This is a genomic window from Rhodococcus sp. FW305-130, from assembly GCF_058788335.1.
Map to the genome: position 1 here is coordinate 1 of NZ_JBYTAP010000011.1, position 54,421 is coordinate 54,421.

At 61.7% G+C, this 54,421-nt stretch carries 62 protein-coding genes and 1 pseudogene (1 of these 63 cut by a window edge); 36 read left to right on the forward strand and 27 right to left on the reverse strand.

Annotated features, from left to right (window positions below):
• Positions 1-133: 133 nt before the first annotated feature.
• Entirely contained in the window at positions 134-1,297 is a 1,164-nt protein-coding gene (locus AC3WQS_RS27955) for an alpha/beta hydrolase family protein (RefSeq protein ID WP_007729711.1), read from the reverse strand.
• Positions 1,298-1,472: 175 nt separating this feature from the next.
• Here AC3WQS_RS27955 and AC3WQS_RS27960 point away from each other — a divergent pair, with 175 nt between their 5' ends.
• The gene (locus AC3WQS_RS27960) at positions 1,473-1,913 is read left to right on the forward strand and encodes a VOC family protein (RefSeq protein WP_020909353.1); all 441 of its coding nucleotides are present in this window, start codon (positions 1,473-1,475) and stop codon (positions 1,911-1,913) included.
• Positions 1,914-1,934: 21 nt separating this feature from the next.
• Here the strand turns inward: AC3WQS_RS27960 and AC3WQS_RS27965 are convergent, their stop codons facing one another.
• Positions 1,935-2,534 (reverse strand): TetR/AcrR family transcriptional regulator, encoded by a 600-nt coding sequence (locus tag AC3WQS_RS27965; RefSeq protein WP_387403328.1) that lies wholly within the window; start codon positions 2,532-2,534, stop codon positions 1,935-1,937.
• A gap of 58 nt (positions 2,535-2,592) precedes the next feature.
• Positions 2,593-4,026, reverse strand: a complete 1,434-nt coding sequence (locus AC3WQS_RS27970; RefSeq protein WP_492712615.1) for an FUSC family protein — start codon at positions 4,024-4,026, stop codon at positions 2,593-2,595.
• 58 nt (positions 4,027-4,084) lie between these two features.
• Here AC3WQS_RS27970 and AC3WQS_RS27975 point away from each other — a divergent pair, with 58 nt between their 5' ends.
• Positions 4,085-4,600, forward strand: a complete 516-nt coding sequence (locus tag AC3WQS_RS27975; protein WP_019745590.1) for a MarR family winged helix-turn-helix transcriptional regulator — start codon at positions 4,085-4,087, stop codon at positions 4,598-4,600.
• A 1-nt stretch (position 4,601) separates the two neighbouring features.
• On the opposite strand, the gene AC3WQS_RS27980 is transcribed toward AC3WQS_RS27975, so the two are convergent.
• A complete protein-coding gene (locus AC3WQS_RS27980) occupies positions 4,602-5,006 on the reverse strand; it encodes a PaaI family thioesterase (RefSeq protein WP_069145498.1) in 405 nt (134 codons plus the stop codon).
• 117 nt (positions 5,007-5,123) lie between these two features.
• Between AC3WQS_RS27980 and AC3WQS_RS27985 the strand changes: the two genes are divergently transcribed.
• Positions 5,124-5,567 (forward strand): winged helix-turn-helix transcriptional regulator, encoded by a 444-nt coding sequence (locus AC3WQS_RS27985; RefSeq protein ID WP_019745592.1) that lies wholly within the window; start codon positions 5,124-5,126, stop codon positions 5,565-5,567.
• A 2-nt stretch (positions 5,568-5,569) separates the two neighbouring features.
• On the opposite strand, the gene AC3WQS_RS27990 is transcribed toward AC3WQS_RS27985, so the two are convergent.
• The 4 genes from AC3WQS_RS27990 to AC3WQS_RS28005 all read right to left on the reverse strand — a co-directional run bounded on the left by AC3WQS_RS27990 (position 5,570) and on the right by AC3WQS_RS28005 (position 7,711).
• Entirely contained in the window at positions 5,570-6,025 is a 456-nt protein-coding gene (locus AC3WQS_RS27990; RefSeq protein WP_007729721.1) for a PPOX class F420-dependent oxidoreductase, read from the reverse strand.
• A 33-nt stretch (positions 6,026-6,058) separates the two neighbouring features.
• Positions 6,059-6,598 (reverse strand): hypothetical protein, encoded by a 540-nt coding sequence (locus AC3WQS_RS27995; protein WP_037133525.1) that lies wholly within the window; start codon positions 6,596-6,598, stop codon positions 6,059-6,061.
• Positions 6,599-6,668: 70 nt separating this feature from the next.
• The gene (locus tag AC3WQS_RS28000; RefSeq protein ID WP_387403331.1) at positions 6,669-7,484 is read right to left on the reverse strand and encodes a DUF72 domain-containing protein; all 816 of its coding nucleotides are present in this window, start codon (positions 7,482-7,484) and stop codon (positions 6,669-6,671) included.
• 44 nt (positions 7,485-7,528) lie between these two features.
• Positions 7,529-7,711: a hypothetical protein gene (locus AC3WQS_RS28005; protein WP_007729726.1), complete on the reverse strand. Its 183-nt coding sequence runs from the start codon at positions 7,709-7,711 to the stop codon at positions 7,529-7,531.
• 81 nt (positions 7,712-7,792) lie between these two features.
• Between AC3WQS_RS28005 and AC3WQS_RS28010 the strand changes: the two genes are divergently transcribed.
• The 5 genes from AC3WQS_RS28010 to AC3WQS_RS28030 all read left to right on the forward strand — a co-directional run bounded on the left by AC3WQS_RS28010 (position 7,793) and on the right by AC3WQS_RS28030 (position 11,619).
• Entirely contained in the window at positions 7,793-8,113 is a 321-nt protein-coding gene (locus AC3WQS_RS28010) for a GYD domain-containing protein (protein WP_007729728.1), read from the forward strand.
• A 44-nt stretch (positions 8,114-8,157) separates the two neighbouring features.
• Positions 8,158-9,006 (forward strand): LLM class F420-dependent oxidoreductase, encoded by an 849-nt coding sequence (locus AC3WQS_RS28015; RefSeq protein ID WP_024487511.1) that lies wholly within the window; start codon positions 8,158-8,160, stop codon positions 9,004-9,006.
• 75 nt (positions 9,007-9,081) lie between these two features.
• Positions 9,082-9,831 (forward strand): SDR family oxidoreductase, encoded by a 750-nt coding sequence (locus tag AC3WQS_RS28020; RefSeq protein WP_153211491.1) that lies wholly within the window; start codon positions 9,082-9,084, stop codon positions 9,829-9,831.
• Between the two features lie 62 nt (positions 9,832-9,893).
• Positions 9,894-10,358 carry an RrF2 family transcriptional regulator gene (locus AC3WQS_RS28025; protein ID WP_492712614.1) on the forward strand — a complete coding sequence of 155 codons (465 nt, stop codon included), beginning with the start codon at positions 9,894-9,896 and terminating at the stop codon, positions 10,356-10,358.
• A 118-nt stretch (positions 10,359-10,476) separates the two neighbouring features.
• Positions 10,477-11,619 (forward strand): GGDEF domain-containing protein, encoded by a 1,143-nt coding sequence (locus AC3WQS_RS28030; RefSeq protein WP_020971004.1) that lies wholly within the window; start codon positions 10,477-10,479, stop codon positions 11,617-11,619.
• Between the two features lie 26 nt (positions 11,620-11,645).
• Here AC3WQS_RS28030 and AC3WQS_RS28035 read toward each other — a convergent pair whose 3' ends face one another.
• Positions 11,646-12,530, reverse strand: a complete 885-nt coding sequence (locus AC3WQS_RS28035) for a helix-turn-helix transcriptional regulator (protein WP_492712613.1) — start codon at positions 12,528-12,530, stop codon at positions 11,646-11,648.
• Between the two features lie 167 nt (positions 12,531-12,697).
• On the opposite strand from AC3WQS_RS28035, the gene AC3WQS_RS28040 reads away from it, so the two are divergent.
• The 4 genes from AC3WQS_RS28040 to AC3WQS_RS28055 are packed head-to-tail and all read left to right on the forward strand — an operon-like array spanning position 12,698 to position 16,054.
• On the forward strand, positions 12,698-13,735 hold the full coding sequence (locus AC3WQS_RS28040) for a zinc-dependent alcohol dehydrogenase family protein (protein WP_021345745.1): 1,038 nt from the start codon (positions 12,698-12,700) through the stop codon (positions 13,733-13,735).
• 42 nt (positions 13,736-13,777) lie between these two features.
• Positions 13,778-15,250 carry an MFS transporter gene (locus AC3WQS_RS28045; RefSeq protein ID WP_492712612.1) on the forward strand — a complete coding sequence of 491 codons (1,473 nt, stop codon included), beginning with the start codon at positions 13,778-13,780 and terminating at the stop codon, positions 15,248-15,250.
• On the forward strand, positions 15,225-15,611 hold the full coding sequence (locus AC3WQS_RS28050; RefSeq protein ID WP_069145489.1) for a DUF2255 family protein: 387 nt from the start codon (positions 15,225-15,227) through the stop codon (positions 15,609-15,611). The genes AC3WQS_RS28045 and AC3WQS_RS28050 overlap by 26 nt, the downstream gene beginning before the upstream one ends.
• A gap of 29 nt (positions 15,612-15,640) precedes the next feature.
• Positions 15,641-16,054: a (R)-mandelonitrile lyase gene (locus tag AC3WQS_RS28055; RefSeq protein WP_153211489.1), complete on the forward strand. Its 414-nt coding sequence runs from the start codon at positions 15,641-15,643 to the stop codon at positions 16,052-16,054.
• A 13-nt stretch (positions 16,055-16,067) separates the two neighbouring features.
• On the opposite strand, the gene lexA is transcribed toward AC3WQS_RS28055, so the two are convergent.
• On the reverse strand, positions 16,068-16,757 hold the full coding sequence (gene lexA / locus AC3WQS_RS28060; protein ID WP_020909365.1) for a transcriptional repressor LexA: 690 nt from the start codon (positions 16,755-16,757) through the stop codon (positions 16,068-16,070).
• Between the two features lie 77 nt (positions 16,758-16,834).
• Between lexA and AC3WQS_RS28065 the strand changes: the two genes are divergently transcribed.
• A complete protein-coding gene (locus AC3WQS_RS28065; protein WP_029256421.1) occupies positions 16,835-17,293 on the forward strand; it encodes a hypothetical protein in 459 nt (152 codons plus the stop codon).
• 101 nt (positions 17,294-17,394) lie between these two features.
• Here AC3WQS_RS28065 and AC3WQS_RS28070 read toward each other — a convergent pair whose 3' ends face one another.
• Positions 17,395-18,894: a flavin-containing monooxygenase gene (locus AC3WQS_RS28070; RefSeq protein WP_029256422.1), complete on the reverse strand. Its 1,500-nt coding sequence runs from the start codon at positions 18,892-18,894 to the stop codon at positions 17,395-17,397.
• A gap of 633 nt (positions 18,895-19,527) precedes the next feature.
• Here AC3WQS_RS28070 and AC3WQS_RS28075 point away from each other — a divergent pair.
• Both AC3WQS_RS28075 and AC3WQS_RS28080 read left to right on the forward strand, forming a co-directional pair.
• Positions 19,528-20,073 carry a helix-turn-helix transcriptional regulator gene (locus tag AC3WQS_RS28075; protein ID WP_228117944.1) on the forward strand — a complete coding sequence of 182 codons (546 nt, stop codon included), beginning with the start codon at positions 19,528-19,530 and terminating at the stop codon, positions 20,071-20,073.
• A 167-nt stretch (positions 20,074-20,240) separates the two neighbouring features.
• Entirely contained in the window at positions 20,241-21,128 is an 888-nt protein-coding gene (locus tag AC3WQS_RS28080; RefSeq protein WP_153211487.1) for a ScbA/BarX family gamma-butyrolactone biosynthesis protein, read from the forward strand.
• Positions 21,129-21,166: 38 nt separating this feature from the next.
• Here the strand turns inward: AC3WQS_RS28080 and AC3WQS_RS28085 are convergent, their stop codons facing one another.
• Positions 21,167-21,811: a ScbR family autoregulator-binding transcription factor gene (locus tag AC3WQS_RS28085; protein WP_019745609.1), complete on the reverse strand. Its 645-nt coding sequence runs from the start codon at positions 21,809-21,811 to the stop codon at positions 21,167-21,169.
• Between the two features lie 86 nt (positions 21,812-21,897).
• On the opposite strand from AC3WQS_RS28085, the gene AC3WQS_RS28090 reads away from it, so the two are divergent.
• The 3 genes and pseudogenes from AC3WQS_RS28090 to AC3WQS_RS28100 all read left to right on the forward strand — a co-directional run bounded on the left by AC3WQS_RS28090 (position 21,898) and on the right by AC3WQS_RS28100 (position 24,514).
• Entirely contained in the window at positions 21,898-22,740 is an 843-nt protein-coding gene (locus AC3WQS_RS28090; protein WP_322742070.1) for an NAD-dependent epimerase/dehydratase family protein, read from the forward strand.
• A gap of 361 nt (positions 22,741-23,101) precedes the next feature.
• Positions 23,102-24,220, forward strand: a pseudogene (locus AC3WQS_RS28095) (hypothetical protein).
• Between the two features lie 147 nt (positions 24,221-24,367).
• A complete protein-coding gene (locus AC3WQS_RS28100) occupies positions 24,368-24,514 on the forward strand; it encodes a hypothetical protein (protein WP_198586334.1) in 147 nt (48 codons plus the stop codon).
• 5 nt (positions 24,515-24,519) lie between these two features.
• Here the strand turns inward: AC3WQS_RS28100 and AC3WQS_RS28105 are convergent, their stop codons facing one another.
• Positions 24,520-25,176: an alpha-ketoglutarate-dependent dioxygenase AlkB family protein gene (locus AC3WQS_RS28105; RefSeq protein ID WP_141488279.1), complete on the reverse strand. Its 657-nt coding sequence runs from the start codon at positions 25,174-25,176 to the stop codon at positions 24,520-24,522.
• Positions 25,177-25,270: 94 nt separating this feature from the next.
• Here AC3WQS_RS28105 and AC3WQS_RS28110 point away from each other — a divergent pair, with 94 nt between their 5' ends.
• From AC3WQS_RS28110 to AC3WQS_RS28120, 3 genes are read left to right on the forward strand one after another with little or no spacing between them, the layout of a single operon-like run.
• On the forward strand, positions 25,271-25,615 hold the full coding sequence (locus AC3WQS_RS28110) for an ArsR/SmtB family transcription factor (RefSeq protein ID WP_492712611.1): 345 nt from the start codon (positions 25,271-25,273) through the stop codon (positions 25,613-25,615).
• Positions 25,616-25,617: 2 nt separating this feature from the next.
• Positions 25,618-26,100: an SRPBCC family protein gene (locus AC3WQS_RS28115; protein ID WP_029256428.1), complete on the forward strand. Its 483-nt coding sequence runs from the start codon at positions 25,618-25,620 to the stop codon at positions 26,098-26,100.
• A gap of 40 nt (positions 26,101-26,140) precedes the next feature.
• Positions 26,141-26,569: a VOC family protein gene (locus AC3WQS_RS28120; protein WP_003940449.1), complete on the forward strand. Its 429-nt coding sequence runs from the start codon at positions 26,141-26,143 to the stop codon at positions 26,567-26,569.
• On the opposite strand, the gene AC3WQS_RS28125 is transcribed toward AC3WQS_RS28120, so the two are convergent.
• The 5 genes from AC3WQS_RS28125 to AC3WQS_RS28145 are packed head-to-tail and all read right to left on the reverse strand — an operon-like array spanning position 26,532 to position 30,414.
• A complete protein-coding gene (locus AC3WQS_RS28125) occupies positions 26,532-26,825 on the reverse strand; it encodes an Ada metal-binding domain-containing protein (protein ID WP_007729748.1) in 294 nt (97 codons plus the stop codon). The two genes, AC3WQS_RS28120 and AC3WQS_RS28125, sit on opposite strands and share 38 nt — an antisense overlap.
• On the reverse strand, positions 26,815-27,534 hold the full coding sequence (locus AC3WQS_RS28130) for a 2OG-Fe(II) oxygenase (RefSeq protein WP_492712610.1): 720 nt from the start codon (positions 27,532-27,534) through the stop codon (positions 26,815-26,817). Before AC3WQS_RS28130 ends, AC3WQS_RS28125 begins: the two co-directional genes overlap by 11 nt.
• Before the next feature lie 21 nt (positions 27,535-27,555).
• A complete protein-coding gene (locus AC3WQS_RS28135) occupies positions 27,556-28,575 on the reverse strand; it encodes an ABC transporter substrate-binding protein (RefSeq protein ID WP_492712609.1) in 1,020 nt (339 codons plus the stop codon).
• A complete protein-coding gene (locus AC3WQS_RS28140; RefSeq protein ID WP_492712608.1) occupies positions 28,572-29,948 on the reverse strand; it encodes an MFS transporter in 1,377 nt (458 codons plus the stop codon). The genes AC3WQS_RS28135 and AC3WQS_RS28140 overlap by 4 nt, the downstream gene beginning before the upstream one ends.
• Positions 29,949-29,994: 46 nt before the next feature.
• Positions 29,995-30,414, reverse strand: coding sequence for a MerR family transcriptional regulator (locus AC3WQS_RS28145; protein ID WP_007729752.1), 420 nt, complete (start codon positions 30,412-30,414; stop codon positions 29,995-29,997).
• 132 nt (positions 30,415-30,546) lie between these two features.
• On the opposite strand from AC3WQS_RS28145, the gene AC3WQS_RS28150 reads away from it, so the two are divergent.
• From AC3WQS_RS28150 to AC3WQS_RS28160, 3 genes are all read left to right on the forward strand, one after another.
• Positions 30,547-31,956: an ABC1 kinase family protein gene (locus tag AC3WQS_RS28150; RefSeq protein WP_019745620.1), complete on the forward strand. Its 1,410-nt coding sequence runs from the start codon at positions 30,547-30,549 to the stop codon at positions 31,954-31,956.
• Between the two features lie 77 nt (positions 31,957-32,033).
• A complete protein-coding gene (locus tag AC3WQS_RS28155) occupies positions 32,034-33,761 on the forward strand; it encodes a PucR family transcriptional regulator (RefSeq protein WP_492712607.1) in 1,728 nt (575 codons plus the stop codon).
• A gap of 79 nt (positions 33,762-33,840) precedes the next feature.
• Positions 33,841-34,956 carry an NDMA-dependent alcohol dehydrogenase gene (locus AC3WQS_RS28160; protein WP_492712606.1) on the forward strand — a complete coding sequence of 372 codons (1,116 nt, stop codon included), beginning with the start codon at positions 33,841-33,843 and terminating at the stop codon, positions 34,954-34,956.
• Positions 34,957-35,013: 57 nt separating this feature from the next.
• On the opposite strand, the gene AC3WQS_RS28165 is transcribed toward AC3WQS_RS28160, so the two are convergent.
• Both AC3WQS_RS28165 and AC3WQS_RS28170 read right to left on the reverse strand, forming a co-directional pair.
• Entirely contained in the window at positions 35,014-36,009 is a 996-nt protein-coding gene (locus AC3WQS_RS28165) for an alpha/beta hydrolase (RefSeq protein WP_492712605.1), read from the reverse strand.
• Positions 36,010-36,210: 201 nt separating this feature from the next.
• The gene (locus AC3WQS_RS28170; RefSeq protein WP_492712604.1) at positions 36,211-36,801 is read right to left on the reverse strand and encodes a GlcG/HbpS family heme-binding protein; all 591 of its coding nucleotides are present in this window, start codon (positions 36,799-36,801) and stop codon (positions 36,211-36,213) included.
• A gap of 184 nt (positions 36,802-36,985) precedes the next feature.
• Between AC3WQS_RS28170 and AC3WQS_RS28175 the strand changes: the two genes are divergently transcribed.
• A complete protein-coding gene (locus AC3WQS_RS28175) occupies positions 36,986-38,155 on the forward strand; it encodes a sensor histidine kinase (RefSeq protein ID WP_492712638.1) in 1,170 nt (389 codons plus the stop codon).
• The gene (locus AC3WQS_RS28180) at positions 38,152-38,781 is read left to right on the forward strand and encodes a response regulator (protein ID WP_492712603.1); all 630 of its coding nucleotides are present in this window, start codon (positions 38,152-38,154) and stop codon (positions 38,779-38,781) included. Before AC3WQS_RS28175 ends, AC3WQS_RS28180 begins: the two co-directional genes overlap by 4 nt.
• Positions 38,782-38,801: 20 nt before the next feature.
• Here AC3WQS_RS28180 and catC read toward each other — a convergent pair whose 3' ends face one another.
• The 3 genes from catC to catA are packed head-to-tail and all read right to left on the reverse strand — an operon-like array spanning position 38,802 to position 41,087.
• A complete protein-coding gene (catC, locus tag AC3WQS_RS28185; protein ID WP_492712602.1) occupies positions 38,802-39,083 on the reverse strand; it encodes a muconolactone Delta-isomerase in 282 nt (93 codons plus the stop codon).
• A 13-nt stretch (positions 39,084-39,096) separates the two neighbouring features.
• Complete coding sequence (locus AC3WQS_RS28190; RefSeq protein ID WP_029256436.1) at positions 39,097-40,218, reverse strand: muconate/chloromuconate family cycloisomerase; 1,122 nt, start codon at positions 40,216-40,218, stop codon at positions 39,097-39,099.
• Positions 40,219-40,247: 29 nt separating this feature from the next.
• A complete protein-coding gene (gene catA, locus AC3WQS_RS28195) occupies positions 40,248-41,087 on the reverse strand; it encodes a catechol 1,2-dioxygenase (RefSeq protein ID WP_029256437.1) in 840 nt (279 codons plus the stop codon).
• Between the two features lie 198 nt (positions 41,088-41,285).
• On the opposite strand from catA, the gene AC3WQS_RS28200 reads away from it, so the two are divergent.
• The gene (locus AC3WQS_RS28200) at positions 41,286-42,056 is read left to right on the forward strand and encodes an IclR family transcriptional regulator (RefSeq protein ID WP_029537119.1); all 771 of its coding nucleotides are present in this window, start codon (positions 41,286-41,288) and stop codon (positions 42,054-42,056) included.
• Here the strand turns inward: AC3WQS_RS28200 and AC3WQS_RS28205 are convergent.
• On the reverse strand, positions 42,053-42,991 hold the full coding sequence (locus AC3WQS_RS28205) for an AraC family transcriptional regulator (RefSeq protein ID WP_047889028.1): 939 nt from the start codon (positions 42,989-42,991) through the stop codon (positions 42,053-42,055). The two genes, AC3WQS_RS28200 and AC3WQS_RS28205, sit on opposite strands and share 4 nt — an antisense overlap.
• Positions 42,992-43,266: 275 nt before the next feature.
• Between AC3WQS_RS28205 and AC3WQS_RS28210 the strand changes: the two genes are divergently transcribed.
• Complete coding sequence (locus AC3WQS_RS28210) at positions 43,267-43,836, forward strand: flavin reductase family protein (RefSeq protein ID WP_019745631.1); 570 nt, start codon at positions 43,267-43,269, stop codon at positions 43,834-43,836.
• 11 nt (positions 43,837-43,847) lie between these two features.
• A complete protein-coding gene (locus AC3WQS_RS28215; RefSeq protein ID WP_020971036.1) occupies positions 43,848-45,476 on the forward strand; it encodes a 4-hydroxyphenylacetate 3-hydroxylase family protein in 1,629 nt (542 codons plus the stop codon).
• 63 nt (positions 45,477-45,539) lie between these two features.
• Here the strand turns inward: AC3WQS_RS28215 and AC3WQS_RS28220 are convergent, their stop codons facing one another.
• Positions 45,540-46,268 (reverse strand): alpha/beta fold hydrolase, encoded by a 729-nt coding sequence (locus AC3WQS_RS28220; protein WP_492712601.1) that lies wholly within the window; start codon positions 46,266-46,268, stop codon positions 45,540-45,542.
• Between the two features lie 247 nt (positions 46,269-46,515).
• Between AC3WQS_RS28220 and aztD the strand changes: the two genes are divergently transcribed.
• Positions 46,516-47,763 (forward strand): zinc metallochaperone AztD, encoded by a 1,248-nt coding sequence (gene aztD / locus AC3WQS_RS28225; RefSeq protein WP_019745644.1) that lies wholly within the window; start codon positions 46,516-46,518, stop codon positions 47,761-47,763.
• Positions 47,764-48,147: 384 nt separating this feature from the next.
• Here the strand turns inward: aztD and AC3WQS_RS28230 are convergent, their stop codons facing one another.
• Positions 48,148-48,615, reverse strand: coding sequence for a VOC family protein (locus tag AC3WQS_RS28230; protein ID WP_019745645.1), 468 nt, complete (start codon positions 48,613-48,615; stop codon positions 48,148-48,150).
• 102 nt (positions 48,616-48,717) lie between these two features.
• Between AC3WQS_RS28230 and AC3WQS_RS28235 the strand changes: the two genes are divergently transcribed.
• The 4 genes from AC3WQS_RS28235 (at position 48,718) to AC3WQS_RS28250 (ending at position 52,258) form a co-directional block, all read left to right on the forward strand.
• The gene (locus tag AC3WQS_RS28235) at positions 48,718-49,692 is read left to right on the forward strand and encodes a helix-turn-helix transcriptional regulator (protein ID WP_153211470.1); all 975 of its coding nucleotides are present in this window, start codon (positions 48,718-48,720) and stop codon (positions 49,690-49,692) included.
• Positions 49,693-49,813: 121 nt separating this feature from the next.
• Positions 49,814-51,022 (forward strand): MFS transporter, encoded by a 1,209-nt coding sequence (locus tag AC3WQS_RS28240; RefSeq protein WP_047889075.1) that lies wholly within the window; start codon positions 49,814-49,816, stop codon positions 51,020-51,022.
• Positions 51,023-51,124: 102 nt separating this feature from the next.
• Complete coding sequence (locus AC3WQS_RS28245; protein ID WP_020909393.1) at positions 51,125-51,793, forward strand: FadR/GntR family transcriptional regulator; 669 nt, start codon at positions 51,125-51,127, stop codon at positions 51,791-51,793.
• Positions 51,794-51,814: 21 nt separating this feature from the next.
• Positions 51,815-52,258, forward strand: a complete 444-nt coding sequence (locus AC3WQS_RS28250; RefSeq protein WP_223257906.1) for a hypothetical protein — start codon at positions 51,815-51,817, stop codon at positions 52,256-52,258.
• A gap of 93 nt (positions 52,259-52,351) precedes the next feature.
• Here the strand turns inward: AC3WQS_RS28250 and AC3WQS_RS28255 are convergent, their stop codons facing one another.
• Positions 52,352-52,966: a TetR/AcrR family transcriptional regulator gene (locus AC3WQS_RS28255; protein WP_020909395.1), complete on the reverse strand. Its 615-nt coding sequence runs from the start codon at positions 52,964-52,966 to the stop codon at positions 52,352-52,354.
• A gap of 176 nt (positions 52,967-53,142) precedes the next feature.
• Between AC3WQS_RS28255 and AC3WQS_RS28260 the strand changes: the two genes are divergently transcribed.
• Together AC3WQS_RS28260 and AC3WQS_RS28265 are read left to right on the forward strand one after the other, a co-directional pair.
• Positions 53,143-54,378, forward strand: a complete 1,236-nt coding sequence (locus AC3WQS_RS28260) for a sedoheptulose 7-phosphate cyclase (RefSeq protein WP_021345782.1) — start codon at positions 53,143-53,145, stop codon at positions 54,376-54,378.
• Positions 54,375-54,421 carry the beginning of a 3-oxoacyl-ACP synthase III family protein gene (locus AC3WQS_RS28265; protein WP_020971052.1) on the forward strand. Its footprint extends 982 nt past the window's final position, so the window shows 47 of its 1,029 coding nt (coding positions 1-47); the start codon lies at positions 54,375-54,377; its stop codon lies beyond the right edge, outside the window. The genes AC3WQS_RS28260 and AC3WQS_RS28265 overlap by 4 nt, the downstream gene beginning before the upstream one ends.

Consider the following 54,421-nt stretch of genomic DNA (forward strand, 5'->3'; position numbering starts at 1 on the left):
CCCCCCCCCCCCCCCCCCCCCCCCCCCCCCCCCCCCCCCCCCCCCCCCCCCCCCCCCCCCCCCCCCCCCCCCCCCCCTCCCCCCCCCCCCCCCCCCCCCCCCCCCCCGCGGATGATCTGGATTCTCGGTAAGCCTAGCGGAACAGGTTCGCGACGAACGGAATCGTGTCGGCCTGCGATTCGACCAAAGCGCCGCTGTGATCGGTGTTGTAGGTCTTGAACGTGACCGGTTCACCGTTGGCGACCAACGCTGCAACCAGCGAAAGTGCAGACGGTGCAGGGACATCCACGTCAAGCAGGCCCTGGCCGATAAAGATAGGGCGGTCGTATCCACTGGTCGGTACACCCATGTAATCGTTCAGCAGACCCTGGAAGTTCGGGATCTGACTGAGCGGGCGGGAGAAGATGTCACCGAGGACCAGATCCTTGGATGCCTCGTCCAGGTCTGCGGCGCAGAGCTTTTCGGCCGAGTCGACCTTTTCCCTTCCCAAGTCGTTCAGGTAGGAATTCAAGTCGATCTCGGGGTGCGCTTCCCGCAAGCCCGCGAGGATGTAGAGCGCGTACGACGTCAACCCGCCGCCGAGGGCGATGGGAGGGAAGCCCGGACCGGCAGGCAGGAGGGTCAACTCGATGTTGGCCGGCACTCCGGTACCCACGCCACCGCGGTAGTCGAGCGAATCCCCTCCGTACTCGGTTGCGTATCGGGCCGTCGTGATGGCCGCACCGCCGCCCTGCGACTGTCCGACCACTGCCCAACGATTCGAGATGGAGGAGTCGATGACCCGGGCCGCCTTGACCGAGTCGACTACGCTGTGCGCCTCCACCTTTCCGTCGAGGTACGGCATCAGCCCTGGTGTACCCAGACCGACGTAGTCGGTGGCGACGACGGCGTAGCCCTCCGAGAGCCAGCGCCCCAGGTACGGGTAGTCACGTTCGGGCAGGCCGGGACCGACCAGCGAAGGGGCACAGGAATCGTCGAGTCCGGTGGTGCCGTGCGCCCAGGCGATGACGGGCCAACCACCTTCCGGTGCCGGGCCGGCCGGGACGTAGTACGCGCCACTGCTCAGCGCGGGCCCGCCGTTGGAACCGATGGTCCAGTACGTGAATCGCTTGGCGTCGGCGGTACCCGGAATCCACAGATCCTTCGGTAGCGGCTCACTCGACACCACAGTGCCGGTGGCTTGCGACGCGCTCGGCGCCTGCGCGGACGCGATGGGCGCAGCAACGGCGGAGCCGATCGTTGCAGCACAGAGGGCTGCGATGGATATGCGGGCAAACGACTTCGACTGGAATTTCACGTCTGACGACTCCGGTTCGTGCGGTGGGCGACCTCGTTGGACGTTATCGTAGATTTTGTTTAACCGATCGGTCAAGCAAAATCTTGCAGCTTTGCGACACGTACATGTCGAGATCCCGGCCCCGACTCCGACCCAGTATCGAACCGGCACGAAGAAACAGTAGGAGGATGTGTCCATGGCACACGTACAGCGTTTCGACCACATCGGCATCACCGTCGCGGACCTCGAATCAGCGACGGCGTTCTTCGTCGTTCTGGGTCTCGAGGTGGAGGGCACCGGATCCGTGGAGGGCGAGTTCGTGGAAACCGTCTGCGGTATCCCTGGAGCAAAGTGTGAAATCGCCATGCTGCGCCCTCCGGGCGAAGGGTCACGGCTCGAGCTCTCGTCCTTCGTCAGGCCCGACCACGTACCCGGATCGCCTGCTCCGATGGCCAACGAGATCGGTCTGCGCAACGTGTCTTTCGAGGTGGGCGATCTCCAGGCGGCGGTCGACGCGGTGGCTGCGGATGGTTACGGGCTCATCGGCGGGATCGGCGAGTACGAGAACAGCGTGCGCATGGCCTACGTGCGTGGGCCGGAAGGGATCATCGTGTCCCTGTTCGAGCAGATCGCCTGAAGCGTCACGGCAATCGGACCGTCAGATCGCCTTCCACGAGCTGACCAGAGCGCCCATCGCGGCCGCGAATTCGGCAAACGCCGCGTCGATTCTGACGCGGTCACCGGTCGTCACGAGATCGAGCGTCAACCCCCGAATCTGCGCCAACACGATCGTCGCGTAGCGATCAGCGCGATCGGGCGGACATCCATGCGCGAGCGCAGCTTCCGTCAAACCACCCAACCAGTCCCCCACCACATGATCGAGAAACTCGCGATACCGCTCCGGATGCAATAACGCCTGTCCGTAGATCTCGAACACCAAGCGAAAGTTCGGCAACGATTCCGCTGATGTGCGCCCATTCCAGTAACTCGTCAACATCTCGACGATGTCGGTCCCGGAAGAGATGTCGAGAGAAGAGCTGTCTCGCAGGGTTGCGACTACTTCAGTGAGTAGTTGTTCCTTCGAACCGAAATGGTGGATGAGTGTCGCATGGCTGATCCCCAGGTCCTTGGCCAACGGCCGCATGGACAGTTCACCGACGCCGTTCGCCGTGACATACGCGGTTACCTGCGCGAGCAATTCGGCACGGCGATGCTGGTAACGCAGTTTTCGGCCGTCGATCGGCGTGCTGTCCTCCACCTGCAGGAGCCTACGCAGTACCGGAAACACAGCAGTACCGGAAGCACAGCAATAACGGTTACACGGTGACGTGGTGGCGATCCGATCGACTGATCGTGACAGCGGCGACGACGATACCGATCACCACGCCGATGAGAGTGTCCGCGACGCGAGCCACTGCCGCTTCGGTCCCGATCGGAGCACTGAAACCGATGAGAAGCAGTGCCATCGGAGTGACGGCCAGTGACGTCAGCGCATAGTTCTTGATCACGAGCAGCTCCGCAGCAGTCTGCAGAATCACGATCACGGCAACGGCTTGCCAGTAGCCGAGTGTCAAAGCGATGAGCCCAGCGGCCACGACGGCGCCACCGACATTTCCCACCAACCGCTGAATCCCGCGCTGGACGGTCTGCTTGTAGTTCAGTCCCTGCATCGCGGCGATGGCACCCATCGACGCCCACAGCGGATGCTCCAACCCGGCGACTGCCGCGAGCCAACCGGCCAGAGCCGAGGCCGCCACGATGCGGAGAGCATTCATCCGAACCGGGCGCGAATACAGTCGGCGCAATCCTTCGAGAAAATAGCCCTCGGGTGCGGCAAGCGTGGGCGCCGGCGCGAGGTCGTGTTCGATCATGCTGGAGCGCTTGAGCTTCCGAAGTTCCTTCTCGTGCTGAGCAATACTCCGGATCAAAGTCGCGTCGCCGTGCAACTGCCATTGCTGTACTGCCGCTTCTGCTTCGTCGAGCACTGCCACCAGTTCGCGTCCGTGATCGACGGTCGACTTGATCCGACCGCTCGACGCAATGACCAAGCGGGCGTTGGCAATCGATCCGAGCGCCGGTTCCACTGCGTCTGTGCCGGACTGTTCGAGACGCCCCACCGCGGAGACTGCACGAGCAACTGCCAGACGGGCAGGCCCCATCGGCAGTACGAGCGCTGGGAGCATCGCGGCCACCCAACCGACCACAACTCCGAGCGCACCGGCAGTCACCAGCCTCGCCAGATCATCGACACTGGAGGCATATCCGGCTGCACCGGTCGCCGCGAAGACGAGGATGACGGGCCCTGGTCCGGTGATCCGGAAGCCCGACATGAAGCAGTACGACGCACCGGCCAGCAACGACAGGATGCCGATCTGCAACCACATCGGAACGCCCACAACACCCATTGCGCTGCCGAAAGCGATGGAAACCACCAATGCGGCACCGACCATCGCCAGCTTGCCCGCCAACCGGGGATACGGCTCGTACCTACCGAACGCGGCGCACAGCGCACCCAAGGCCGCGAAGCCGGCCAACTCCCGATGCCCGAGCAGTCCGCCGACCACGAGGACTACGGCGGTGGCGAGCCCGACCCTGATCGCGGGGGCGATTGTCGCGTCGGCGGATCCGACGCGAAAAGCCGCTCGCCACGTCGCCCCGGAGACCGTATGTGCAATGGCCTCACTCGAATGAGTGAGACGGCTGGGCGTCCTGGCTGCGGTTTCGGTTCGGGTCACCGACTCAGCATACATTTATTTCACCAGTAAATTACTTGTGAAGTAATGTGAATTCTGTCGCTAAGATGGGGCCATGGGTGCGACTGACAGATCCGAAGACGACTTCATAGACAAAGTCCGTCGCGAATGGAAGCGCGCCTACCCGGAGTTCGACACCGCCCCCGTCGAAGTGATGGGCCGGATCGCCCGCATCAACGCGCAGTCTCTTCACCAGCTCGATCGCGCCCTGGCGTCCAGCGGGGTCTCTCGCGCCGAATTCGACGTGATGAGCGCACTCGCTCGCAGTGACCGTCCCCTGCGAGCGAGTGAAGTCACCGCCGTCACGATGGTCAGCGGCGCCGCCACCACAAAACACGCAGACCGTCTGGCCAAGCTGGGCTTTGTCGAGCGTCAGCGTTTCGAACACGACGGACGGGTGGTTCTACTTCAACTCACCGATGCCGGTCGCGCATTGGTCGAGGCAGAGTTTCCCCGTCGCGTCGAGCGAGACCGTCAAGTACTGACCGGACTCGACGAGGACGAACGCGCCCAGTTGACGGCACTGCTCAAACGAATCTCACGCAACATCGACTCGGGGATCTGGGACTGACCTACTTCGGCAGCGGTACGTTCTGCAACCGCACCTGACCGCGCGCCACCTCTTTGCCCGATTCCGGATCGGTGATGACCACCGACCACAACTGCTGAACGCGTCCCTGCTGAATCGGGAGAGCCACGACGTCCACGCGCCCACCCGTACGCGCCCGCAGGAAATCCGTTCCGTTGTGGACGCCGACGGCGAATTCGCCGCGATCTGCCACTGCAGTGCTGGCTCCGATACTCGCGGCCGACTCGACGGCGGTCGTGTAGACACCGCCGTGGACTACACCCCACGGAGTGTGATGCGCCTCGGACAGATCGATGTGCCCGACGACCTTCGTGCCGGACACCTCGTCCAGTTGCAATCCGGCAGCGCTGACAAATCCGCTTGCTGCCTCGAGATTCAATTCCGTCATGACGACCCCTCATCTGCTCCGTTGGATTTCTCGACCTACCTTCCGCCCTCGAATACATACCGTCAAGTGCTAAGTTGGAATTCCCAACTAACTTCTCCAACTAACAGGGGCCCAGAGATGACGGCGACAAAAGGACGCAACTGCTCCATCGCCAACGCCTTGGAGGTCGTCGGCGAGAAGTGGTCACTGTTGGTGCTCCGAGAAATCGTCCTCGGACAACGACGGTTCGACGAGATCGCCGCGGGCACGGGTGCGAGCCGCGACATCCTCGCCGCGCGTCTGCGCACCCTCGTCGAGGCCGACGTCCTCACGAAGCGTCGCTACGAAGACCATCCACCGCGCTACGAATACGTCGCCACCGAATCAGGGAAGGCGCTCTACCCTATCCTGATGGCACTCATGGAATGGGGAGATACCTTTGCGACGACGGGTCCGCCGCCTACCGTCGTCGAGCATCGTTGCGGTGAGATCCTGCACGCCCAAGTTGTGTGCGCACACTGCAAAGAACCGCTGGCCGCCAGAGATGCGCACGTAGTCGAACTCTCGCCACCTGCTCGATAGCGTCAGCGTCCGGGCGGAAACCCGCCTGTTGCGATCGGGCCCCAGGAGTCGACGGTGACGCGGATCAGGCTCTTGCCCTGCTTGCGCATGGCTTCGCGGTACTCATCCCAGTCGGGATGATCACCGGCGATGGATCGGTAGTAGTCGACCAACGGTTCCACCGAGTCCGGGAGGTCGATCAACTCCGCGGTTCCGTTCACCTGGACGTACGGACCGTTCCACTCGTCGGAGTGGATACACAGAGACACCGCGGGGGTGCGGCGAACGTTCGCGGCCTTGGCCCGTTCCGGGTACGTGGAGATGACGATCCGACCCTCGTCGTCGACCCCGCACGTCACCGGAGAGATCTGCAACTCGCCGGATTTCTTCACCGTGACGAACGTGGCCCGATGACGCGGCCTGATGAACTCGAGGAGTTCGGCAAACGAAACACGATCTGCGCTGGCGATCTTGGACATGACCTCAGCCTAATTCGATTTACGAGCTGACGCTCAGGGCATCTCGATGGTCTGAGCACGTGCGATTTCGTCGATTGCACGAATGACGTACGCGCTCTGAGCTTTCTTCACTCCGGTCGACAGACTTCCGATGACCAGAACCGCCGAACGCAGGTACGCGCCGTGCCCGATGCGGAACGAATCGTCTTCCAGATCCGAAATCCCGAGCGCCCCGGTGTAAACCGCAGCGAGCGCCTGCACGTCCAGATCCGGCAGCCACACGATTGTGGACTTGGCGCAAACAGTGAGCGCATCCTGCACGTCCTCGCTGGACAAGCCGTCCGGATGCGTGTCCTCGAGCAATTCGCGCACGATCGCCGCGTGAACCGAGCTGACCTGCTCGAACGAGAGCCCGCGCAGTTCCTCGACAGCCACGAGCAGTCCGTCACGATTTGCCGCCCGCACCGCGGCGAGTGCGTCGGCCGTGGCATCGGCGATGTCACGGGCGACCTTCGGCCAATGCGTCGGCCAGCTCTGTTCTGGCGTCCGCTGTTCCGGCGTCCGCTGTTCCGGCGTCCGCTGTTCTGGCGTCATCGTGGTATCTCCTCGGTCCTCGCGTTCATGCGGAAGCCTTCCACATCCCACCGACAGGCCAGGCGATCCGTCAGCGCAGCCGCTCCAACAAGGACATTGCGTTGTGCGGCGCAAAGCCTTTCATGTCGTTGTCGAAGTAGACGTACACGTCGAGGCCTTCGTCCATCCAATCCCGAAAGCGCTTGGACCACTTGTCCAGAGCTTCGTCGGTGTACCCACTCGCATACAGTTCCTTGTCCCCGTGCATCCGCACGTAGACAAAATCGGTAGTCGGAGTGGTGATGCGGGGATATCTGCCGGCGGTGTCTGCGACGACAAAACCGATGGAGTGCTCGCGCATCAGGTCCACGGCTTCGTCGGTCTCGAAGCTGGCGTGCCGCGCTTCCACCGCGTAGCGAATCGGCACATTCCTCTCGGTCTGGGCGAACACTCGGTCTTCGGTGAGCTTGTCGTCGTGCTGTGCTGCCAGATCGGCTGCAGCCTGGGTGGTGCGGGGAAGACCGTCGAAGAAGCCGGTCAACCGCTGCGGTTCGAACTGCAGCGTCGGAGGTAGTTGCCACAGGATCGGTCCGAGCTTGGGACCGAGGGCGAGTGTTCCGGCGGCGAAAAAGTTGGCGAGTCCGTCACGGGCGTCGAGCAGTCGTTTCATGTGCGTGATGTACCGGCCACCCTTGATCGCGAACACAAAATCTTCGGGAGTTTCACTGCGCCATTTGGTGTAGCTTTCCGGCTTCTGCAGGGCATAGAACGAGCCGTTGATCTCGATCGACGTCAATCTCTCTGCGGCATAAGATAATTCTTTGCGGTGAGCAAGACCTTTCGGATAGAAATCTCCGCGCCACGCGGGATACGTCCACCCGGAGATACCTACCCGAATATCTGCCATCGATTCAGACTAAGCGGCACTCGAGCGTTTTGACACTCCGTGTTTCAAACTCCGGCACTGAGCGCGACGGATACCGGTACGACGGTCAGGCACACCACCGCGCCGACGAACAACGCGATCACGAGGCGACGGTCCCACTTTCCGCGTGCACCACTGGCAGCCAGCATGAAGATCACAAAACCCACACACACGGACACGATAGTCACGATCACCGGAGTTCCAACCATGCCGTGATTGTCCCCTACCCATTGCCACCGAGCGCCCTACGGGTACACGATCGAAGTACCCATCCCGAGCAAGGAGTGGAAATGCCGAAATACCTCTGGCAAGTGACGTACTCACCCTCCGGCGCCGCCGGTCTACAGCAGGAGGGAGGCACTGCGCGGCGCGACGCGATAACCCGAATGGTCGAAAGCATCGGCGGCACAGTCGAATCCTGCCACTTCGCACTGGGCGGTCACGACATGTTCGTCATCGGCAACCTACCGGACGACGTCGCGGCAGCCGCATTGAGCATTCGCACGGCTGCGGCAGGTGCAGCACGCTCGGAGTCGATCACACTGCTCACGCCGGAGCAGATCGACGAGGCAGTCAAGCGACCGACCGACTACCGCGCGCCGGGCAAATGACGACGGAAGGAATAGATCCCGGCAGCAGCCGAGTTGCACCCGCTGTGACGGAGACTACGAAAACACCTGACCTGGGCACCTACGGAATCTGGCGAGGAGCGGCTGGTTTGCCGCCCGAACTGGGAACAGCGATCGAGAAACTCGGTTTCGGCACCATCTGGATCGGCGGCTCACCACGCGCCGATCTACGGATCGCCGAGAAACTTCTCGACGCGACCGAGCACATCACTGTGGCGACCGGAATCGTCAACATCTGGTCCTCACCTGCGGCCGAGGTGGCGGAGTCCTATCACCGACTCGAAGCCGCGCATCCGGGGCGATTCCTGCTCGGCGTAGGCGTCGGACATCCGGAGGCGACCGGCGACTACACCAAGCCGTACGCCTCGCTCGTGTCGTACCTCGACGAACTCGACGAGGCCCAGGTCCCGGAATCGCGGCGCGTCCTCGCCGCACTGGGACCGAAGGTGTTGAAACTGTCCGCAGATCGCGCTGCCGGCGCGCATCCGTACCTGACCATCCCCGAACACACCGCCGAAGCTCGTGAAATCCTCGGCCCTTCGAAGATTCTTGCCCCCGAGCACAAGGTTGTTCTGGAAACCGATCCGGAGAAGGCCAGAGCAATCGGTCGCCCCGCCGTCGCCAACCCGTATCTGTATCTGCGCAACTACACGAGCAATCTCGAGCGCCTCGGTTTTGCGCCCGAAGAGTTGGCGAACGAAGGAAACGATCGCGTCATCGACGCTCTGGTTGCGCGCGGTACCGCGAAGTCCATCGCGGATCGACTTCGGGAGCATGTCGCGGCAGGTGCCGATCACGTTGCGATCCAAGCACTTCCCGCCGAGGGTGATCCGCTCGCGACCTACGAAGCACTGGCAGCCGAACTCTTCGGCTGATCAGACAACCCTTGACTTGGATAAGTTGTGTCCGAGTATACTTGGACACGGCTTATCCGAGTAAAGGAGAAAATCATGAAGATCGTCATTTTCGGAAGCGGACTGATCGGAAGCCAGGTCGCCGCCAAGCTCGCTGACGCCGGGCACGACGTGAAGGCGCTCGGTCGGGCAGACGGGATCGACATCACCACCGGCGCAGGAATCGCCGAAGCAGTCGATGGTGCCGACGTCGTCGTGGATCTGACCAATTCTCCGTCGTGGTCGGACGAAGACGTCTTGGCCTTCTTCCGTGACGGAACCAGCCATATCCTCGCCGCAGAAGACAAGGCGGGCGTCGGCCACCACGTCATCCTGTCCATTGTCGGCGCCGATCGACTGCCCGATTCCGGGTACATGCGAGCCAAAGTCGCCCAGGAAGACCTGGTCAAAGCCGGCCCGACCCCATACACGATCGTCCGATCGACCCAGTTCTTCGAGTTCGTCGCCGGAATCGCCGACGCCGGAACCACCGACGGCACGGTCCATGCAACACAGGCACATCTGCAGCCCATCGCATCACGGGACGTCGTTTCTCACGTCGCCGAGGTAGTGACCGGTGCGCCGCGTAACGGCACGGTCGAGATCGCCGGGCCCGAACCGCTGGGCATCGACGAACTGGTCCGGCGCCTGTTCGTCGTCACCGGCGACAAGCGCTCGGTGATTTCCGATCCCGAGGCCGGATACTTCGGCGCGAAACTCGACAACTCGGCACTCACCCCGACACCCGGCGCCGACGCATGGATCGCGCGGACAACGTACGACGCGTGGCTTGCCGAGAAGGCCTGACGTCGACCATTCGAGCGACGTCCGGCCCGCACCGCTTTCCACCACGTCGATAGAGTTCAACCATGAAGCTTTCCGGAGGCGTGGAGTGGTCACTCCACTGCTGTGTGGTTCTCAGCCAGGCCGAGGGGCCGGTACCCACAGCCAGACTCGCCGAACTTCACGGGGTGTCGAAGACATACCTGGCGAAGCATCTGCGAGCGCTCGCGCACGCCGGTCTGGTCAATCCGACCGAGGGCCGAGACGGTGGGTACGTCCTCACCCGGGCTCCCGAGAAAATCACCGTTCTCGACGTCGTCCAGGCCGTTGACGGCACTGAACCTGCGTTCCGGTGCACGGAGATTCGACAGCAAGGAATCCTCGCCGCTCCACCGGAGCAGTGCCGTTCCGCCTGCGGAATTGCCAAAGTCATGGCCGACGCCGAAAAAGCCTGGCGCGCATCGCTGTCGGGAGTCACGATTGCAGATCTTGCTGCAACCCTGGATCTTCCGGCACTCAGAAAGATCCTGACCACACCGATCGCACTTTAGAGCGGCCCACACCTCACGAGGCATCAATCCATCGTTCAACTATCGGGTACCTTGTTCGGGGATCAAATCTTGACGAAGAATCTTCCGGGAATTTTCGCAAGATCTCGGAGGGGGTTTCATGGGAGTCAGTGGCGCTGCGGGGTTGGGGCAGAACATTCGTCAAACAACTGGACTGTTGCGTCGCTGGTGGTCTCTTGCGTACGACGGTGAATGGTTCCCTCGGTTTCTGGCTGCTCGATCGATGTTGGGGACAGCCAGAGTGGTCGTCACCTTTTGGTGCGCCGTGTTCGTGGCACTCGCCGTACTGGCTCAATTCGTGAAGGGTGGCGCAACCGACCTCCCTGAACGGCTCGCGGCGGGCGCAGCATGCATGATCGCGCTCTACTGCATGATTCGCTGGTCACTCGGACGGTCCTGGCCGAGCCACCACCAATCCGTTCGTTTCATTTCGCTCACCAATATCTGCTTGTCCTTGATACTTCTCGCCGGAATCCATTCGAGCTTCCTGGCGTTGACCGGCGCCGTTCTGTTCGTGGTCGTCGCGAACTATTCGTCGGTATTCCACAGCCCTCGAATAGTCACGGCACAGATCGTCGGCGCGCTGTTCGTCGTTGCCCTACTGACAATTCGCGCTGTAACCGATCCGGATACCGATTCTTCGCTGTCGGTGTCCACTGGATTCGTCATCGGGTGTGTTATCGCGTCCGCCGCGATGACCGTGCATTTCCTCGTCTTGTACTTGACCGACGATGCACGACACTCTTGGCGCGATCCACTCACCGCTGCTCTGAACCGACGTGGGCTGCACAACGTCTGGCAACAGCTGTTCGGTGTCGGCGAACTCCAAGGACACGTTGTCCTCGCGGTGGTGATCGATGTCGATTCGTTCAAGAGCGTGAACGACAAACTGGGTCACGCAGAAGGTGATCGGATGCTGGTGACAGTCGGTCGGCGTCTGAACTCAGCGGTCGGAGAGGTCGGGTTGGTTGCCCGGACAGGCGGCGACGAGTTCGTGATTCTCATGCCCGTGGAGCCACGTCGCATCGAACAAACCGTGGTGGACATTCACAATTCGATATCGCGGCCCGCCGGTCGGCAGTCGATTTCCGTGAGCGTCGGAGCCAGCGTGTGGCTGTCCTCGACAATCCCGGACGCTTCAGGAACCATCGATCGGATACTTGCCGACGCCGACAACGCGATGTATCGAGCCAAGCGACGGGGTGGAGACCAGGTGGCCTGGGCGGTAACGCATCTGAGCTGATCGACAGGTCTACTTGCCGACCGAACTCAGAGCGCCGCTTCGCCGTCGTTCGCCGGATCCAACTGATCCTGGGTTGCCGCCCAACTCGCCAAGAGTTTGAGTGCGTCAGCCGTGGGCGTCCCCGGCGCCGCGGTGTAGACCAGCAGCGTCAGCCCGGGATTGGACGGCAGTTCCATCGCCTCGAAGTTCAGCTCCAGGTCGCCGACTACGGGGTGACGAACCTTTTTGAATCCCGTCCGATGAAAGCGCACATTGTGTTTCGCCCACCGGGTGCGGAATACCTCACTGCGAGTGGCAAGTTCACCGATGAGCTCGGTCAGCGCCTTGTCATGGGGATTGCGTCCCGCTTCCGAGCGGAGCATCGCGGCGATGTCGTCAGCCGCGCGCTCCCAATCTACGAAGAAGTCCTGCGACGCCGGGTCCAGGTACACGAAGCGGGCGTTGTTCGCCGGCCTACGCGGATCAGCCAAGACTGGCGAATACAACGCGCGCGCCATGCGATTGGCCGCCAGCATGTCGTGCCTGGCATTGCGTACCCACGCCGGCGCGTCGGTGATGGCGTCGAGTATCTGCTGAATCGCCGGGCTCACGCCCTTGGGGGCGGGCCGCTTTCTACTCGGTGCGCCTGCACTGGCGGCCTTCGCGAGGTCGTACAAATGGGCAGTTTCGGCTTCGTCGAGTTGCAGTGCTCGGGAAAGACTTTCGAGCACCGAGTCCGACGCTCCCGCCAAATTTCCGCGTTCCATGCGCACGTAGTAGTCGATGCTCACACCGGCGAGCAGAGCGACTTCCTCACGGCGCAACCCCTTGACGCGACGGTTTCCGCCGTAAGCCGGGAGCCCTGCCTGCTCGGGTGTGATGCGAGCACGACGGGAGCTGAGGAATTCGCGGATCTCGGCTCGGTTGTCCATGCAGTTCACGTTACTCGAGCGGCGAAGACCGAGGGAGGTACTGCCGTTACCTGGAACAACAGACACTCCCGCGCTCGCGAGGCGCCGCGTTGACTGATTGCAGTCGACCGGTTCACGCAGAAGCGTCGACTTCCAAGCACGCGATACCAGAAGCAAGAGGGGACACCATGCGAGCAACCATCATGTACGGCGCCGGAGACGTTCGGGTCGAGACCGTGCCCGATCCGGTACTGCAGCAGCCGACGGACGCGATCGTGCGGGTCGTCAGGGCCTGCGTTTGCGGCTCTGACCTGCACCCTTACCACAACATGCCGGCAACACCCGGTGGTTCCCCGATGGGCCACGAATTTGTCGGAGTGGTCGAAGAGACCGGTCGCGAGGTGTCCACGTTGAAGAAGGGCGACTTCGTCATCGCCCCATTCGCCTGGTCCGACGGGACGTGCGACTTCTGCCGCGAAGGCTTGCAGACGTCCTGCCGCCACGGTGGATTCTGGGCCGGAAACGGGATCGGAGGAGGGCAGGCGGAGGCCATCCGAGTGCCGTTGGCAGACGGCACCCTGGTCAAGGCGCCGGTCGGTGAGGACTCCGAACTCCTGCCGTCACTGCTCACGCTCTCCGACGTCTTCGGCACCGGCTATCACGCGGCGGTCAAGGGTGGCGTCAACCAACGCACGACGGTCACGGTCATCGGTGATGGAGCCGTGGGGCTGATGGCAGTGCTCTCCGCCAAACGCCTCGGCGCCGAGCGCATCATCCTCATGGGGCGCCACAAGACCCGCACGGATCTCGGTCTCGAGTTCGGAGCCACCGATGTAGTTGCCGAACGTGGGGACGAGGGCATCGAGAAAGTCCGCGAACTGACCGGAGGCGACGGCACTCATGTCGTCCTCGAAGCGGTAGGTCACATGCCTGCCTACGAGCAGTCACTCGGAGTTGTCCGACCGGGCGGCGTCATCAGCCGAGTCGGAGTACCCCAATACGAAGAAGCCCCAATCGGATTCGGGACGCTCTTCGGACCCAACATCACGCTCACCGGTGGACCGGCTCCGGTGCGCGCGTACATCGAAGAGCTGATGCCGGATGTGCTCGACGGAAAGATCGAGCCGGGCAAGGTCTTCGACCACACCGTCGGGCTCGACGACGTAGCGGAAGGCTATCGAGCCATGGACTCCCGTGAATCGTTGAAGGTCCTCGTCCGCCCGTAATCCACCACTTGCGAACGTCCACCACTTGCGAAGAAGAAGCGCGTGACCCACACTGCCAACCGTCCCGTTGCCGGTCGCATCAATTCCACCGCGATCCTGGCGATCATTCTGATCAGCTATTTCATGATCCTGCTAGACAATTCGATCATCTTCACCGGGCTACCCAGCATCCAAAGCAGCATGGGTTACTCGGCAACCGGGCTGTCCTGGGTCCAGGACGCCTACACCCTGGTGTTCGGCGGCCTTCTCCTGCTGGGCGCCCGTCTCGGGGATATCTTCGGCCGTCGTCGCGTATTCGTCTCCGGTCTCGCAATTTTCGCGATTGCGTCGTTTCTCGTCGGGGTCGCGCCGAACGGTTGGTGGCTCATCGCGGCGCGCGCTCTCCAAGGCGTCGGAGCCGCAGTGGTGGCCCCGGCGTCGCTGTCACTGCTGACCGCCAGTTACCCGCCCGGGCCGGAGCGAACGCGCGCTGTTGCCTGGTACGGCGCTGCCGCAGGAATAGGCGCCAGCCTCGGACTCGTGATCGGCGGCGCCCTTGCCGACTGGGTGTCTTGGCGCGCAGGCTTTTTCATCAACGTTCCGATCGGAATCGCGATGATCGCGCTCGCGCCCCGGTTCATTCCGGAAACCGAACCCAACTCCGGACGTTTCGATGTGGCGGGCGCTGTTCTCGCCACACTCGGCATGACCGCACTCGTCTTCGGCACCGTCAACTCGACCGAAGCGGGGTGGACCTCACCGATCGCTGTTGCGACACTGGCGACTGGGGCGATCCTACTGATCCTGCTCTTCCTCAACGAAGCGAGAGCGGAGCAGCCGATCATGCCACTGAGGTTGTTCCGCAGCCGGGAGCGATCCGGGGCGTACGCCGCCCGAATGCTCTATCTGGGCGCCATGATCGGATTTTTCTACTTCACCACTCAGCTACTCCAAGGCGTCATGGGCTTCAGCGCGTTCCAAGCTGGCATCGCCTTCTTCCCGATGACGATCGTCAATTTTGCTGTGGCGATGCTGATTCCGCGACTGACACCACGATTCGGAAATTCCGCAATTCTGTCGGTTGGCATTGCCGTCACCCTCGCCGGGATGGCGTGGCTCAGTCTGGTCCATCCCGGCAGCACGTATCTCACCGCGATAGCACTTCCGATGATATTGATCGGCGCCGGGCAGGGGTTGGCTTTCGCTCCGCTGACTTCTGCCGGCATCTCCGGGGTAGAGGCCGAGGATGCCGGTGCCGCATCAGGATTGGTCAACACTGCACACCAACTGGGCAGTGCTCTCGGACTCGGCATCCTCGTCGCAGTTTCCGCGGGCGCCGGAGCCTCTGCCGACGACGCCACAACGGCACTCACCGATCACGTATCAACGGCTCTCACCGCAGGCACCGCCCTGCTGGCCGCTTGTCTCGTCATCGTCCTCGCACTGATCGTCCCGGCTACGAGAACGCGAAGTACCACAAAGCAATTCGAACAGGAGAAAGGAAGCCGAGATGTCGCACTCGTGGACCGAGGCTGAACTGACCAAGATCGGTGGTGCCGAGGAATTGCAGATCTCCTCTAACCGCCGCGACGGCACCGCAAGGCCGTACGTCACGATTTGGGTCGTCCGTGCCGACAACCAACTGTACGTACGCTCGGCATACGGAACCGACAACCCGTGGTTCGTCCGAGCAACGGCAAGTGGAAGGGGCCGAATCCGCGCAGGAGGAATTGAGCGGGACGTGGCGTTCGAGTCCGCCGCACCGGATGCGCACTCGGCGATCGACTCCGCCTACCACACCAAGTACGACCGCTACGGCCCGCAGATCGTCGGCTCCGTCACCGGCCGCGCCGCCGCACCCAACACCATTCGACTTGTTCCGCTGACGCAGAACTGAACCGCCCCTTTCGATTCCGAGGAGACCTCATGGAAATCTTGAAGCCCCAGCCCACCAGCAAAGCACCCAGCGACTGGTTCACCGGCGACGTCTGGTGGGACGTCATCTACGCCGGCCAGGAGCCGTCGAGGATGCGCGCCAACATGGTTCGCTTTGCACCTTGTGCGCGAACCGACTGGCATTCCCATGTCCTCGGGCAGACCCTCCACATCGTCTCCGGGACCGCGCTGGTTCAAGCTCGCGGCGGCGAGATCGTCGAAGTTCACCCGGGCGAGTCCATCTATACCCCGGCAGGAGAGGAACACTGGCACGGCGCGGCACCCGACCGTTTCATGACCCACCTTGCGCTGTGGGAAGGACCCGGCGAGGGAGGCACCGAAACGACATGGGGCGACAAAGTCACCGATGGGGAATACAACGGTCCCCGCGCCAACCATCGCTGAGACCGGACACCTCTCAGATACGTCGCATCACGGAAACAACCTTGCCCAAGATGGCCGCGCGATCGCCGTCGATGACGCTGTATGCGGGATTACGAGGCTCGAGGTACACGTGACCGTCGCGACGTCGGAGCACCTTCACGGTGGCCTCGCCGTCGATCATCGCGGCGACGATCTCGCCGGAATGCGCCTCGTCCTGGCGCCGCACCACGACGACGTCGCCGTCGCAGATTGCTGCGTCGACCATCGACTCACCGCGCACCCGAAGTCCGAACACCGTGCCGGAGCCCACGAGCTCGCGAGGAAGTGCCAGCACCTCGTCGGCGTGCTCCTCCGCGAGGATCGGCGCGCCGGCCGCGATGTCACCGACGACCGGAACCGTCACCGTATTCGACGACGATTGCTCCTTCGCTCCCACGAGGAACGGCCGCACGTCCAACTGCCGAGCCATGGCCGCTCCCCTACGGAGGAAGCCCTTTTCTTCGAGGCTCTTGAGGTGCTTGGATACCGTCGACGTCGAGCGCAGACCAACCGCGTCTCCGATCTGCCGTGTGCTCGGCGTGCACCCGTTGGCAGCCACGAGATCCCGGATGGTCATCAGAATCTGCTGCTGGCGGAGCGGCAGGGAGGAGGCGTCGAGGCCACCGAACATGTCGAGATCGTCGTAATCGGTCACGACGAGAATCGTAGTGAGGGGTCCCGACATCCAGGCCAGGCAGCCGCAGTCTGCCAGAAACGGCACAGGCAGTTTGTTTCCCGAGCGGCGCATGGCACGCTGAGCTGATGGAGCCTCTCGAACCGATGCGCCCGGTCAGTGTTGCAGTCGACACGCGGACCAAGACTCCACTCTGGAAGTTGGTGGTGCTCTATCCGGCAGTGACATCGGTGTTCATGTTTGCCGCACTCACCACCCGAACGGGAATTGGTCTTGTCGTACTGGGACTGGTCATTTTCGCAGTCGGCGCGAGCACTTACGCGATGTCGGAGCGACGGATGCTTCGGGAGAACTCGGGGGTTCGAGTTCCATACTTCGCCGGACCTCCTGTCGCCCCGCGGCACGTCGATCTACTCGCGGCAGCAGGGATGCCCCTCCTTACGAGTGGAGCGGTGTTGACCGTCCGGGCATCCGATACAGAACGTCCTTGGGTTTTCATATCGGTGTTCGTGATAGCGATGGTCCTGGCAATAACTGTCCCGATGGTTGTGCATAACGTGCGGGTCAAGCGGACAGAATCAGCCTGAGCAGTCACGCCATACCGATATCTCGCAGCGTCACGTTCAGCCTTCCCAGACGTCGGACCGACGTCTGGGTGGTGCGACCGGTTCGCCTCAGGTGGAGTCGACTATGCGCTGGCGACCTTGCTATCAGGCACGACAGCAATATCGACCTTGCTGAACTGCAGCACACCGTCTTCGATCTCGGCGTCGTGCATCAGCTTGCGGTCGCGGTAGTAATTGTTGACCACTTTCCACGCGCCGCGGGCACCCTGACGCGGCATTTCTCCGTCGCCGCGCTGGATGTAGCCCGAGGTCAGGGCTCCGCCCATGAGAGATTCTTCGGCGAAGTCCTCGGGTTCGGCGTGAACCTCGAAAGTCGTGTAGCTGCGATCGCGCATGATCTTGAGCACGCGACACAGATAGGACGCGGCCAGGTCAGCCTTGAGCGTCCACGACGCGTTGGTGTAGCCGAGGATCATCAGGAAGTTCGGGATGTCGGAGTAGAGCACGCTCTTGTAGGCCACAGTCTCGTTGAGCTTGACCGGCTCGCCGTCGATGCTCATGGTCGCGCCGCCCAGAATCTGTACGTTCAAGCCGGTCGCCGTGACGATGACGTCGGCCTCGATTTCGCGGCCCGACTCGGTCACGATGCCCTTCTCGGTGAACGTGGCGATACGGTCGGTGACGATGTCGGCCTTGCCGCTCTTGAGCACCTTGAACAGGTCCCCGTTGGGAACCACGCACAGGCGCTGATCCCACGGGTTGTAGCTGGGAGTGAAGTGACGCAGGTCCACGTTCTTGCCGAGCTGCAGGCGGATCTGGGCGAGGAACAGCTTCTTGGCCAGCTTCGGGTTGGTGCGAGAAAGCTGAAAGCTGGCGCGTTGCAGTGCGATATTGCGGGCTCGACCAATCTTGTAAGCAATCTGGTCGGGAACGCGTGCGAGCTTGAGACCCTTGGCAACAGGGTCCTCGGACGGAAGCGCCTGGATCCACGTGGGCGAGCGCTGCAGCATGGTGACGTGACCGGCGGTGGGGGCCATCGACGGGATCAGTGTGATCGCGGTGGCGCCGGAACCGATGACCACTACCTTCTTTCCGGTGTAATCGAGATCCTCCGGCCAGTGCTGCGGGTGCACGATCTGACCGCGGAAGTCGTCCTCACCGGGGAAGGCGGGGCGGTAGCCCTTGTCGTAGTTGTAGTAACCACAGGCGCCGACGAGGACGTTCGCGGTCCACGTCTCGGTCTCCCCCGTCGACTCGACCAGGACGGTCACGGACCACTGCGCGGCGGTACGGTCGAAGTCCATAGACACGACCTTGCGGCCGAAGTTGATGTGGTCGGTGACGCCGTATTCCTTGGCGGTTTCCTCGACGTAGTCACGGATACTGGCCCCGTCTGCGAGCACTTTGGTGCCGATCCAAGGACGGAAACCGAATCCGAAGGTGAGCATGTCGGAGTCCGAACGGATGCCCGGGTACTTGAACAGGTCCCAGGTGCCACCGATGTTCTCGCGGCGCTCGAGGATCGCGTAAGTGCTTCCGGTCTTCTCACGAATGAGGTGGCAAGCCGCGCCGATTCCGGACAAGCCAGCGCCGATGATCAGTACGTCGACATGCTTTGTCATGGAGGAAACTCGTTTCGTAGGTCGTCGCGAAGCTACATCTGGCGTCGGCAGTGGCCGAGAACGATCGGCCGGTTCAGGCCGGGTTCCCTAAGGTCAGCGCCAACGTACAGGGTATGTGCAACTGACGGTAACAGTCAATATCTCGACCCGACTGGGTACAGAACATTGAGAGTGCGACGCACCGGCTCGCGGAAACTCGATCGAGACGACTGAATGCCGCCAGCCACTGGAGAGTCGTTCACGTCGTCGACGGAACGTCCAATGGCTCGTCTACGCGGGATACTCATCGCCCAAATATTCAGCGCCCTAGCATAATTCGAAGGTCCACGATCAGGTGTCGGACGCGCGAGTCTCCATGGGCGGACGGACAACTGCGCTATCGCTGTCACCCTTCGTGCGCATCAGTGAAGAGGTCACTCCGATAACGAGCCCGCTGACGAAACCACGCTGAAACCAACGGTTTTGGATTCGCAACGCGGAAAACGGGCGGACTGAACCTCCACCGGTGATGTAGTCGCTATGACACACTCCAGCACAGTCACGGTGTATACCACTCATAGCGATCGAGGGTTCGCCAATGCAATCGCTGCCGGAATAAGCACCAGGGCCTATTCCGCGCCACAAACCGCAGACATGAGCCTGTTAAGGCACCACACCAGCGATCACGGTAGAGCGCTTGTTCTCCTACCACTCGGGGGCGTCGATTGGCAGGTGAAGGAGCTTTCCGCACTCGAGGGATCGGTCCTGGTCGGCGATCTCAGTAGCGGCCGCTCCATGATTCGGGGGCTTGCTGCGGGCGCCCACTCCGCGCTCAACTCTCAACTCCCGTTCGCATCGCTGCTCGATGAACTGCAGGCCGCACTCAACCCCAATTCCACTCAACTTGCACACGAGAAGTCCTCGCTCGTACAACGCATCCGGTTGCGCACCGAAGAATCCGCACGAATCGGCAGTCTCACCGATCGCGAGTTCGAGATCGTGGGTCTTCTCTACGGCGGTTCGAATGTCGACTCGATTGCTCGAACCGCCCACATCGCACCGACCACGGTTCGCGCCCACGTCCGAAGCATCCTGCAGAAACTGGGGGTGCACTCCCAACTGGAGGCATGCGCGATGCTCCGCCGCTCTGGTCACGACGCACGTAGACACCCACTGGAACTTCGGATCGGACGCTTCTAGCAGGAAGTGCCCCAGACACACTCGTTGAGATGGGTGCTACCCCTGATCGAACTCGACCTTCGCAAAGATCGTCAATTTTGACGATTCGACGACGTGTCCGGACGTCGAAAATTGGTTCCTACACGACACCGAAGACACGAGCGAACATCGAAAGGTGCATTCAATCAATGGAATACACACGCACAGTGCCGCGGCATCTCGTCCACAGACATGCTGTTGCCGAGGTTTTCTTGACGGACTACCGGATCGAATCGGACTCGGCGTACCAGGTTGCTGTGCAACTCCCGGTCTCGCACCGGATATTCGACGTATCGAGCGAGCAACACGATCCACTCGGGGTGGCAGAAGCATTTCGACAGGCAGTGGTGCTTCTCTGCCACACCCGATACGAGATTCCACTGCACTACAAGTTCCTCATGGAAACATTCAGCTTCGAGATGTTGGATGCGCTCGACGTGCAACCAGTCGCGGAGCCGTTGAGTTTCTCGATGACAGCGGACAACCTCACTTATCGCGACGGAGCGGTCTCGGGGGTCGAAGTGTCGGGGATCCTCAGAGAGGGCAACCGGCACGTCGCCAGATGCAAAGCTGTTGCGCGAGGAGTCAGCCCTGAGGGATACCGTCGAATCCGGCAAGGACGAGAAGACCACCGCCCGAGCCGGCGCATCCTTCCTTCCGGAACCGCGGTGGTCGGATCGGAGCGAGTCGGACGCCTAACCGATGGAGATGTGCTCATCAGCACTGATCCTGCTCGGCACACGATGTTCTGCACTCCCGATCCGCGCAACCACTCCCTTTTCGACCACCCCGTCGACCACATCCCAGGAATGATTCTTTTCGAGGCCGCCCGACAAGCGGTCCGATTCCACATCGGCAACCCAGCAACAAAGATCGCCTCACTCTCGGCGGTCTTTCCGAGGTTCACTGAATGGGAAACGCCGTGCGAGGTGTCGACGACCCTCCTTGACGCGTCAGGCCATGTGCACCGAGTTCGGTTCACTCAAGAACTGGAAACCACCGCGGAACTTGAACTTACAGTTGCGGACCAATTATGAAAGGGAACGAACACGTTCTTCTCGTCGCGTCATCCACGTCAAACGCTCGGTGGTTCCCACTCTCTCGGTGCAAGCGCCGCCAGTTGCATGACGTGCGCCAACTTGTCCTCGCGGACAATCGTTGGCAGCACCAAGTTCCACATCTGACTCAACCGCTCGTACAGATCGGTTCTGCCCGTAAGCATTTCCGAGAGAATCTGCACTCCGGTGAACGACCCCACCACAAATCGAGCCAACGCGTCGATATCGGTGCCCGGGACGATATCGCCGGCTTCGGCGGCTTGGGTTGCCACCTGCTTGATAGCCTCGATCCAATCGAGGTACGGCTGTTCGATGGGACCTTGAATACTGCCGATCTCCATCGTCAACCGCATGCCACCTCGCGCGATGGGCTCGGTCACAAGCTGCCGAGCCATCTCCTGCGAAACGAGCACCAGGGTTTCTACCGCGATGTCGGAATGCGCAGCAACCCGCCGGGTACCCTCCATCGCCATTCCGTGCTGCGCTGCGATGACCGCGTGCGCAAGCTCCTCCTTCGACGCGAAATGAAAATACATCGCGCCCTTGGACACACCCCCGTGTTGCAAGATCGTGCCCAGACTGGCGGAGTACCCGAACTTCTCGAAGCTCTTCGCAGCACCCAAAATGACGGCCTGGCGCGTGAGGACCGCACGCTCCTGCATGATCTACCCAGCTCTCGTTGCCGACGGAATGAATCTCAACGATACGTCGAAAGACCCGGCAGCAACGCCCTCGACACGGACACACCGTGACGACTCTGGTACTCGGAGCCACTGGTTTCATCGGCTCAGCAGTGATGAACCAGCTGGTTTCCCGGGACGGAAACGCTGCAATCGGTTTCGTTCGCACGGACAGCGCAGCCAAACAACTCAGCCGCAACGGAATTGCCGCCACTATCGGCGACATCAACGAAAGCGCCTCTCTACGAGTTGCTATGAGCCAGGCGTCCACCGTCATTTGCTGCGTGTCGTACGTGGGCGACGACGAACAACAGTGCGTTCACGTCAACGAACACGGCATACGGAATGTTGCGTCGTTCGCCGCCGCCGTCGGCGTCGAACGGCTGCTCTACGTCAGCACCGCCGCGGTGTACGGGCCGGGCCCGTTTCGAGACCTGCCCGTCAACGGCGCACCTCTCAAACCCCTCTCACCTGCCAGCCGCACGCGCGCCCTCGCCGAGGAGTTCGTGCGCGACGCCGGAGGCCTCGTCGTCCGGCCCCATCTCGTGTACGGACCCGGCGACAGATGGTTTCTGCCGACACTGACGCGAATCGTCTCTCGACTCGACTCGGTCATCGACAATGGTAGCGCGATCCTGTCAGTAGTCGACGTAAACCTACTCGCCCGATCTATCTACAAACTGTCGACAGAACAGCAATTTCGCTACGGCTCAACACTTCACGTCAACGAACCCGTCCCGCGGACAGTCATCGACCTTCTCGAGCATCATGCGCGGGAGACCAATTGGACTCTGCCCCAAAGCTCTATCCCCCGCGCCGACGCAGTGAAAGTTGCCGCCCAGCTGGGTCTCGACATGCACAAGATAGACATGATCAGTCTCGATCACTGGTTCCGGTCGAGACTGTACTGATGACACAAAGGTTGCTCTCGCCAAAACAACTGCCTCCCAAACTTTTCAGTTCTCATTCGGGATCATCCTGCGCAATGAACAGGACCTATTGCGCTGTCACTACAGACGAACAGTGCGAGCTCTGATGGACGAAACAATGGCTGCACAATGACGGCAGTGGTCGCGCCCACCAACAATGGCCGCGTTCACGCGACTGGCAGCAGCCGGGGGTTCCCTTCCATCCACCTTCGCCGCCGAATGCAGCGTGTGACGATCTACGTCGTGCGCGACGAACCGGCCAGGAGCTCTGACATCACGGCAGAAAGCTCTCCATCTCGCCGACCTCGGCTACCGTCATCTGAACCAGAAAACGGGAGAACAGATGCTCACTGCGGATATTTTGCTGTCGGGACCGCGCGGGCGCCGGATGCTGCTCGCGTATGCGATCGACGCCGAACGCACCCTGCGGCCCGAGCCAGGCGACGGTATGTTCCGCATCAGCGCTCACCGGGCGGCTTATCACCTCGACGTCAGGCAAGGCACCTCCCGAGTGTTGTTCGGCCCGGGCGCCGAAGAGGCCCGGCGGACAATAGTCACCGCCGAGGATGTGGCGCGTAGCCTCTCGGAAATCTCGCTCCCCGACGTCACCGCCGTCGATCTACGCTCCGCCCTCGCAGAAGCCGTCGATGCGGCACGCTACTGGCAGGAACCCGACGGAGAAGACGTCCTCGTCGCCACCGAGGTTATGCAAGATGAGCTTCGACGCGTCGCGGAGCACATTGCCGGCTCCGAACAGGCGCAATGGTCGAGCAGCCCGCTTGCCGCGCCCGACCAATGGTCGATCATGAGCCGAGGCGACTACTCTCCGGACACACGCGAGGTGCCTGCTGCGCAACAACTCCTCAGCGAGTGGCGCACGAGCACCCTGGAATCGGAAGCGAGAGCTGAACGTGACCGCCCGGTGGATCCCGCGGCGAACTGGTCAGGTTATTGGTGGTCGAATCCACCCACGCAGGGTTCGACGAGGGCGCTGTTCGACGGGACTCCGGCGGGCTTGTGGTTCATCGAAGACAGCATGGGATGGGAACGGGCCGTCGTGCGAGCATTGCGGCCACCGACTGGCGCACGCATCTACGAGATCGACAGCGCACAAGCCTGGTCGGATCTGTGCAGACGGTTCCCACTCGAGGTCACCGCGGAGAAGCGGCACGATTGGTACCGGACGACCGGCCGATGAGGCAGGTGGGTCATCCCGGACTGGGTGCAGGTCGCGGAAAGTTTTGAGGGAGTGCACCTTACCGTGACGGGATACCTGGCGGCGGCAGGAACCGCGATCGAGGTCGATGCCGACACGGCGAGCGTCATCGCGGGCTGGGCACCCGACGAAACATACTGGTTCACCGATGCTGCCACCTACATCTCCGAGCCGTGTGTTTGGGTGCTGCACGACGGCCCGGAAGTGACCGACCAGCCCGCATGGACGCTGGAATCGCAGCAATGACCCACACGTGAGGGTCTGCTAGGCATGAGATTCCGTGAGGAATCGATCGCAGTTGCCCTCCGGGTCGGGTCAACCTCAACGGCCTACCGATTTGCACCCGGCCCATCCCCGACTGGTGGATCGGAGCCGGAAGTCGAAAATGAGGGCATGAACGAGACACAACCCCACAACCTCGAACGAGAGCGCTGGCGCACGCTGCCAACTCCACCGTCGACCGAGTTGATCGAGATGGTCGGGGACGGACCTTCGAGCGCAGACTTCGACCCTGCTACACCAGTGGCACAGCAGGGGTGAGACAGTCACGACATTCCGGTATCCCGCAGGGTGATGTTCAGCCGCCCGGACGGCAGACCGATGTCGGGACTTGCACTTCCCGCAATAACTTTCGGCACTCCGTGATACGCGAACCGAGACTCCCCACCGAAGACGAAGAGATCACCCGAATGGAGTTCGACGTCGGTGTACGGCTTGTTCCGATTCTCGGAATTCCCGAACCGAAAGACACAACTCTGCCCGACGCTCAGTGAGACGACGGGAGCGTCGCAGCGCTCGTCCTTGTCCTGATGCATGCCCATCCGAGCGCCCTCGTCGTAGAAATTGATCAGCGCAGTGTCCGGCGTGTACCGCTCCCCCACAGTCGGACCATCATAGGCCGCGGCAACTGCGCTACGGCCGAGGCCAACGAGCCAGTCGGGCACAGCGGCAACCGGTTCACCGTTCACGTCGTCGGCGGTGCGCGTGTATTTGTACGGCTGCCAGTGCCAACCGAGACAGACTGTTTGCACCGACATCTTGTGCCCACCAGGGACGACGGCCGAGCGCATCGGTACGGGTGCGGTCGCCCACCGTCGGCACTCGGCCACCAAGGTGCGCTGTTGTTCGATGCTGAGCCAATCCGGAACGAGAATCGCCCCTGGCGCCACTTCCATTCGTGGCCGAGGAATCAAAGCGTTCATGAATTCCACGCTAATCGGTTTCGCAGCATTGACACCCTCCGCATGGACCCGTAGCGTAATCAACAGATTGGTTGATAAAGGAGATGGTTGACAAGTGATCGTGAATCCAGGGGCAGACGAGCGTCTCGACAAAGCGTTCATGGCGCTCGCCGACCCGGTACGACGGCGGATCATCGCCCGCCTGAGCACCGGCCCCCAAACGGTCAACGATTTGGCCGAGCCATTCGAGATCACGAAACAGGCCGTCTCCAAACATATTCAGGTACTCGAAGCCGCGGGTTTGGTCACTCGCAGCCGCGAAGCCCAGAGGCGGCCGGTACATCTCAACGCCGCAACTCTCGAGGCTTTGACCGCCTGGATCGACCGCTATCGACTGATCCACGAACAACAGTTCCGCAAGCTCGATCACCTACTCAGCACCACACAGAAGGAGACTTAGCCATGGCTACCACCAATCCCGTCAGCATCACGGCTCCTGAGGGCGTGCCGTACATCGACATCACCCGCGAATTCGACGCACCCGTCAGTGCCGTCTTCGCAGCTCATTCGAATCCCGAACTGGTCAAGCAGTGGCTCGGCCCCAACGGATACGAGATGGAGATCGACGAATACGAGTTCGTGAGCGGCGGTCGATACAAGTACGTCCATCGCAACCCCGAGGGCGAAGAGTTCCGGTTCAACGGTGTATTTCACGTTGTTCGCGAGAACGACTTTGCCATCCAAACCTTCGAATACGAGGGATTTCCCGACGTCGTCAGCATCGAATCGATCACGTTCGAGGATCTGGGCAATGGACGCACCCGCCTCTCCGGCCATTCCGTATATCCGAGCCTCGAAGCGCGAGACGGAATGATCGAGAGCAATATGGAGCTCGGCGTCACCGAAGGTTACGAACGCCTGGACAAGATCGTCGCGCAACTCTGACCACCTGTTTGCCCGAACCTCCTCAGCGAAAGGCAGTTTCATGGACTGGACCCTCGAAGTAGTCATCGTTCCCGTCAGTGACCTCGACCGCTCCATCGAGTTCTACCGTGACAAGGTCGGTTTCGATCTCGACCACCACACCGTCAACGAACACATGACGGTCGCCCAGCTCACTCCGCGTGGTTCGGGCTGCTCGATCGTCATCGGCAACCTGCCGTCGCAGACCGAGATGGCCCCTGGTTCGTTGAAGGGATTGCAGTTGGTCGTGGCCGACGCTGCAGCGGCTCGCCAGGAGCTCATCGACCGCGGCGTCGATGCCAGTGAGGTCACCGTCTTCGACGAGCGTGACGGGGGCACCTTCTTCGGATTCGCCGACCCGGACGGCAATACCTGGGCTGTCCAGCAGCTGAAGGTCCGCGGCGACAAGCCGCTCATTCCGAAGGAGTACCGCGACCGCTTCGGCGCGTAGCAACTGCCTTCCAGGCTGCGTAACCTTCGGGCATGCAGACAGCACAGGGGCGATAGCCGGCCGCAATCGCGGTCGGCTCGTCCGCGAAGAACACCCGACTGGCGACATACCCACCACGCGCGATTGCCTGCGCAGCCCCTCGACAGTCGAGTCGACCGTAGATCTTCGTTTTCCGGTGCCCACCAAGCACACCGGGCGTCGAACTCTCGTAGGGTTTGTTGCGAGCGTCGCGGAGAATGTACGTCTTACTCGGCATCATGAAGCACCAATCCCAATGTTCGACGCGTGCCGGAGTGCACCACACTGACACCATGTCGCACAGGGGCTCTCGACCACCCCCGCGAACTCTGCACCGGTCGATCCCGCGTGGTGAAGATCAACGCGTGCCCCTGTTCGAGCACCGTCACCGTCGCTTTCGACTGGGCGCGCTGCCGCTGTTCCACGAGCAAGAACTCGCCGCCGGCGTGGTCGATGCGAGGTCTGTCGAGTCCGATCACGATTTGCAAGGGAAACACCAACTCTCCGTACAAGTCCCGATGCAGAGCATTCCAGTCACCAGGTCCGTAGGACAGAAGGATCGGGGTAGGGCGATTCTGACCGGCGTCGTGACACTGATGGATCCATTCTTCGAATGAATCCGGCCACGGTGCACCCTCGCCCAGCTTGAACGCCCACTCCCGCGCCACGGGCAGCAGGTGTCGGTAGAAGGCGGATCGCATAGCCGTGATCGGCTCCGGTACGGGATCGCCGAAGTACCGGTACTCCCCCTGGCCGAAGCGGTATCGAGCCATGTCGATGGTGCTCCGGAACCGGCCGACGTCCGAGTACCAGGAAGCAATTTCGCGGCACTCCGACTCGTCGAGTATCGGCGCCGTCTGGGCACACCCACTGGAGTTGATTCCCTCGATCAGCGCAGGCCAATCGAGGGAATCAACTCGAGCAGACAGATCGGTGAAGAGGTCCATACGTCGTAGACGACGCGGCGGTCAGGAATGTGAGAATGCCAGCAGCTGGTCAGCCAGATTGTTGTACGTACGGGCGATCCCGGCATAACTGAGCACGGGTTCCGGATTCCAGGTCCCGATCTTTCCCGCCTTCACCGCGGGCAAGTTGGACCACGCAGGATTGGTTCCGAGCGTATCCAGTTGCAAACTGGACGGGCGATCGTCGAGGAAGATCATGTCGGCCGGATAGTGGTCCGCCATCTCCCAAGCCAGGTTCTCGACGTAGACCGACGATCCCTCGGCCGGATCGACGACGGCAAGTCCCAATCCCGCCAGGTCTGCGAGGATCGGGAATCCCGAAAGACTGACACGAATCATATCCGGATCTGCGGACGCGAACAAAACCTGTGAATTATTCAGCGAAGAAGCAACTTCGGAGATCCGCGCACGCGCAGCGTCGTAGTCTTTTCGCTGAGCCTCCATATCCTGGTCCGCTCCGAGTTCCACGGCCAGTTCCACGATCTCTTGCACGGTTCGGTCGATGGTTCCTGCTGCCGTTTCCACGAACAGTACTGTCGACAAGCCTTTCACCGCATCCAAGTTCGCCTCGTCTAGTAGTGCCGAACCACGCAACTGAGGGACGATGACGACGTCCGGCTCCAGCACAGCGATCTTCTCGAGTTCCACTTGTCCCCAGAGCTGCCCGACCATGTCGGTCTTCGAGAAATCCAAGTTGCCGGAGATGCTGGTGTCCGTTGATCCCGGTGATCGTGTCAGCGCCCCGAAAACACCGACAGGCACCAGTCCGTAATCCCAGAGAGCACCCGCGATACCGGTGTAGGTGACAAATGTCCTTGGCGGTGAATCCAATTCGATCAGGTTGCCGCGATCATCGGTGAAGGACCAGCCTGCATCGCCTTCACCCCCGGCGTCTGCGCCCGAACGCGAGCAACCGGCCGCTGCCAGCGCAGCAGCCAATCCTGCTGCAGCGCCGAGGAACCTGCGGCGATTCCAGTCCATCTCGAGACGCCGGTGCGGTCGTGGAGTGAACAGCGTGGTCATGTGTGTGCCCTTTCGGCGATTGGTTGAACTGTTGCAGGAGTTGACGAACGAGAAAAGAGAAGGATCGATACCAAACCCGTGAGCATTCCGACGCCGGCGCAGAAGACCAACGGCCACAGCAAGGCGAACTCGTCCGGACCGGCGAAGAGAGAGCCGCACAACGCAATTCCGACGGCAAGCCCGAATTGACGCGACGAGTTGGCTGTCGCCGAAGCCGTCCCGGCGCGCCCTGCCGGGGCGTCCGACATCGCGGCACCCGGCAGCACCGGCGACACCATCGCGGAACCGACACCGGTCAGAATCAGCCCGGCGATCAGCGCGGGCCAGACCGGCTCGGCGAGAACGTACAGCATGGCCACGCAACCGATTCCGCAGAGAACCGTCCCGAATCCGAGCGACAGTCGAAGGTCGACTCGCTGAAGCCGTGATCCACACAGCGCCGACACGAAGACAAAAGCGAGCGGTTGAATCGAGAGCACGAGTGCGGCCGCCGATGCCGACAGTTCCAGCCCGTTCTGCAGCCACAATGAAAGGACTACGAGCGGGCCGTAGGCCGCGAGGTAGTACCCGAACGCAGCGACGAGGACGCCGTCGAATTTCAGGGATCGGAACAATGCCGGATCGAGCATCGGACTGCTGCCTCGACGCTGCCAGGACACAAACGCCGTCAGCGCACCGATTGCGATCAGGAAGGCAAGAACTGTCGACGACGAAGCCCACCCGATGTCGCCGCCCCACGTCACGCCGAGAACCGCGGCAACGGCAGCGAGGGTGAACAAAACGATTCCGGCCCAGTCGATGTTGTCGTCGCCGCGCTCACTGTCGGCGAAACAGAACACAGCCATTGCGAGCGCTACTGCGGCCACGGGGATTCCGAAATAGAAAACCGCACGCCAGTCGAAGAACTGCGTCAGCAGCCCTCCTGCAACGTTCCCGATTCCCGCCGCCAATCCAGCGACGGCGCCCCACGCAGCAAAGGCGACGTGACGATCGCGGCCCGAATATGCGTCGCCGAGCAGAGGCAGGAGCGTCGCGAACATCGCCGCACCGGCAATTCCTTGCGCGCCGCGAGCAACGACCAGAACCGTGACGTCCGGAGCAATCGCGCACACGGCCGTTGCAACCAGGAACACGACCAGTCCGCAGATGTAGAGGCGTTTACGTCCCCATGCATCGCCGAGTGCGCCCATGCCCACCAGAAGCGCGGCAAGAGCCAGCGTGTAGGCGTCGACGACCCAGGACATCGCGCCCGTACTGCCGTCCAAACCGACTGCGATGGCCGGCACTGCGATTGTCGTGATGGTGGCGTACGTCAGTAACAGGAAAGTTCCGATGCATGCGGCGATGAGCGGCAGCCATCGTCGTGCCGACATGGTCAACCTCCGAATAGGGCGGTAAGTGCGCCCTAACTATGGAGGTTCAAGTCAACTTGAAGTCAAGCGCCGCTTCGACGCGTATGTCGAGCTGCTCGAGCAACCACGGGCACTGCATCGGACGCTCTTGCCGACACGTCAGGTGATGCTCGAGGATCAGTTTCGCTCGCGTAGCAGCGGCGATCTGCGCCTCGAGTGTCGACACTTGATCTGCGAGAACCGTCGAGAACTGGTCGGACGTGGTGTCGGTTTCGATGAAGGACCGCACCTGTTCCAAGGACATTCCCGTCTCGGTGTACATCCGGATCAATGCCAGCCGGCGCAGCTCACGCTGCCCGTACCAGCGTTTGCCGCCAGTTCGCGACCGCGCGGACAGCAGTCCTTCGTCCTCGTAATAGCGCAAGGTCGAAGCCGCAATTCCGAACGATTTTGCAACCTCGCCGATCGGGATCAAGTGCTCACGCATTCACCGATCGTAGGCTGAACGCGTAGGCGGTTCCGGCAGTTATGTGTGACTTGGCATACTGACTAACGGAAGGGGTCGCGTAAGTGATCTCACGGCAAAATGCTGGATGCGCTCGTTGAACGAGGGAGAGCTGTGCTGGATCCAACGCGACCTGTCGGGCCGTACTCGTCAGGAGTGCCCGCCACTGCCCTCGAAGTCCACATGCCGGACCTCGAACGCTTCGGCCTCGCCCAGTTGTGGCGTTCCGCGATCATCGCCGTCGTGTTGTCGACATCGATCATGCTGGCACTGATCGTGTGGCCTTTCCGCAAGCGCGGACGCACGTGGGCTGACGCTGCCTCCGACGGGATGGTCGACGGCTTCATCGCGCTGGGTCCCACCTTCGTCAAGCTCGGTCAACTGGTCGCGTCGTCGTCCGGCCTGTTCCCCGCCCCCGTCGCCAATGCATGCCTACGTTGCCTCGACGACGTTCCGTCATTTCCTGCCGAGCAGGCCAGAAGCGTCGTGCACGAAGACCTCGGATACTCCGTAGACGACCTGTTCGCGAAATTCGACGACGTACCTCTCGCGGCCGCGTCGGTAGCGCAGGTACACGCGTGCGTTCTGCACGATGGCCGCGAGGCCGTCATCAAGATCCAGCGTCCGGACATCTATGCGCGGATGCTGATCGACCTGCGGGCGGCGTATTGGGGTGCGAACATCCTCGAGAAGTTTGTCGAGTTCCTTCGAATTGCCAATGCCACCGCCATCATTCGCGATCTGCACAATGCAACGATGACGGAATTGAACAGCGCGGTCGAGGCCGACCGGCAAACCACATTCCGGAACAACATCAGCGCATTCGGTGACAACAAAGGAGTCACGACACCGGAGGTGTACTGGGACTACTGTGGTCCCCGCGTCATCTGTATGGAACGCATGCGCGGCGTTCCACTGGATCGGTTCGTCGCCGGTCCGGACGGCATCGACGAAGCCCGCATGCTGATCCGGCGCGGAGTGAAGGTCTGGCTCGAATCAGTCATCGTTCACGGTCCGTTCCACGGAGATGTCCACGCGGGAAATTTGTGGGTCCTCGACGACGGCCGGATAGCGATGCTCGACTTCGGCATCGTCGGCGTCCTTCCCGAGACATGGAGATCCATCCTTTCCGACATGTTCCGAGCCACCCTCATCGACGGTGATTTCGCCCGTGTCGCCCGCGGAATTCGATCCTTGGGATATGCAACCGACTACGAAGTCGACGACGATCAGCTCGGCATGCAGGTCGCAACGGCCCTGGCCCCGATTCTCGGCCGTGACCTCGGTGAACTCAAGCTCAGTGAATTGATCATGGCACTGATTCAGTTGGGCAAGCAGTGGGGTGTTGCGAGTCCCGAGGAATTGGTTCTTTTCGGTAAACAACTCGGATACTTCGAGCGATATGCGACGGCGTTGGCACCTGGTTGGGTGATCGGACAAGACCTTTATCTGTTCAAGAACGTTTTTCCAGAGGCAGTCGCCGAAAAGGTGCAGGAACTCGGCATCACCATGCCTGACGAATAAATTTGTCCCCTATTTCCTTATTCTGCATTTCGTCTGTCGGGGTTAGCCTGTAATGACCCACCGGCCGAGGAGCAAATGTGCAGCCACTTTCTGTAGCCCTCCCGCAAGCGTCGACAGGTCCGAGGAATAACGGGCCGAGTGTCGGCACCACCCTCGGCGCCCTCATGCATTCCACGGACAAGTCCGTGATCGAACTTCTGGAAAGCCCGGAAGGACTCGATGTCGAAATCCGTTCGATCGCCCTCGTCGAGTCCTCCGATATCGACGGCACCGACAGCCGTGGTGCGATCTCCGACATCTACCTCCCCGTGGGGGTTCCCGAATCGACGTTGACGCAGTGGCTGCGAAAGTTCGAAGGCAGGCCGGCGAGGCGTCGTCCGAAGCTTCTGCTCGTCAAGAATGCGCGCGAGGCGACGACGGTTCTCACCGCCGCACGTAACATCGGGATCGCAGTGGCCGCGGTACATCCGCAGGCTAGTTCCGGGCACGTCTATTCGCTCGTACTACGGCTTCTGACACAGAGCATGTACCGTTCGCGGGCCGTCGCAGGAGTTGTGGCCGGTGGTGATTCGGATCTGTTCGCGCTCTCGGAAACGATCGCCGAATTGACTGGCGGACTCGTGACGATCGACGACACGGCACTCCACGTCATCGCATATTCCTCTGCTCACGAAGGCGAAGACGAACTCCGTCAGCTCTCCATACTCGGCCGGGAGTGGCCGATCGAATACACCGAATGGATAGAGAGCAGAGGCGTGTTCGAGCATCTCAGGCGATCGGACGAGGTCATCAGTCTGCCCTCCGAGCCGAGCATCGGAGCCGCGCAGAGGCTGGCTGTGAGCATCACCCGCCCGGACCTGTCAGCGCCGACGGGTTCTGTTGCACACCAACACAATCTCGGCAGCATCTGGGTGCAGCGCGCCTCTGAACCTCTTTCCCACGACGCCCAAGCGGTATTGCGGGGTGCAGCGGCGGTCGCCGCACGCATTCTCATGCGTACCTTGGACGCCTCCAGCCGCGAGAATGCCCAAGTGCAAAGGCTGTTCGGTGTTCGCTCCGGTGGGGTCGACATGCACTCGCTGGCCGGTTCTTTCGGCATCAACACCGACGGACCGTCTGCGGTCGTCGGATTTGCGACATCACTCTCGCCCGGATCGAATCTCGATCGAATCACCAACGCCTTGCGCCTGCGCGCCAGCGCATTCCGCAGCGACGCGGTCACGACGATCATCGACAACCGGATCTACGTATTGTTCCCTCAGGCCGACCACGAGGTCGCTGTCAGCGACTGGGCTTACGACACCGTGCGAGTAGTCGAGGACCGTGCGGGCATCAGCGTGCGCGCCGCCGTCGCGGTCCCGATCGCGCGGTTGCACGGCGTACCCGAGGCGCGTCGAGAGGTGGACCGCGTGCTCGATACCACCGATGATCACGAAACCTCGAAGGTCACCACACTCGCGGCGTCACGCACCGCGGTATTGCTGGGCGAGATACTCGACCTCGTTGCCGATCACGAGCGATTGCGAGACCCTCGTATCGACAGACTCGTCTCCTACGACGACAAGAACACCTCTGACATGCAGTTCACGCTCACGGCCTACCTGACAGCTTTCGGGGATGTGAAGAAGGCCGCCTCGTCTCTGAAAGTACATCCGAACACACTGCGCTACCGCATTCGGCGCGCTGAACAGATCATGGGCATTTCGTTGGACGAGCCGGACACGCGACTGCTCACCGAACTGCAACTCGCCATCTTGGGACGAACCCCGGACGAATCCGAAAAATACGAAACGTCCGATCAGTGAGATGGGCCTCGAGCCCGTCCTGAACTCTCGAGTAGACAACTGAGGAAGCCGAAGAACAACTCTCACCTCAGGAGACAACTTGCGCACTCGTGGAGCCGTCATTCGCCAAGCACCGGGCACATACGAGGTGGTCGATCTCGAACTCGATTCACCCCGCAGCGGCGAACTCACTGTCAAGATGGTCGCCTCCGGCCTGTGCCACTCGGACGATCACATCGCCAGCGGCGACCACGGAGTCGGCCGCTATCCCATCTGCGGTGGACACGAAGGCGCCGGAATCGTCGTCGAGGTCGGGCCGAACACCGAAGGATGGTCCGAGGGCGATCATGTCGTGTTCTCGTTCCTCGCCGCCTGCGGCCGTTGCCGTTGGTGTGCAAGCGGAATCCAGAACCTCTGCGACAACGGCGCTGCCATCATGACCGGCAGCAGGCCCGGCGAAACCTCCAGTTACAGAATGTCTCTCGACGGTCAGCCAGTCGCACAAACCTGCGGCCTGTCCACCTTCAGTGAATACACCACGGTCAGCACTCTCTCGGCCGTGAAAGTCGACAAACACCTGCCGCTCGACGCTTTGTGTCTGCTCGGTTGCGGCGTCGGAACCGGTTGGGGCGCCGCGGTCAACTCCGCTCAGGTGTACCCCGGGCAGACCGTCATCGTCATGGGGGTCGGCGGAATCGGAATCAACGCGGTACAGGGCGCCTCGCATGCCGGCGCCGCCCACGTGATCGCGGTGGACCCGGTTGCGTTCAAGCGCGACAGTGCATTGAAATTGGGAGCGACCCATGCCGTGTCCACCATGGAGGAAGCCACGGACATCGCGCGCTCGTTCACCAACGGCCAGGGCGCGGATTCCGCCATCGTCACCGTCGGCGTCACCACCGGAGAACATGTCGCGCAGGCGTTCTCGTCAATCCGCAAGGCAGGAACTTGCGTCGTCACCGGTCTCGGGAAGATGACGGACATCGGCATTCCCGTGAGCCTGATGGAACTCACCTTGTACCAGAAGAGAATTCAAGGATCCTTGTTCGGCGCATCCAATCCCACTGCCGACATTCCCTGGATGATCGATCTCTATACCAGCGGCAAGCTCCAACTCGACGGACTCATCACCAACCGGTACAGCCTCGACCAGATCAACGACGGTTTCGCCGACATGCATGCCGGTCGCAACCTCCGCGGAATCATCACCTTCTGAGCGAGTTCTCTCCGGACTTGACGCATACGCCAGTCCGGAGAGATCCTCACATCTGCGTCACCAGGCGTTCATGGTGTCGAGAATTTGTCCTCTGGCCATCCACAATTCAGCAGACCAATACGGCCAGGAGTGAATCCCGGCGGGCGGAAAGCTGTACGTCGCTGGGATTCCCATGGATTTCAGACGAATTTCGAATGCACGCGCGTGCACCCAGGAGAGCGCCTCCAGCCCCATACCTGTCGCCGTGTGGAAGTAATCGATCGGCGCAGACGGATGATCGTACGGTCCCGGGATGCCGTTGGACGACGAAATGTACATCGACAGTCCGCGAAGCGATTCCGCGTTGACGAATGGGTCGTTGCGAAGCCACCCGGATGACCACGGCGGGCCCCACATCGAATCGACGTTGTACCGGCCGGCGTCGAACATGGCTACGCGGATCGCCTCACGCATACCCGGGCCCGAGATATTGATGTAGCCGGACAGCGAGCCCGCGAACTTGAACTGATCCCGATGATGCCCCGCCAGGTTCAACGCGGCACTGCCGCCCATCGACAACCCGATGATCGCATTGTTGGTTGGTGAAACACCATACCCTGCAAGGAAGTCCGGAAGCTCGCGGGTGAGAAATGTTTCCCACCTGTACGTTATGGGCTGAGCATTGAAATTGGACGGCGCGTACCAGTCCGTGTAGAAACTCGACTCACCGCCGACCGGCATCACCAACGTGATGTTGTCGTTGCGGTACTGATCGAGTGCGTTGGTTTCGAAACTCCAAGCATTCCTGTCGTTTTGCGCACGAAGACCATCAAGTAGGTACAACGCGGCGTTGCCGCCCCGCGCGGCCCACTGCACCTGAACCTTGATGTTTCCCATCGAAGACGGGACCCACAACTCGTCGTAACCACCCCATGGCGCCGAGTGCACCGGAGTAGCGCTCGCGGCGGTCGGACCGAACATGCCGCCGAGAAGGAAGATCGACAGCAACGCCGCTATGAGCACCCGCACCCGCCGTGTATTGCGTTCGGGCAACCTGAATCTGATTCTCTGCAAGGTTGTGTCTTTCCCCGAAACTGCGCATCAAGAAACTCGCTTCGGTAAGTGCATCGTCGGTTCCACTGTCGACGTGTTTGTCCCTTTCCGGGGGCTCCGGTGTTACAAAGTCGAGGTCATCGCAACAATCGGACAACTGTCGTGCCGAGCGAATCCAGGTGGCGAAAAGCACAATTCACGAAGCACGCTGAATGCGCTCACTCAGCCGAGTGACGAAGCGATCGCATCACGACCTGCTGCAGCACACGCTTGGTCCTGCATTCCGTCCGGTGCACCACCGACACCGATGCCGGCGATCGACGCGGATCCAGCCTTCACAGTGACTCCACCTGCAAGGAAGAGAGTGCCGGGAAGGTCGGCGATGGTTGATCCCTCGCCTTTGGTACGCTGCGAGAGGTCACTGGTGTCGGCTCCGAAAGCTGCAGAGGTGTACGCCTTCTCACGTGAGGCCTCCACCGTGTGCTGGGCTGCGTTGTCGCCGCGCACCATGGCGATGACATTTCCCGCACGGTCGACGACGGAGACGGTGACAAATCCGAGCCCGTCCGCCCGGCATTCTGCCAGGGCCGCACCAGCAGCCTTCACTGCTGCGTCGGCGCTGAGTCGATTCTGAGTGACAATCGCCGAATCGCCGGTCGCAGCAGGCTGCTGCGTGGCAGAAATCGACGTCGTGCTCGATGCGTTCGCCACCGGTGTGTCGGTGGTCGAGCATGCGGCGCTGGCAAGGATTGCGACAACCGGAACGGCGACAGCGAGCGTACGGGGAAGTCGTGTGTAAATGCGGTGGTTCATGTCGGGCACACTTTCAGTCGAATGGTTCGAAACCGTCCACTACAGCGTCGCGTCCCGGCGCGGGTGCGCACATCGGGCGCTCGGGTGACGAACCGTGCCCCGTCTGGTTGTGCAGATATCATCCGAATGGTTGATACGACGGCCTGGCACCCTCCGTAATATTCGAGGGATGAGTAACGGAGCCATGAACGCCGACGCCGAACTCGGCCTGCGCGGCCCGTTGGCATATGCGATCCACGCGTCGTTCTTCGTACTGCTGTCCACGTCAGGAGTCCGGTACGTCACAGTCCACGGGACCAGCGGTCGGTTCGGGGTGGTACTCGTCCTGGCCGTGGTCCTCGCCTTGCTCTACGCCGTGATGGCTACGGTGTCTTCGCGAGATGTGGTTCGCCAACGACTGTGGATGTGGCCGGTACTGAGCACCTGGGCAGCGCTGGTCTGGCTTGCGCCGAGTTTCGCGTGGTGTGCGTTCCCCGTTCTCTTCCTCTGTATTCGTCTGTACCCGAGCAAGATCGCCTACCCCCTCGTCGGGATCCTGGGCGTCCTCGCCGGAATCGCGTTCTACCGAGTCACCGGTCGTGCCGAATTGGTGACACTGCTCGGACCTCTGTGCACCGCGGCACTGGTCGCGGCAGCGTACGGGCAGATGGAACGAGATGCCCGAGAACGCCTTCGGCTTCTACGTCAGGTAGCAGAAGCGCAATCTGCATTGGCAGATACCGAACGTGCTGCCGGCGTTGCCGCTGAGCGAGAGCGCCTCGCGCGCGAAATCCACGACACCGTTACTCAGGGACTGGCGAGCGCTCTTCTACGACTCGAGGCAGCCGAACAAATTTGGAATACAACGGGTTCGCCGTCTCGAGCCGATATCGATGCCGCGGCAGAGAATATCCGCACGAGCCTGATGCAGAGTCGCGACCTCGTCCACGACCTGGCACCGACCAAGGGCGGTACGGGCGACTTCGACGCCTTGGTCGTGGCCGCCGCCCGCCAGTTCGTCCCCACCGTTCGGATCCGCACCGTCGGTGAAGCCGTGATCCTGCCCTCGGACGTAGCTCATGCCATCGTGCGAGTGGTCTCGAGCGCGTCCTCCAACATCGCCCGCCACGCTCGCGCCGAAACGGCGGGCGTGACGATCACGTATCTCGACAACTCCATCTCCGTAGACATCTTCGACGACGGCGTCGGCTTCGATCCGGGAAAGCTCGCCGACCATTCTCGGTACGGTGGATACGGCCTACGTGCGATGCGAAGTCGCATCGCACAGCTCGGCGGATCGTTCACCGTGGAAAGTGCACCGGGAGACGGCACCGTCGTCGCGGCCCAGTTCCCTCTCGAACGGAGGATCCGGTGACCACCACCATTCGCGTGTTCCTCGTCGACGATCATCTGGTCGTGCGAGCCGGGCTGAGAGCGCTGCTGAACACTCAGCCGGACGTCGAAGTAGTCGGCGAAGCATCGTCCGGCGAGGAGGCGGCCACGGCGATACCGTCGGCCTCACCGGATCTGGTGATGATGGATCTGGACATGGGCACCGGCATGCACGGTGCAGAAGCGATCAAACGCCTGCGAAGCGACGGTGTCGATGTTCCCGTACTGGTTTTCACGACGTATGACACCGACGCCGACGTCGTGCGGGCCGTGGACGCCGGTGCCATCGGTTACCTACTCAAGGACTCAACGCCCGACGAGATCTTCGGCGCGGTGCGCGGCGCGGTAGCCGGGCGCAGCGTTCTCTCTCCCACTGTGGCCTCTCGTCTTGTCCAGCAGATGCAGCGCCCGCAGGAAGCGCTCACCGCCCGTGAGTCCGAACTGCTCAGCCTGCTCGCCGAGGGGATGACCAACCGCGAGCTGGGCAAGGCACTCTTCATCAGCGAAGCGACGGTGAAAACCCATCTTGGGCACATCTACGCCAAGCTCGGTGTCGAAACCCGCTCTGCCGCAGTGTCCGTCGCATTGCGCCGCGACGGAATACGCTGACCCGCCCGCCCGCGCAGGCTCTACCTGATCGAAGATCCGTGCTGCGTCAACGGCATGACCTCGATGGTCATGTACGGGAACAGCGGGAGGTTCCAGAGAATCTCATGGAGTTCGTCAGCCGACTCGACGTCGAAGATGCTGATGTTGCTGAACTGTCCCACAATTCGCCACAGATGCACCCACTTTCCCTGGCGCTGAAGGTCTTGCGAGTACGCCTTCTCCGTTGCGACGGTATCGGCGCGTACTTCCGGATCCAGGTCGCGCGGAATATCGACGTCCATTCGAACGTGAAAGAGTGCCATGTTCTTCTATCCTCTAGTTCCTGGTCCAGGTCTTGACGGCGTCCATGTTGAGTTCGACTCCCAGGCCAGGTCCGGCGGGGAGGTGCAGCTGACCCTCGGAATACTTCAGGGGTTCCTGAAGCAACTCTTCGCTGAAGAGCAGTGGGCCGAAAAGCTCTGTTCCGAAGTTGATTCCGGGCTCGGCGCACGCGAAGTGCAACGAAGCCGCGGTACCGATCGGACCCTCGATGGACGTCGCACCGTGGCACGCGATACCGGCGGCCTTGGCAATTGCGACGATGTCGCGGCTGCGCTGGAGGCCACCACACTTGGTGGTCTTGAGGGCGATGACATCGGCGGCGCTCCGGCGGGCGATTTCGAGAGCGTCGTGTGGGGTCTGCACACTCTCGTCGGCCATGATCGGAATCGGTAGTAGCCTGCTGAGTTCGGCGAGGACCTCGATTTGGTCTGCCGGAGTGGGCTGTTCGATCAGTTCGACTCCACCGTCTGCGAGTTGTGGCAGGTACCGCAGCGCCGTGAAGCGATCCCACCGCGCGTTGACGTCGACGCGGACGCCGGCGTGGCCGTCGAGCGCCTGCGCGATGCTGACGATGCGCGCGACGTCGACCGCCGGGTCGAGTGCTCCCATTTTCAGTTTGAAGGTGAAATTGAGCCGGGATTCGAGCTTTTCGTGAGCTTCTTCGATGATCTCGTCCGCCGGCGCAGCACCCAGTGCCCACGTGACGTCGACACTCTCGCGGAAAGCCCCGCCGAGGAGCGTGTGCACGGGGACTCCCAGGCTACGTGCCCAGGCGTCGTGCAACGCCACGTCGACGGCGGCCTTCGCGAATCGTGCATTGGCAACAACTTTTTCGATGTCGGCCATGATCGCGGTGATCTGATCCACGCGCCTGCCGACCACCACCGGCGCGATGTACTTCTCGATGATGACCTGCATCGTCTCCACCGATTCGCCGCCCCACCACGGACCGCCCGGAACGACACCTTCGCCATATCCGATAACACCGTCGGATGTGCGAATCGCGACCAGCAACAACGGCTGCGCCGTCATCGACGTGGTGGCGAACTTGTGGGGGCGAACCAGCGGAACGTCGAGGATGGTCGTCTCGATGGAGACGATCGACAGGTCTGTCATCAAATCACTTTCTTTCGAACAGTTGTGGATCAGGCCGGGTCGAGCACGAAGTCGTACGTGACCCGGTTGATTCCATCGGCACCTGGCTTCGGATCGAGAATCAGTTCGGGCTTCGTGGCAGTTGCCACGTCGTTCTCGATCCACTCACCGTCCTTGAAATAGAGCTGGGTAGTGATCGTGCGCTTACCGGGAGCCTTCACCATGAGGTGCAGGTGAGCCGGACGCCACGGGTGCCAGCCGGCCTTCTCGATGAACCAGCCGGTGGGGCCGTCGGTCGGGATCTGGTACGGCGCAGGCTGAATCGTGGTGATCTCGAAGCGTCCCTCGTCGTCGGCGACGATCGTTCCGCGGAGGTTGCCGTCGGGGATGTGCGGCGCGAAATGGGAGTAGTAGCCTTCGTCGTCCGCGTGCCAGAGTTCGACGGTTGCACCGCCCAACCCCTTGCCGTCCAGATCGCGAACCTGGCCCTCGAAGACCAGCTTCGATCCAACCTCGTTGTCACGCATCGGAAGTTCACACTTGGATGGCAACGTCTTGGCGTCGGCGACGTAGTAGGGGCCCTCGATGCTTCCCTTGGTGCCGTGCTGGCCGCGGTACGCAACCTCCTCGACGTTGTGCTCGAGGAAGACGTCCAGCCACAGGGGCCACTCGCCGAACTGGCCGATGTCGATGAGCCACTGCTTGAGGACGCGGTACTCGGGGTAGGTGATGCCGTGCTTGTCGATGACGCCGGCAAGTGCCTCGAGCACGTCCTTGGCGATGGCCGAGACGCGCTCGGGCGGGGTGTCCGCGCTGACTCGTTCCTGGAGGAACTTGTCGGTGGCGGCCGTGCCCGAACCTACTGCGGTGGGGCTCTCGGAAGTGGTCATGTGGTCCTCCTCGGGGCCGTGTGTGGCTATTACCGGGTGGGTGCCGTACTGCTGGGCTGAGTCGGCTTCCCAAGTCTGGTTGTACGCTCTGCGTACATCTGTTACGCTCTGCGTACGCTTGTACTGTGCGCCCAGTCACAGGGTTTGTCAACCTTCGAGGGCACTGATCAGGCATACCCGCAGATGAGAGGTCATTCCGTGAGCGAGAACGATCGCGATTACATCCAGAGCATCGAGCGTGGATTTGCTGTGCTGATGGCCTTCGACGAGAAGAACCCCAACCCGTCGCTCGCAGATCTTGCCGCCGAAACGGGGCTCTCCCGCCCCGCGGTCCGACGTATCCTCCTCACCCTGCAAAAACTCGGATACGTCACCGGCAACAACAGTCGGTGGTCGCTCACCCCGCGCGTCCTGAGCATCGGGCAACACTTCTCCGCATCACATGCCCTGACCGAGGCTGCCCTCCCCCGTCTACTGGAGATCGCAGAACACACCCACGAGTCCGCGTCACTCGGGGTCCTCGACGGCGTCGACGTGGTCTACGCCGCGCGTGTACCCGTACGCCGGATCATGAGCATCAACGTCAGCGTCGGTACCAGAGTGCCTGCATATGCGACCTCCATGGGCCGCGCCCTGCTAGCTTGGGCGCCAACCGAAATCGTCGACAAAGTCATCGCGAACTCCACGTTCGACGCCCTCACACCCACCACGATCACCGACGAAGGCGCATTCCACACCGCACTTCGAGTGGTGCGCGAGCAGGGTTATGCACTCACGTCCGAGGAACTGGAAGACGGCCTGATTTCCCTCGCCGCCCCCGTCCGCGACGCCGGCGGAAGCGTCGTCGGTGTGGCAGCGTGTTCTACCTCGGCCGGACGCACGACCCCGGAAGCCTTTCGCGCCGACGTCGCGCCTTTCCTCGTCGAGAAGGCGAATCAGCTCAGCGCGGACATGGGGTACCGGAGCTAACTTCTCAATACTTCGGAAGGCAACACACCGTACTTACGCCGAAAAGACGACGCGAATCGTCCGGTGTGCGTAAAACCCCATCTCACAGCGACATCGGTGACCGTCGTCGAGTCGTCGGCATCCACCAGATCTGCGTGGACCCGCTCGAGGCGGATGTCGAGCAGGCATTCCGACGGACTCCGGCCCACGTACTGCCGAAATCCCTCCTGCAATCTCCGTACGCTGACGCCCGCCACCTCGGCCATCTCTGCTGCGGTCCACACGCGGGCCGGGTCGTCGTGCATCTCGTCGAGCACCCGCTTGACGATGCGTGGCCTGGCATGTCGCACCGCGTCCTCACTTTCGGGCATTGCAGCGAGGACGAATGCCGTGACCACGGCACCGGAAAGCTGAGCTGCCACCAGTTCGTTGTGCAGCACGCCGACCGGGCCGAGGATCTGATCCGACAGTGAGCGAACAAATTTCAGCCATCTGGCTCCGTCGTCTCCCCGAAGATCCACCTGATCAGGCAAGTGCATTCCGGGCCGGCCGAGTACCTTCTCCATCTCGCGGTCGAGGTACTGACGGTCCATCCGGACTCCGACAATTTCGCAGTCCGCGCTCCACCGCGTGATTCTTGTGGTGATGTCGGGCGGACACACCGTCGCAACGCCCTCCGTCGAGAGCACGTGCGAGCCCGCGAACACCGACTCGAGCTCGCCCGAGAGCGGGATGTTCACCCCGTAGGCACCGGGATGCTCGGATTCGACCGCGACGTCTGCTCCCCATCGAATATGAGCGATCCTCAGCGGTCCCAACTCGGCGGTGCACACCCCGACTCCGCTGGCCGCGTGCCGTGACAACGGCGTGAGCGTGTGCGGAAAATAGGCGTCCGAAACCGCATCACACGCCTCGTCCCAGTCGCGGGGAGCTGTACCGATCTTGGAGTCGACCATCGTCCTTCTTCACCTTCCAAACCCGTGACCAGCCACATTGCCGAGCATGAGCGCTGAACATCATTGAACACTGTGTCCCCGGTCACTTCCAAGAGGAAACGGATACAGGCTTCGATCGGGTGCGCAATCCGGATAGACACCGCGCTGTACGGATCGACCGAACGCCGCGCTCGCCGTACGTTCGTCTTCACTCCCGGCGCGAGTCGTCCAGCACCTCCGCCTCCCGCACTTCGCGGCACCCTCACTCACCAGCCATCCGACAAGGAGGTCCGGTCATGGAACAAAATCAGCTTCGAGGCATCTTCGGCCAATTCGCCAGCGGCGTCACCGTCATCACCTGCACCAACGCCGACGGTCAGCCACACGGAGCCACCGTCACCGCATTCACGGCAATCTCCCTGGAACCACGCCTGTGCCAGATCACGATGACGCGAAAGTCCAAGGCGTGCGGCTACCTCGGCAACGCGCCGTTTGCCGTCAACATCCTTGCCGCCGACCAAGTGGACACGGCCATGCATTTTGCCGGCCGACCGCAGCGCACCGAACCGAAGTGGATCGACGGACCGACCGCCCCCCTGCTCGACGGCGCCGCAGCAACCATCTCGTGCGTCCCGTGGAAGGAGTACGACGGCGGTGACCACATCATCTTCATCGGTGAGATCGTGGATGCGCAGTCGAGTGGCAAGGATCCGCTTCTGTTCTACCGAAGCACTTTTCACGACCTAGGCGCCACCTCGTCGACCACAGTCTGGAACGGCAGTCAGGACGACCCCCACAGCGGATGGTTCGACGCCACCACTTCCTTCACCCCGATTCATCTTCAGCCCGCACCCCAAACGATCTGAAAGGCTTTGCCATGACGACCACCGAAATTCCTCCCACCGGCGTCGACCCCGCAGATTCCGGAGCGCCACAGGTCAATCCGGCCGCCGACAGCGAAGCCAACCGCACGAAGAACTTCGCCACCCGGCCGATGACGGGCGACGAGTACATCTCGAGCCTGCAGGACGGTCGCGAGATCTGGCTTCACGGTGATCGCGTCAAGGACGTCACGACGCACCCCGCCTTCCGGAATCCGATCCGCATGACCGCAAGGCTGTACGACGCTCTGCACACGGGCGAGCACGTAGACGCCTTGACCGTTCCGACGGACACGGGCAACGGCGGTGTCACCATGCCGTTCTTCCGCACTCCGACGTCGTCGGCTGATCTGCTCAAGGAACGCGACGCCATCGCGACGTGGGCACGTATGACCTACGGCTGGATGGGCCGCTCCCCCGACTACAAGGCAAGTTTCCTGGGAACCCTCCACGCCAACAAGGAGTTGTACGCACCGTTCCAGGACAACGCCGAGCGCTGGTACCGCGAATCGCAGGAGAAGGTTCTGTACTGGAACCACGCGATCATCAATCCCCCGGTGGATCGCCAACTTCCACCTGACGAAGTCGGCGACGTCTTCATGAAGGTGGAGAAGGAAACCGACGCCGGTTTGATCGTCAGCGGAGCCAAGGTGGTCGCCACCGGATCGGCGATCACGAACTACAACTTCATCGCTCACTACGGTCTGCCGATCAAGAAGAAGCAGTTCGCCTTGATCTGCACGGTACCGATGGACGCTCCGGGTGTGAAGCTGATCTGCCGCACCTCGTACACCGAACATGCTGCGGTGATGGGCAGTCCGTTCGATTACCCGCTGTCGAGCCGCATGGACGAGAACGACACCATCTTCGTCTTCGACAAGGTGCTGGTTCCATGGGAGAACGTCTTCATGTACGGCGACGTCGACCGGATCAACGCATTCTTCCCTCAATCGGGTTTCCTGCCGCGCTTCACCTTTCAGGGCTGCACTCGCCTGGCCGTAAAGCTCGACTTCATCGCCGGACTGTTGATGAAAGCACTCGAAGCCACCGGCGCTGGCGGCTTCCGCGGAGTTCAGACCCGTGTCGGCGAGGTGATCGGGTGGCGAAACCTCTTCTGGTCGTTGACCGAATCGATGGCACGCGATCCCGAACAGTGGGTCGGCGATTCGGTGATACCGAAGCTCGAGTACGGCCTCACCTATCGAATGTTCATGATCCAGGGGTACCCGCGGATCAAGGAGATCATCGAACAGGACGTGGCGTCGGGCCTGATCTACCTGCCCTCGAGTTCACTCGACTTCAAGAGCCCGGACGTGCGTCCGTACCTTGACAAGTACGTTCGTGGTTCGGACGGCATCACCGCCGTCGACCGGGTGAAAGTCATGAAGGCGCTGTGGGATTCGATCGGCACCGAGTTCGGCGGGCGCCACGAGCTCTACGAGCGCAACTACTCCGGCAATCACGAGAACGTCAAAGCGGAACTGCTGTTCGCAGCCCAGAATCGTGGACACGCAAGTTCCATGAAGGGACTGGCCGAGCAGTGTCTGAGTGAATACGACCTCGACGGCTGGACGGTCCCTGACCTCATCGGCAACGACGACGTCTCGTTCTTCAAGAACCGGTAACCCCCTCGGCAGGTAGGGCGGACTCGCGATGTCGAGTCCGCCCTACTCGACCGGGTCAGGATCTCAGGAACGAGTTGAATTCGGCAGACCTCGGGCGATTTCGTCGAGGATATCGGCAACATCCTCGGGCGCCGCGAGCATGGGGGAATGCCCCGTCGTCAAGGTAAACACCCTCTCACAGGAGCGCCGGGAGACCATCTCACGTTGATGTGCAGGAGTGATGACAAGATCGCGAAGGGTTTCAATGTAGTAGCGAGACACAGACCCTTCCCGTTCCGGCGTCAGCGACACCGAACCACTGAAAACACTCATCGGTTGCGGGCGAAGGTTTGACATCGATTCTCGCGCCACCTCGTCGGCGCAGTCCCCGAACAAGAGCATCGGGTACAACTTCAAGGCAACCTCAGGGTCGATCCCGAGTTCATCGCAGGCGAAGAACAACCGCGCAGCGCTACTGTCCTCTTGCGAACTACTCAGGCAGGATTCCCCGTCCTCAGGCAGGGTCGCGGCCAGGTAGACGGCAGCAGCAACACGCGTCGGATGCATTTCCGTCAGTTGTGCCGTCAGTGTTCCGCCCATCGAGTGGCCGACAAGTATCACGTCCCCAGGCAGTTGAACCAGCTCAGCCGACAGCTTGGAAAGCGTTGATTCCCAAGTTATTTCTTCAGCTTCCGTCGTGTCTCGACCCAAGCCCGGTTGATCGGTAGCCAGAGCCGTGTGCCCACGTCTCTCCAGCGCCTCGACCACATAGTCCCAGCACCAGGCTCCGTGTCCTGCGCCATGAATCAACATGAACTGCGCCATTGCTCTCCAACTTTCGATCGACCGATGTGATCTACAGCATGTTCCTGCCGACATCGGCGCACTAATGCCTAGTTGAACTAGCGCTATACCCAAAGTGAACGCACCAGCACCGGATATTCGGCGCTCGCCAGGCGATCTCCAGTACATTCCTGATCCCGTGACGACTGCCCTGGCATGCGAACATTCGCATACTCGACTTTGACAATCATTTACATTAAGCAGTAGATCTATACCCATGCACCTCAACACCCGCATGTCGCGGCGCCTCACCCTTGCCACATCAGTTGGCCTCTCACTCGCCCTCGTCACGGGCTGCTCGTCCGACAACAAGGACTCGGCCCCGTCGGAGACCACCACGACAACCGCGTCCGCACCCACCGAACAAGCCTCGGCAACACCGCGTCTCGCAGTCTCCTACGACGGTGGCGTCCTGGTGCTGGATGCAACGTCGCTCGACGTGGTCGGCGAGACCAAGATCGACGGCTTCACGCGACTCAACCCCGCCGGCGACGGTCGCCACGTCATGATCTCGTCGGGTGAGGCGTTCAAGGTGCTCGACACCGGCACGTGGTCCTCGGCCCACGGCGACCATTCCCACTACTACACAGCCGATCCCGCGATGTCCGAGGTCGAGTTCGCAGCCAACGAACCCGGACACGTTGTACGCCATGCCGGAAAGACCGTCCTCTTCAACGACGGCTCGGGACTCGTCGAGATCTTCGATCCGGCGCAACTGGCAAAGCGCCAACCTCGCGTCGAGACGTACACCACGCCAGAACCCCATCACGGCGTTGCGGTCGCACTTGCCGACGGCAGCCTGTTGACGACCATCGGAAATTCGGAGTCCCGCAACGGCATTGCCATCCTCGATGCCGACCGCAAGGAAATCCTGCGCAACGAACAGTGCCCCGGTGTCCACGGCGAAGCAGTCGCTGCCGGCGAAGCCATCGTACTGGGCTGCCAGGACGGGTTGCTCGTGTACAAGAACGGAGCGATCACCAAGGTCCAGAGTCCGGATGCATACGGCCGCATCGGAAATCAAGCAGGTTCGGAGGAGTCGGACATCGTCCTGGGTGATTACAAGACTGACAAGGACGCCGAACTCGAACGTCCGCAACGGGTCTCGCTGACCAACACGACGACGTCCGAACTCAAGCTCGTCGACCTCGGCACCAGCTACACCTTCCGCTCACTCGGCCGCGGACCGCACGGAGAGGCACTGGTGCTCGGCACCGACGGCGCCATCCACGTCATCGACCCGAACACCGGCGTCGTCACCAAGAAGATCGCCGTCATCGACGCATGGACCGAGCCCACCAAGTGGCAAGAGCCCAGGCCGGCACTCTTCGTGGAAGACCACACCGCGTACGTCACCGATCCCACTTCGAAGAAGCTGATCGCCGTCGACCTCGAGGACGGCAGCATCCTGACCGAGACCACCCTCGATCACGCCCCGAACGAATTGACCGGTGTCACCGGCTGATTCAGATCCTCATCTCAGGCCCCCATCTCACACCGAGATGAGGGCCTGAGCCGTTCTCGTGCTTCGCCTACTGACCAGGGAATCTCGATACCCAGGCAATCCTCGAGGTGCTACGACGCGCACCTCAGAGAATCGAAGCCGTTGTCGCCAGCTCTGCTGGAGCTGAGCGATGAGCAGGACCACGATTGACCGCGGCACAAGTCAGCATGGAATAACTCCGTGTGGAGGTTCGTTGGAGATGGTGTCGGTGTTCGGTTCTTTGCCCCGGGTACCACCCCAGAATTGCCACTTCGAGTGGCCACTTGCTGAGAGGCGCAAGACGGGCACCGACGCGCTGGAGCCGCTGGACACCTTTCGGTGCCAGCGGCTTTGTCGTCTGAATGATCAGGCCGGGTTTTCGCCGGCAGCGACGTCGAGGATCCACGTCACCCCGAACGCATCGGTGAGCATGCCGAATCCGGGGCTCCACGCCGCCGCGGCAAGACCCTCGATGATGGATCCACCGACAGAGAGTTTGGCCCAGTAACCCTGCACCTCTTCGAGCGATTCACCGCGAACCGAGACGAAGAACGGTTGGTCGGTGATCGTGGTGCCGTTCTCACGGTGCGTCGTGCCGGCATTGGCGGTCGAACCGCCCGACTGTCCTGGGATGTCGTACGCCATCACGCTGAAGCCGTCCGCGGTTTCGACTTGGCCGAACACAATGTTCTCAGCGCCAGGCACATCCTTGGGCATTCCGAAGTCGCCGTAGGTTGCGATCGTGACCTGGCCACCGAAGACGGACTGGTAGAACTCCAGAGCCGCGCGGGCGTCTCCGCGGAAGTTGAGGTGGGTCGTTGTCTTGATGCTCATGTCTGCTCCTAGTACGAACGTCGCCCGGGTTTTCCCTGACAACGTCGACTCTCACAGCCGTATAGGACTGTTTTCGTCCTAGACTCGTCGTAGTCTCACGACATGGCGACCACCACTCGGCTCTTGAATCTGCTGTCCCTCTTGCAGACGAGGCGCGACTGGCCGGGCGCTCTACTCGCCGAGCGGCTCGACATCAGCCACCGCACGGTCCGCCGCGACATCGACCGCCTCCGGGAGATGGGTTACAGCATTGCGGCGACCATGGGCCCGGACGGCGGATACCGACTCGACGCCGGCAGCGAGCTACCACCCCTGCTGTTCGACGACGATCAGGTCATCGCCTTGGCAGTCGCTCTGCAGGCGGCGACGCTGACCGGCGTCGGCATCGAAGAGGACGCAGTGCGTGCGCTGACCACCGTGCGACAAGTGATGCCGTCGCGCCTGCGTCATCGCCTCGACGCACTCACGTTCACCACGATTTCGACCGATTCCAGCGACGCAGACTCGGTGTCCCCTGAGGTGCTCGTAGCGATTTCCGCAGCGGTGCGCGCTCGCGAGGTGCTCCGCTTCGACTACTCGAGCGGCCGCTCAACTGACAACATCGAAATAACACCCCCACGCCGCGTGGAGCCACATCATCTGGTGACCTCCAAGCGTCGCTGGTACCTCGTCGCGTGGGATCTCGAGCGAGACGACTGGCGAATCTTCCGCGCCGATCGCATCACCCCACGCACCCCGAACGGCCCGCGGTTCACACCGAAGGGGATCCCCGGCGGTGACGTGAGCGAATACGTGGCCGCGCGCTTCAAGGGATCGGAACATATCAACAAATGGCCGTGCCACGGCAAGGTCGTTCTCCATCGACCAGCCAGTTATGTTCTTCCCTTTGTCGAGGACGGCGCCGTCGAAGATCTTGGCCCCGACCAGTGCAGCCTCGAAGCCGGATCATGGTCCTGGACGGCGCTGGCAGCCTCCTTCAACCGATTCGACACCGACATCGATGTCGTCGGCCCGGCAGAACTGACCCACGCTTTCGCACAACTCGCCGCCCGCAATGCCGCGACTGCTGCGAGTTAGGCAGTCGTCGCGAATGAGATCCAGGTCTCCAACACAACCGTGCGTCCGTGGGTTCATGTAGGTTTCAAGTCCTCAGAGGACCTGAGGACTTGAAGACCTGAACGAAGGGATGCCCAAGGAGATGAAGAAGGGGCAAGTTGCGTTTCTCACCGGCACACACGTCGTGAACGATCTGTACCAGGGGGCTGTGCCTGCACTGTTGCCGTTCATGATGCTGGAACGCGGATATTCCTACTCCGCGGTTGCCGGAATCACGCTCGCCGCGACCGGACTATCCAGTGTCGTGCAACCCGCATTCGGCATGCTGGTCGATCGAAAGAGCCGGAATTGGCTGGTACCCACAGGTTTTGTGACGGCCGCAACGGGAATTGTCGTGGCCGCGATGAGCACCACCTACATCGTTACTTGGCTGGCAATTGCTTTGGCCGGCATCGGCATTGCCGCATACCATCCGCCCGCCACAAATTTGGCACGCGCAGCTGGAGGTCACTCGCAGAAGGCCATGAGCGTGTTCTCCGTGGGCGGCACGTTGGGAGCCTCACTGGCGCCACCGTTCGTCACGCTCGTGGTCGGTTCGCTCGGATTGTCCGGCGGCTACCTGCTCGCAGTTCCTGCAGTGGTAGCGGCTATTTGGTGGATCGTCGCCCAATCACGATCGGCCGGCACGGGCACGGACGCCGAATCAGCCCAGTCGTTGAGTTCGCAGCTAGCAGCGAACGGTCCCGTGTCAGATGATTGGCGCTCGTTCACCCGACTCGTGCTGGTAACGGTGTGTTGGTCAATTCCATATGTGACCACGCTGTCGTTGGTCTCACCGTACGTACTCAACGGACTGAACGGATCGTCCTCGAGTGCAGCAATCGTGTTGTCCTCCTTCACCTTGGCGGGCGCGGCCGGCACGCTACTGGGCGGAGTCCTCGCGGACCGTCGTGGTCGACGTGCATCCATCCGACTCGGTTACCTGCTTGCCGTACCATCACTGGCATTGCTCGCCGCGGCTCCGAACGTGGTAATTGCCGAACTTGGAATCGTGTGTCTCGGATTCGCGATGTTCTTGCCCTTCGCGCCACAGGTGACGTTGGCGCAGGACTACCTACCGAACCGCCCAGGCACGGCAAGTGGGGTGACACTCGGACTCGCAATGTCAGTGGGAGGCATCGCCTCTCCGCTGTTCGGTTACCTGGCAGATCACTTCGGACCGCGCATGGCGATCGGGGCGACAACTGCAGTGCTGTTGGTCGGAGCCGTCATCGCATTCACCTTGCGCGATCGACGCCTCGACCCGGAAGACGAGACGGAGCGCGAACTGGACGTCATCGCCCTTCGATAACCCGACAGACTGCACCGTAGTCTGAAGATTCATCGGAGGACATGAAGTGTCACTCGGTGGGCCGCTCCACGGCGGTTCACCGAGTCAGTCAGGAGCAGACACATGGCAGTGCGCCAGGTCAAGCAGCAGTCACTGGTACAGAAAGCCGCAGACGAACTTGCGCGCCTCATCGGCGACGGCGAATGGCCGGTCGGGACGAAAATCCCGAACGAGCAGGATCTGAGCACCCTCCTCGGAGTCGGGCGTTCGACCGGCAGGGAAGCCGTGCGTGCACTGATCGCGTCGGGACAGCTCTACTCTCATCAAGGATCCGGCACCTACGTCATGTCCTCGACTCCGGTCACAGAACTCGAGCGAGAACTCAAACGCTCGGACCGCCGCGAAGTCTACGAAGTACGCCGACTTCTGGAAGTGGAAGCTGGCCGCCTGGCTGCGATGCGTCGGACCTCTGCCGACGTCGACCTGTTACGGGCAGCACTCGAAGCCCGTGAAAATGCCTCGACACCAACAGAATTTGTCGACGCTGACATGGAACTACATCGCGCCGTGGTGAATGCTGCGCACAACAGCGTGTTGTCGATGGTGTTCGATTCATTCATCGAAACGCTCCGCAACTCGGCCCTGGACGTGATCACCGACGTCACGGCACGAAACCCCCAATCCATCGACGACGAAGCCGCTGCCCACCGAGATCTGGTGGAAGCAATCGTCGCGGGTGATGCCGACGCTGCCAGCGCGGCAACGCGCAGGAACATGGACGGGCTCGACTGACCCTCTCTATCGTTGTCAGGCATGACGTCCACATCGCTCCCTCCACGGGGTCTCCGGATCGGTCTGTCCGCCATCGCGTGGCTCAACCTGCTATCTGCGCTCGTAGGAATGGCGGGCCTGACGATCGGCGGCGGGATGGGCCTGCCTCCGGAGTGGATCGAGGGAACCGTCTTCCCTTCATACTTCTGGCCCGGAATCCTCCTCGGCGTCGTCGTCGGAGGCATCCAAGCCGTCGCACTCTTCGCTCAGCACAACAGGTTCCGCCTGGCATGGGGCCTGCACGCCGCCGCCGGCCTGACGATGATGATCTGGATCTTCGTCGAAATCGCCATGATCCTCGTCTGGTCGCCGCTGCAAGGCATCTTCTTCACCACTGGATTGGCCCAGACGATCCTCGCCGTTCTCGCACTCGGCGCCTGGCCCCGCCCCTTCCTCCAACGAACCGACAGCCATCACGGTCAGTGACGAATTACATTGGGATAGAAGGTCACTAGGACCGACCTCGATGCTCTCCATCGCCCAATCCAGCTCGACCCCCGACCGTCAACTGAAATCTGTTCAGCCGATGAGGTCTTTCGAGAAGTTCAGCGAGTCGAAAGACCTGTTCGCTACGAGTTCCAATTGCCTCTGTGTTGCACCGTCTCGGGCGCGCTGAGACATGCCTTGGATGACTACACCGATGAACTCGGCAAGGTCCTCGGGATCGGAGTCAGCGGGCATGAGTCCGTTGGCGATATCGGCTGCGATCCTCTGCGACAGCAACACCACGTTGGCATTTCGCATGTCGCGCAATCGGTTTGCTATGTGACTGTTGGCGTCGGTCACGCTGACCGCCGCGCTGATGATCAGACAACCACCCGGACAAGACTCGTCGGTGTAATGGGACGCCGCGTCGTTCAAGAGGCGGCGAATCAATTCGGATGCCTCGCGCTCTTCGGCGAACGCCCGGTCCATGAAGTCGCCGCGAGTCGCGTTGTAGTGATCGACGGCGGCAAAGAACACTCCTTCCTTGCCGCCGAAAGCACTGTAGAGACTCGGTGGATTTATCTGCATCGCAGCAGTCAACATGGCAACGGATGTCCCCTCGTAGCCGTGCTCCCAGAAGGCATACATCGCCTTGTCCAAGGCCGCGTCTACGTCGAACTTCCGCCCTTGTCCCGGCACCCCGGCCATGCAACCTCCCAATTCCGCAGCATCTACCGATCCAAATGTGATCTATTCTACTCTTGTAGCGATCACTATGCGAATGTCCTACTGTTCTCCTCGAAAGTTCATTTCGTTCACTGAAGTACCGCCGTACTGCTGACACAGCTCGCGAACGCTCTTTCACACCGTCTAGGGGGATCGACATGCGTAGTGCCGCTTCATTCAAACTGGGTCTCAGCCACAGCGCGGCCACCGATTCGACATGGAAGGTCGAAGCGGTCAAACAGGTCGAGTATCACGTGATTGCCGCACGAAATCTGTTCGCCAAGGACAGCACTCGACTACTCGACGGGTGCAGCGCAGCGTCGCTACACCGCGGAGACCGACGCTTGATCATCATCGACGCGAACGTCGACCGAATTCACGGGGATAGAATTCGAGGCTACTTCGAACACCACGGAATACGAGCATCCTTCGTACCGATGCGAGCCGACGAGACGGTCAAAGAGTGGGGTTCTGCGGTGCGGGTGGTCGACGCGATGAACGGATTCGGCATCGACCGACGCAGGGAGCCGGTAATCGCGATCGGCGGGGGTGTTCTACTCGACATTGTCGGTTTCGCCGCGAGCGTCTACCGCCGCGGAACGCCGTACATCCGGGTCCCCACCACACTGATCGGCCTCGTCGACGCCGGGGTCGGCGTCAAGACCGGAGTCAACTACGGCATGGGCAAGAATCGACTGGGGACGTATGCACCGGCCCTGGCAACTTTTGTCGACCGAGCATTCCTGCGTACCCTCGACAACCGACACTTGTCCAACGGCCTTGCCGAGATACTCAAGATGGCCTTGATCAAATCCCTCGACCTCTTCGAACTGCTGGAAATCTTCGGGGAACGATTGATCGATGACAGGTTTCAGGGCTCTTCCGACGAACTCGACACAGCAGCAACACAAGTCATCGCCGAGTCGATCCACCTGATGCTCGAGGAACTGCAGCCCAATCTGTGGGAATCCTGCCTCGAACGCTGCGTCGACTACGGCCACACATTCTCGCCCACGCTCGAGATGGAAGCACTACCGGAACTTCTGCACGGTGAAGCCGTAGCTGTCGACATGGCATTGACGTCTGCACTGGGTTATTTGCGGGGAAGTATCAGTGAAGCTGAACTTGATCGCGTCCTGACTGTAATGAGGCGCCTCGGCCTTCCCACCTGGAACGACGTCTTGTCCACACCGGGCGTCCTCGGCGCCGCATTGGCCGACACAGTGCGTCATCGGGACGGGCGGCAACGGCTGCCTTTGCCGGTCGGGATCGGTGGACACCACTTCGTCAATGATGTCACGATCGACGGAATCAACTCTGCCTCCGCCCTTTTGAACAGGAAGAGCGACGAGCTACGCGTCCGTGAGACGTCGGTGACGAAGGTCGCGTCATGAGGTGGGGCGGCCTCTACATCGAAGGCTTCGGCTCATACCTACC

What these genes read in the sequence shown, in the direction of transcription:
- lexA (WP_020909365.1), bottom strand. Translation starts at nt 16,757, where the DNA reads ATGTCGGGACCCCTCACTACGATTCTCGTCGTGACCGATTACGACGAT.
- AC3WQS_RS28240 (WP_047889075.1), top strand. Translation starts at nt 49,814, where the DNA reads ATGAAGAAGGGGCAAGTTGCGTTTCTCACCGGCACACACGTCGTGAAC.
- AC3WQS_RS27985 (WP_019745592.1), top strand. Translation starts at nt 5,124, where the DNA reads ATGACGGCGACAAAAGGACGCAACTGCTCCATCGCCAACGCCTTGGAG.
- AC3WQS_RS28040 (WP_021345745.1), top strand. Translation starts at nt 12,698, where the DNA reads ATGCGAGCAACCATCATGTACGGCGCCGGAGACGTTCGGGTCGAGACC.
- AC3WQS_RS28140 (WP_492712608.1), bottom strand. Translation starts at nt 29,948, where the DNA reads ATGTCGGCACGACGATGGCTGCCGCTCATCGCCGCATGCATCGGAACT.
- AC3WQS_RS28145 (WP_007729752.1), bottom strand. Translation starts at nt 30,414, where the DNA reads ATGCGTGAGCACTTGATCCCGATCGGCGAGGTTGCAAAATCGTTCGGA.
- AC3WQS_RS28255 (WP_020909395.1), bottom strand. Translation starts at nt 52,966, where the DNA reads ATGGCCGGGGTGCCGGGACAAGGGCGGAAGTTCGACGTAGACGCGGCC.
- AC3WQS_RS28000 (WP_387403331.1), bottom strand. Translation starts at nt 7,484, where the DNA reads ATGGCAGATATTCGGGTAGGTATCTCCGGGTGGACGTATCCCGCGTGG.
- AC3WQS_RS27970 (WP_492712615.1), bottom strand. Translation starts at nt 4,026, where the DNA reads ATGTATGCTGAGTCGGTGACCCGAACCGAAACCGCAGCCAGGACGCCC.
- AC3WQS_RS28085 (WP_019745609.1), bottom strand. Translation starts at nt 21,811, where the DNA reads ATGCAGGAGCGTGCGGTCCTCACGCGCCAGGCCGTCATTTTGGGTGCT.
- AC3WQS_RS27980 (WP_069145498.1), bottom strand. Translation starts at nt 5,006, where the DNA reads ATGACGGAATTGAATCTCGAGGCAGCAAGCGGATTTGTCAGCGCTGCC.
- AC3WQS_RS28070 (WP_029256422.1), bottom strand. Translation starts at nt 18,894, where the DNA reads ATGACAAAGCATGTCGACGTACTGATCATCGGCGCTGGCTTGTCCGGA.
- AC3WQS_RS28025 (WP_492712614.1), top strand. Translation starts at nt 9,894, where the DNA reads ATGAAGCTTTCCGGAGGCGTGGAGTGGTCACTCCACTGCTGTGTGGTT.
- aztD (WP_019745644.1), top strand. Translation starts at nt 46,516, where the DNA reads ATGCACCTCAACACCCGCATGTCGCGGCGCCTCACCCTTGCCACATCA.
- AC3WQS_RS28170 (WP_492712604.1), bottom strand. Translation starts at nt 36,801, where the DNA reads ATGAACCACCGCATTTACACACGACTTCCCCGTACGCTCGCTGTCGCC.
- AC3WQS_RS28260 (WP_021345782.1), top strand. Translation starts at nt 53,143, where the DNA reads ATGCGTAGTGCCGCTTCATTCAAACTGGGTCTCAGCCACAGCGCGGCC.
- AC3WQS_RS27995 (WP_037133525.1), bottom strand. Translation starts at nt 6,598, where the DNA reads ATGACGCCAGAACAGCGGACGCCGGAACAGCGGACGCCGGAACAGCGG.
- AC3WQS_RS28065 (WP_029256421.1), top strand. Translation starts at nt 16,835, where the DNA reads ATGGAGCCTCTCGAACCGATGCGCCCGGTCAGTGTTGCAGTCGACACG.
- AC3WQS_RS28190 (WP_029256436.1), bottom strand. Translation starts at nt 40,218, where the DNA reads ATGACAGACCTGTCGATCGTCTCCATCGAGACGACCATCCTCGACGTT.
- AC3WQS_RS27975 (WP_019745590.1), top strand. Translation starts at nt 4,085, where the DNA reads ATGGGTGCGACTGACAGATCCGAAGACGACTTCATAGACAAAGTCCGT.
- AC3WQS_RS28125 (WP_007729748.1), bottom strand. Translation starts at nt 26,825, where the DNA reads ATGCCGAGTAAGACGTACATTCTCCGCGACGCTCGCAACAAACCCTAC.
- AC3WQS_RS28030 (WP_020971004.1), top strand. Translation starts at nt 10,477, where the DNA reads ATGGGAGTCAGTGGCGCTGCGGGGTTGGGGCAGAACATTCGTCAAACA.
- AC3WQS_RS28115 (WP_029256428.1), top strand. Translation starts at nt 25,618, where the DNA reads ATGGCTACCACCAATCCCGTCAGCATCACGGCTCCTGAGGGCGTGCCG.
- AC3WQS_RS28135 (WP_492712609.1), bottom strand. Translation starts at nt 28,575, where the DNA reads ATGACCACGCTGTTCACTCCACGACCGCACCGGCGTCTCGAGATGGAC.
- catA (WP_029256437.1), bottom strand. Translation starts at nt 41,087, where the DNA reads ATGACCACTTCCGAGAGCCCCACCGCAGTAGGTTCGGGCACGGCCGCC.
- AC3WQS_RS28050 (WP_069145489.1), top strand. Translation starts at nt 15,225, where the DNA reads ATGTCGCACTCGTGGACCGAGGCTGAACTGACCAAGATCGGTGGTGCC.
- AC3WQS_RS28205 (WP_047889028.1), bottom strand. Translation starts at nt 42,991, where the DNA reads ATGGTCGACTCCAAGATCGGTACAGCTCCCCGCGACTGGGACGAGGCG.
- AC3WQS_RS28005 (WP_007729726.1), bottom strand. Translation starts at nt 7,711, where the DNA reads ATGGTTGGAACTCCGGTGATCGTGACTATCGTGTCCGTGTGTGTGGGT.
- AC3WQS_RS28210 (WP_019745631.1), top strand. Translation starts at nt 43,267, where the DNA reads ATGGAACAAAATCAGCTTCGAGGCATCTTCGGCCAATTCGCCAGCGGC.
- AC3WQS_RS28100 (WP_198586334.1), top strand. Translation starts at nt 24,368, where the DNA reads ATGAACGAGACACAACCCCACAACCTCGAACGAGAGCGCTGGCGCACG.
- AC3WQS_RS28020 (WP_153211491.1), top strand. Translation starts at nt 9,082, where the DNA reads ATGAAGATCGTCATTTTCGGAAGCGGACTGATCGGAAGCCAGGTCGCC.
- AC3WQS_RS28245 (WP_020909393.1), top strand. Translation starts at nt 51,125, where the DNA reads ATGGCAGTGCGCCAGGTCAAGCAGCAGTCACTGGTACAGAAAGCCGCA.
- AC3WQS_RS28035 (WP_492712613.1), bottom strand. Translation starts at nt 12,530, where the DNA reads ATGGACAACCGAGCCGAGATCCGCGAATTCCTCAGCTCCCGTCGTGCT.
- AC3WQS_RS28105 (WP_141488279.1), bottom strand. Translation starts at nt 25,176, where the DNA reads ATGAACGCTTTGATTCCTCGGCCACGAATGGAAGTGGCGCCAGGGGCG.
- AC3WQS_RS27960 (WP_020909353.1), top strand. Translation starts at nt 1,473, where the DNA reads ATGGCACACGTACAGCGTTTCGACCACATCGGCATCACCGTCGCGGAC.
- AC3WQS_RS28120 (WP_003940449.1), top strand. Translation starts at nt 26,141, where the DNA reads ATGGACTGGACCCTCGAAGTAGTCATCGTTCCCGTCAGTGACCTCGAC.
- AC3WQS_RS28080 (WP_153211487.1), top strand. Translation starts at nt 20,241, where the DNA reads ATGGAATACACACGCACAGTGCCGCGGCATCTCGTCCACAGACATGCT.
- AC3WQS_RS28175 (WP_492712638.1), top strand. Translation starts at nt 36,986, where the DNA reads ATGAACGCCGACGCCGAACTCGGCCTGCGCGGCCCGTTGGCATATGCG.
- AC3WQS_RS27990 (WP_007729721.1), bottom strand. Translation starts at nt 6,025, where the DNA reads ATGTCCAAGATCGCCAGCGCAGATCGTGTTTCGTTTGCCGAACTCCTC.
- AC3WQS_RS28010 (WP_007729728.1), top strand. Translation starts at nt 7,793, where the DNA reads ATGCCGAAATACCTCTGGCAAGTGACGTACTCACCCTCCGGCGCCGCC.
- AC3WQS_RS28215 (WP_020971036.1), top strand. Translation starts at nt 43,848, where the DNA reads ATGACGACCACCGAAATTCCTCCCACCGGCGTCGACCCCGCAGATTCC.
- AC3WQS_RS28220 (WP_492712601.1), bottom strand. Translation starts at nt 46,268, where the DNA reads ATGTTGATTCATGGCGCAGGACACGGAGCCTGGTGCTGGGACTATGTG.
- AC3WQS_RS28250 (WP_223257906.1), top strand. Translation starts at nt 51,815, where the DNA reads ATGACGTCCACATCGCTCCCTCCACGGGGTCTCCGGATCGGTCTGTCC.
- AC3WQS_RS28130 (WP_492712610.1), bottom strand. Translation starts at nt 27,534, where the DNA reads ATGGACCTCTTCACCGATCTGTCTGCTCGAGTTGATTCCCTCGATTGG.
- AC3WQS_RS28075 (WP_228117944.1), top strand. Translation starts at nt 19,528, where the DNA reads ATGAGCCTGTTAAGGCACCACACCAGCGATCACGGTAGAGCGCTTGTT.
- AC3WQS_RS28235 (WP_153211470.1), top strand. Translation starts at nt 48,718, where the DNA reads ATGGCGACCACCACTCGGCTCTTGAATCTGCTGTCCCTCTTGCAGACG.
- AC3WQS_RS28230 (WP_019745645.1), bottom strand. Translation starts at nt 48,615, where the DNA reads ATGAGCATCAAGACAACGACCCACCTCAACTTCCGCGGAGACGCCCGC.
- catC (WP_492712602.1), bottom strand. Translation starts at nt 39,083, where the DNA reads ATGGCACTCTTTCACGTTCGAATGGACGTCGATATTCCGCGCGACCTG.
- AC3WQS_RS28055 (WP_153211489.1), top strand. Translation starts at nt 15,641, where the DNA reads ATGGAAATCTTGAAGCCCCAGCCCACCAGCAAAGCACCCAGCGACTGG.